The organism is Longimicrobium sp. (assembly GCA_036387335.1).
GTDB lineage: Bacteria > Gemmatimonadota > Gemmatimonadetes > Longimicrobiales > Longimicrobiaceae > Longimicrobium.
On sequence record DASVTZ010000185.1, the window covers coordinates 1 to 45,457 of the forward strand.

A 45,457-nucleotide genomic window follows, 5' to 3' on the forward strand; every position below is an offset into this window, starting at 1 on the left:
CACCGCCACGCGCATGATCAGCTCCGCGTCCGCGCGGGTGATCTGCCCGTCGCCGTCCGCGTCGCCGCGGCCCGGAACGTCGAAGCTGGCCGGGATCGGCCGCCCCGCCAGGTAGGCATAAACGGCAAGGGCGTCGGCCGACGTGATTCGGCCGTCGCCATTGACGTCACCCACCAGGCCGGGGTCACGCTGCTGGGCCAGTGCGGGGATCAGGGCGCCCAGCAGCAGCACCCCGGCCAGCACGGCCGCCTTCATGGAGTAGCGGGACATCGACAGTCGGAGAGGAAATTCGGTCGGCAGTGGGAGCCGCTGCATCGGGCGTTCAGCGCAGCCCGGACGGGTGCACTGGGGAGGCGCGCATCGCGGAAACGGTTACCCGCAACTCAGCCGGGCGACCCGCTTCGCTCTGCCTATCGAAATGAAAGCAGCGGAAGTAGCTGGCGAAACGGCGGAGAGACGTGGCCTGCGGAACCGGGGGCGAGAGCCTTCACGTTAAACGTACTTTGCGCAAAGCGCAATCCCACAGTCCAGATCGGACCAGTGCCCGCTGAGCAACCGAAAATCACCGACCGCCGTGTAGGGCGCGGCGGTTCTCCAAGCAAAAGTAGGATCAGCCACGGAGATCGTCGCGCCTTGTCCCGCTCAAATCGCGAAACCTGGCTACGCTCAGGCCTGCGGCCGGTACGATCCCGCCGAGGGTGAACGCGTTCACCGGATTGTGCCGCGGAACGGTGAGGATGCGCGCCCCGTCCGACATCACGATGTGCTTCCCCTGGCGCACTACGGAGAAGCCTGCCTTCTCGAGCGCGCGAACCGCATCAAAGATGGTTTACCCCTGGAATCTTCCCCACCTCAAGCAGCAACTTCAACTTCACGGACATCCCCTCCGCTCGACATCTCCTCGATAGTTTCGAGGTAGGCCTCGATCGCGTCGCGGATGTTGTCGAGCGCTTCGTCCTCAGTGTCTCCCTGCGACCAGCAGCAGGAAGCCCCGGGCAACTCACGCTGTACCCTTCTTCCGACTTGTTGAGAACGACCTTGTAGATCATATCGGCGCCCGCGGATGTCACGACGCGAAGGGATGCATACCAATATCCGCGTTCACAAGGCTGCACCAAGTTCTCCGCGGAATCAAGGTCCGCCGGGAAACTCGTGCGCGGGCAGGCGCGAAGTCAGCGCTCCAGTCTGAAGCCCGGGTCTACGGCCGGGCGCTGGGCGGCGTTGGCGACGGCCCAGCCCGTCGCATACATCCACTGCGTCATGCGCGTGAGCTTCGCGATGTCGATCCGCTCCGGCTCGTCCTCCGGCGTGTGGTAGTCGGGGTGCAGGAGGGTGGTGAAGAAGATCGCCGGCACCCCCTCCCGCGCGTACGGAAGGTGGTCGCTGCGGAAGTACCAGTTCTCCGGGTGCGCGGGATCGTCCCAGCTGTTGTCGAGGATGAAGCGGGTGTGGCGGCGGTTGGCCTCCAGCGCCATCTCCACCAGCGCCATGGAGTTGCGGTGCGGCGGGATGGAGCCCAGGAGCGCCGCGCTGTCCGGGTGGTTGCGGCCGATCATGTCGCCGTTGAGCACCGCCACCAGCGACTCCTTCGGCACCGTGGGATGCTCGGAGTACCAGTACGAGCCCAGCAGCCCGCGCTCCTCCGCCCCGTGCCACACGAAGAGCGCCGACCGCCGTCCCGGCCGCCGCGCGAAGGCCCGCCCGATGGCCAGGAGCGCCACGCTGACGGTGGCGTTGTCGTCCGCGCCGTTCCAGATGGAGTCGCCGTTCACCGGCTCGCCGATGCCGTCGTGGTCCTGGTGGCCGCTGAACACCACGTGCTCGGCGCGCAGGCGCGGGTCGGTGCCGGGCACGCGCGCCACCACGTTGACCGAGGGAAAGACGAAGCTCTCCACGGCGAGATCCGCGGTGAAGCGGGCGCCGTCCGCCAGCCGCTCCATGACGCCCGGGCGCACGAGGAAGACGGGCGGTCCGGGGGCGGCGCGCATCGTGCCGCGCGGCTCGTCCAGCAGGTACAGGCCCTCGCGCTGCCAGTGCTGCATCCGCCCGAAGGCGGCCGCGGCGACCGTGTCCGCTACGAGGACGATGGCGGCGGGGTTCCCCGCCCGCAGCGCCATGCTCTGCTCGCGCATGGCGGACATGGCGTAGCGCCACTCCCACAGGCTCACGCCGCGCGGGGGCACGCGCGAGGGCGCCTTCAGCCGCGCCACCACCACACGCCCCTGCTCCCCCGCGCCCGCTCCCTCCACGCGGGCAACCTGCGCATTCACCCGCGCGGTGACCGGGGCGAGGAGGACCGCATCCTCCCAGAGCGCCAGCGGCGCGCCGCCGATGGCCACGGTGCTCGCCGCCGTCTGCCGTATGCGGCGCAGGGGGAAGAACTGGAAGTAGGTGCCGTCGTCGCCCGCGGGCAGCAGCCCCGCCTGCCGTGCGCGCTCCGCCACCCAGACGGAGGCGCGCAGCTCATCCTGAGTCGCGCCCTCGCGCCCGCGCATGGAGTCCGACGCCATGGCGAAGAGGTCGCGGCGGAGCTCCTCTCGGGTGATGGCGGAGAGCGCGGGGGGCGCGGCGCTCGCGGCGCGGGGAGTCTGCGCCGCGGCGGCGCCGGCCACGACGGCCAGCATCGCGGCCAGGGCGATGGATCGGGTGTGTGGCATCCGCTGGGCCTTCGTTGGGGTGCACGGGGGGAGCGCCGCACCGCAGCGCACGTGCCGGGCCGCGCTGCCGGGTGTGGCGGCTCAGGCGCGCGCGCTCATGGGCGCGCGATCACGAGACGGTATCCGAGATCGACCTCGGTCCGCCGCAGGAGATCCCCGTGCCGGCGCTCCCACGTGCCACTCTCGAGATCATCGCGCAGGCGGCTCACCCCGGTTTCGACCTCGCCGATCATCGAGAATGCGGAGATCGCCCCGCGGACACCATCGTCCAGGTAGGCGTGTGGCCGCCGCCAGTATGCCCCGAGAAAGCCATCGGTGCAGTCGTGCGGAACGGGCAGCGGGCGCACGTCGATCTCCCCCAGCACCGCTCGCAACTCCTCGACGGACGGCATGTTGCGGCGATCGATCTCCCCGATAGCGGGAAAGTAGTCGTCCACGAGCCAGAAATTCGACGCCGTCGGATCAAAGGTGACGACGACGACCCGTCTCCGGGCGACCCGCGCCAGTTCGGCAAGGCCGCGCACTCGATCGGGCCAATGGTGCGCCGTCAGAATGGCGAGCGCCGCGTCGAACGCATCGTCCCGGAACGGCAGGTCCGTCGCGCTGCCCTGCACCACCGGCGCACTCCCCGCCCGGCGTTGCCGGATCATCTCCAGCGACGGTTCCACGGCGATCACGGCGCGATCAGACGGTTCATACGATCCCGCGCCAGCGCCGACGTTCACCAGGCTCGCCGCGTCGCCGAGCGCGCCGAGTATGGCCGCGCCGATCCGCGGGTCCGGGCGCCGGTAGTGCGCGTACCCGAGGCCGATCTCGTCGTAGAGCTGCGGCATCCTGTCACCTTTCCCGAGCTGCGGCTGGCTGTACGGCATACATGTAAGACATACTCGCAACGCGATCAAACGGCTGCAACAAAACGCCGGGGGATGAAATGAATCCCCCGGCTGGAACTACGCAAAGACGGCTGAAGCCGTCTCGTGAGCGGCCGCTCGTTCCCGCGTCTGACCGTCACCCTGGTATCTCAGCTCAGAGACTCCTACAAACACGTTGCTGCGCCTGCGCTTACAACATATCGTCCTCCGAGGGCCCATTTCGGATGTTGCACCTTGTAACGAAACCCTCAGTTGTAAGACATCCGAATTGTCACCACACCCCGCCTGGCACGGGGAACGCGTTCTCGTGGCGGAGGGTACCCCGTCCGGACTGCTGCCGCGGGACGCTCGCTCCGACCACGCTCATGCTGGGAAGCTCGATGAAGATCCGAACTCTGACGTTCGCGCTGCTGGTGACCGGGCTCTCCGGGTGCATGCCGCCGCCTCCGCCCCCCCCTCCGCCGGCGCCCCTTCCGGCCCCGGCCGCCCCGCCCCCCAGCGCGGAGGAGGTGGAGCGCGCGGCGGAGGAGCAGGCCCGTCGCTCGTGGGAGCAGGCGACGACGCTGGGCCGGCAGGGCCGCTGGCGGGATGCGGAGGCGCTCCTGAGGACGGCGGTCCAGCAGCGCCCCTCGAATCCCACGTATCACCTGGCGCTCTCCAACGCCCTCATACAGCAGTCGCGCGAGAGCGAGGCCGCCGACGCGCTCTGGGCCGGCATCCGCGCGCAGGAAGCGGTGCCGAGCCCCAACCACCGCGTCCTGGTGGTGGACTACGAGCGCCTGGTGGAGCTCCTCACGCGCGTGGGCCGCGCCGCCGAGGCGCAGCAGGCCCGCGCCCGCCAGGCCGAGCACCGGCGGCTGCGGGATGCGGGGCAATGATCGCGCGCAACGCACCGCCCCGGACAGGGATGCGCCGCAACTCTACCACCGCGGGATGTTTCGCTGACCCACGTGTGCCACTTGCATGCGAGGGCTGACCGCTGTATTTTACAAGCATCACCTCGGCGGCCCTCGTGGACGCCGATCCATGCGGTGGCCCGGTGCTCGCGCACCGGGCCACTTGCGTTGTGCCCCCTACGAATTATGCCGTTCGAGCCCTCCCACCCGACTTCACCCGCGCCGCCCACGGCTGCCTCGGACGCTGGCGCCGCGCGTCCGGTGCGTGTCACCGTCTACGTGGACGGGTTCAACCTGTACCACGGGCTTAAGGAGCACAGCAAGGCGCGCGCGTACCGATGGCTCGACCTGCACGCGCTGTCGGAATCGCTCCTCCTTCCTGGCCACCGCCTCGAGAAGGTGCTGTACTTCACGTCTCTGCCGCCGTGGAGCCCGCAGAAGATCGCACGTCACCAGGTGTATATCGACGCGCTGAAGAGCGTGGGGGTGACGGTGGTCGAAGGGCGCTTCCAAAAGGATACCCGGACTTGCTTCGCGATCTGCCGGTTGCCGTTCGACGTGTACGTCGAGAAGCTGACCGACGTGAACATCGCTACACGCATGATCGAGGATGCCGTGCTGGATCGGACGGACTGGATCTACCTCGTGACGGGCGATGCCGATCAGGCACCTGCGATCCGCACCCTTCGGACGCTGGTGCCACAGAAGGTCGTCCGGGTGATCTTCCCACCCCGCCGCCACTCGGCCGAGTTGCAGCAGGTGGCGGATGAACATCTCGGCCCTATAGGACACAGGAAGCTCAAGCCGTTTTTGCTGCCTGATGCGATCACCCTTGCCGACGGCCGCACGATCCATAACCCCGACGGCTGGTAGGTCACGCAAACCGGCGGTCAATTGAACATCTGCGTTCGCCTCGTTCACGCTTCTCTTGACTGCACTCCAATTCGAAACTATTCTGGTTACAGTTAAACCGTTCCGAGGAGCTCGATGATCAGCAGCAGGGTGGCAGTGGCGGTGCACGTGCTGGCGTACCTGGCGTGGCGGAGCGACGGACCTTCGACATCCGAACGCATCGCGGCCAGCGTAAATACCAATCCCGTGGTGGTGCGGCGCATCGTGGGGGCGTTGCGCAACGCGGGGATGGTGTCCGTGCAGCCCGGTGTGGGCGGCGGCGCGGTGCTGGCCCGCCACCCCGACGAGATCACCCTGCTGGAGGTGTATCGGGCGGTGGAGGACGGGGGCGAGCTCTTCTCCGTGCACGCCCAGCCGCCGTCGCGCGAGTGCAACGTGGGGGCGAACATCGTCGAGGTGCTGCAGGGCGTGTTTGTCCGCGCACACACGGCGATGGAGGAGGTGCTGGCGGGGGTTACGGTCGCGCAGATCGGGCGCGAGGTGATGGGGAGGGCGCGCGCGGCGGGGTGCTGCGGCGCGCCTGAGAAGTACGAGGATGCGGGGCGCGCGGCGGAGGCCGGAGCCGCGTAGGACAATGTCACCGCGGCGGCGGCGGACCGGCGAGTGCCGGGCGCGGCCGGGCGGGCGAGCGGCGGAGGGACACCATGGCATGGTTCAGCCGGGTGGTACGAGGATCGCCGGTTTTGCTGCTGATGTGGATGCTGCTGGCGGCGGGTCAGGGCGCGGCGCAGGAGCCGGGAAGGGTGGTGGGACGCATCACGGACGGCGCGGGGAACCCCGTGCGAGGCGCGACGCTGGTGCTGGTGTCGGACGCGGACAGCTCGCGCAGCACGGCGACGTCGGGCGAGACGGGCGGGTTCGAGTTCGCGCGGGTGGCGGCGGGAACGTACACGCTGCGGGCCGAGCGCCCCGGCTTCGCCACGCGAACTACGCGGGTGACGGTGGAGCCCGGCGAGCGGGAGACGGTGATCGCGCGGCTGCGGCCGGCGCGCACGGTGCCGACGGCGGCGCTTCGGCAGCCGTAGCGGCGGAAACGCACGACGGCCGGGAGAGGCCCGGCCGCAGGGGCCAAGTGCGCTCCAATCTGTAACTTGAACGGTTTCGAATTGGCGCCCCGCGCACCGCCGGGAGCCTTTCCAATAGACGATGGGGGTGGGGGATGAACGGGACGCACGAGCGGAGCCTCTTCGACCCGGTCCAGGTGGGACCGTACGAGCTGGCGAACCGCGTGGTGATGGCGCCGATGACACGCAGCCGCGCCGGGGCGGGGGGCGTGCCCTCCGAGCTGGCGCCGGCCTACTACGCGCAGCGCGCCACGGCCGGGCTGATCGTGACCGAGGGGGCGCAGGTGTCGCGGCAGGGGGCCGGGTACGTGAGCACGCCCGGCATCCACACCGACGAGCAGGTTGCGGGATGGCGCCGCGTGACGGAGGCGGTGCACGCGGCGGGCGGGCGCATCTTCCTCCAGCTCTGGCACGTGGGGCGGGTGTCGCACCCGTCGCTGCAGCCGGACGGGGCCCAGCCGGTGGCGCCGTCTGCCGTGGGAATCGAGGGGACCACCTTCACGGCGGATGGGCCGAAGCCCTTCGTGACGCCGCACGCCCTGGAGCGCGACGAGATCCGCGGCGTGGTGGAGCAGTTCGAGAACGGCGCGCGGCACGCGTACCGGGCCGGCTTCGACGGCGTGGAGCTGCACGGCGCCAACGGCTACCTGATCGACCAGTTCCTCCGCGACGGCGCCAACCGCCGCCGCGACGAGTACGGCGGGAGCGTGGCGAACCGGTCGCGCTTCCTCCTGGAAGTCACCGAGGCGGTGACGGGGGTGTGGGGCGGCGACCGGGTGGGGGTGCGCATCTCGCCGGTGAGCGCCGGGAACGGGATGAGCGACAGCGATCCGCTTGCGATCTTTGCGTACGCCGCGTACGCCCTCAACCGCTTCGGGCTGGCGTACCTGCACGTCACCGAGCCGGCAGTTGGCGCCGAGCCGCGCATCACGCCCACGCTGCGGGCCATCTTCCGCGGGGCGCTGATCGCCAACGGCGGCTACGGGCGCGAGACGGCCGACGCGGCCATCGCCCGCGGCGAGGCGGACCTGGTGGCGTTCGGCATCCCCTTCCTCGCCAACCCGGACCTGCCGCGCCGCCTGCGCGAGGGGGCGCCGCTGAACGCGCCCGACCGCGCCACCTTTTACACTGGCGGCGAGCGCGGCTACGTGGACTACCCCACGCTGGAGGCGGCCGCCGCGCGCTGAACGACGCGCACTCGGCGGGGTACGAGAACGGCGCGAATCACCGGGCCGCACGCCCGGTGATTCGCTTTACATACGTCCAGAGAGCTTTCTGTTGCCCGATACAGTCCCCGCCGCCACAGGCCGGCGGAGCGAGTGGGTGCTGCTGGCGGTGCTGACCGCCGTCCAGTTCTGCCACATCCTCGATTTCGTGATCATTATGCCGCTGGGCCCGCAGCTCATGCGCTCCTTTGGCATCGGGGCGAGCAAGTTCGCGCTGCTCGTATCCGCGTACACCTTCAGCGCGGCGATCACGGGGCTGTTCGCGGCGTCGGTGATGGACCGCTTCGACCGCAAGCGGATGCTGCTGGTGCTGCTGGCGGGGTTCGCCGTGGGGACGCTGCTTTGCGGGCTGGCGGGGAGCTTCGCGCTGCTGATGGCGGCGCGGGTGGCGGCCGGGGCGTGCGGCGGGGTGCTGGCAGGCGTCGTCTTCGCCATCATTGGCGACCAGATTCCGCCCGAGCGGCGGGGGCGCGCCACCGGTGTGGTCATGGCGGGGTTCAGCGCCGCGTCGGTGCTCGGGCTGCCGCTGGGGCTTTCCGTGGCGGAGCGGCATGGGTGGCAGGCGCCCTTCGTGTTGCTGTCGGCGCTCACGACGGGGGTGGTGCTCGCCGGCGCACTGGCGCTCCCCCCCATGCGCAGGCACCTTTCCGCGCCGCGCGGCAAATCGCCGATGCGCGACCTGTGGGCGGTGGCTCGCGAGCCATCGCACCTGCGCGCCTTCGGGTTCACGACGGCGCTGATGTTCGCGGCGTTCACGGTGGTGCCCTTCCTCAGCCCGTACCTGACCTTCAACGCCGGGGTCCCGGAGTCGCGGCTGGACCTGATCTACCTGGCGGGCGGCCTGGTCACGCTCTTCACCGGGCCCGCCATGGGGTGGCTCGCCGACCGCTTCGGCCACGCGCGGGTGTTCAGGATCACGGCGGTGGTGAGCATCGTCCCCATCGTGGCCGTCACCAACCTGCCGCCCGTGGGACTGCCGCTGGTGCTCACCGTCACCACGATGATGATGGTGCTGGGCTCGGGGCGGATGATCTCGGCCACGGCGCTGGTGACGGGGGTGGTGCTGCCGGCGCGGCGGGGGAGCTTCATGAGCCTCAACGCCGCCGTGCAGCAGGGCGCCGCCGGGCTCGCCGCCTTCGTGGGCGGGCTGATGATCGGCCGCGCGGCGGACGGCCGGATGGTGGGCTACGCTCGGGTGGGCGTGCTGGCGATCGCCGCCAACCTGCTCACGCTGTGGCTGGTGCGGCGGCTGCGCGAGGTGAAGCCGGAGCCCGCCACGGTGCTGGAGGCCGGCGCGCCCCCGCTGGCCGCACCGCTGGAGGCGCCGCGCGACGCGGCCGCCGACTGAACTCAAGGAGACTGCGCTTTGTCCAACGGCTCGGATAAGAAGAAGAAAAAGGTCACCGCCGAGGCGTGGGCCGAAGCGCGCGCGCTGGTCTGGCAGCACCGCGGAAAGCTAAGCATCGGGATGGTGCTGATGCTCATCTCGCGCGTGGCCGGGCTGGTGCCCGCGGCCGCATCCAAGTTCCTGATCGACGACGTGATCGGAAAAGGGCGCGCCCAGCTGCTGATGCCGCTCGCCATCGGCGTGGCCGGCGCGACGCTGATCCAGGCGCTGACCTCGTTCTCCCTTTCGCAGGTCATCAGCGTCACGGCGCAGCGTGCCATCAACGACATGCGGCGCCGCGTGATGAACAAGGTCACCCGCCTGCCGGTCAGCTACTTCGACTCCACGCAGTCCGGCGTGCTGGTGACGCGCATCATGACCGACGCGGAGGGGATCCGGAACCTGGTGGGCACCGGCATCATCCAGCTGGTGGGCGGCATCGTGACGGCGGTCGCGGCGCTGGTGTGGCTCTTCGTCCTCAACTGGCTGCTGACGGCCATCATCCTCGTCATCCTGCTGGTGTTCGGCGGGGCGATGGCTCGCACCTTTACGAAGCTGCGCCCCGTCTTCCGCGAGCGGAACGAGATCAATTCGCGCATCACGGGGCGCCTCACCGAGACGCTGGGCGGCATCCGCGTGGTGAAGGCGTACGGCACCGAGAAGCGCGAGCAGCGGGTGTTCGCGCGCGGCGTCAACAAGCTCTTCCGCAACATCGCGCAGAGCATCACCGCGGTGTCGGCGGTCGGCTCGGCGGCCACCGTGGTGATCGGGCTGGTGTCGGTGGCGATGATCGTGGTGGGCGGGCGCGCGATCCTCGACGGCAGCATGACTCTGGGCGACCTCTTCTCGTACACCATCCTCACGGGGCTGCTGGCGGCGCCCGTCTTTCAGATCGCCTCCATCAGCACGCAGATCAGCGAGGCGTTCGCGGGGCTGGACCGCATCCGCGAGATCATGAAGATGCGCACCGAGGACGACGAGGACGAGGAGCGCGGCTCCATCGGCCGAATCCATGGCGACGTCGAGCTGCGCGACGTCTGGTTCGAGTACAACCCCGGCCAGCCGGTGCTCAAGGGCGTCACGGTGGACGCCCCGGCCGGGAGCACGACGGCGCTGGTGGGCTCCAGCGGCTCGGGCAAGAGCACTCTGGTGAGCCTGGTGATGGCCTTCAACCGCCCCTCGCAGGGGATGCTGCTGGTGGACGGGCGCGACCTGAACGACATCCGCCTGGGCGACTACCGCGCGCAGCTGGGCGTGGTGCTGCAGGAGAACTTCCTCTTCGACGGCACGGTGGCGGACAACATCCGCTTCAGCCGCCCGGACGCGACGCGCGACGAGATCGAGGAGGTGGCGCGGATCGCCAACGCGGACGAGTTCATTCGCGGCTTTCCGCAGGGGTACGACACGGTCGTGGGCGAGCGGGGGATCAAGCTCTCCGGCGGGCAGCGGCAGCGGATCGCCATCGCGCGCGCCATCCTGGCCGACCCGCGCATCCTGATCCTGGACGAGGCCACCTCCGCGCTGGACAGTGAGAGCGAGGCGCTGATCCAGGAGGGGCTGCGGCGGCTGCGAAAGGGGCGCACCTCGTTCGTGATCGCGCACCGTCTCTCCACCATCCGCAGCGCGGACCAGATCCTCGTGCTGGAGGCCGGCGAGGTGGTGGAGCGCGGCACGCACACCGAGCTGATGGCGCTGGGCGGCCGCTACCGCGACCTGCACGACCGGCAGTACGCCTGGGAGTCGGACCGCTTCGTGAACCCGGGCGAGGACTTCACGCCCGAGCCGGAGCTGCCCAAGGCCAAGGTGCGCGCGGCCGCGGCAAGCTGAGGAAGGAACAGCAGCCTCACACAGAGACACAGAGGGGTACTGCAAGAGGGTACGGAAAGGGATTCTGCTGTTCCTCTGTGGCTTTGTAGTGCAGCGGGTGAGCCAGAACTGCATGGCTCACGCGGAGACGCAGAGACGCGGAGAGAGAACCGCAACGGCGGGGCGCACACAGAGGCACAGAGACCACAGAGGAACGGCTCGCATTGTCCGCGTCTCGCGTGTGCAGTCTGGTTAGAACGATCAGGAATGTACAGGAACTAGAGGAGAGGGTATGCAGACCGTCATTGACTTGCCGGCTCCGCGCCTTATCCGCACGGAGGAGGAATATGATGCTGCCGTTGCGGAGATAGACCGGCTCCTGGACTTGGGCCCGTTTCCGAATCGCGGAGAGTACGATCGTCTGGAGATGCTGTCGCTTGTCGTGGAGGACTACGACTCACGCAACCACCCGATCGACGATTCCGACCTGACGCCGCAGGACCTCAGTGAGCAGAGAGAGCCACAGAGGAAGCACGAATAACGTAGGAGAGGGGCATAAGATTTCTCCGCGCCTCTACTCGGGCGGAAGCACCTTGGCCAGAGCGATCGCCGCTAGACGGGTTTCGCAGGCTGAGAGGAATCCCTTGCGGACTTCCCGCCGCTCAGCGGAAGTAAGGTCGCGGGCCAGGTGAGTGCGGCTCCGCGCCAGGAGACGACCGTCGAGCTGCTTCGGTAGCTGGTGGGTTGCGCGGATGCTTGCCACGAGCCCATCGAGCTCGGCTTCGGCGACCTCATTCGCCATCCCCTCCACGACTTCCGTGAGCGGATCTGTTGAGGGGCCGGGCTGCGGGCCTGGAAACATTGCCGCTGGCTGGCGTGGATTGCAGGAGAGGAAGGGGGAAAGGTCCGACTCGCTCCACTCGGCCGTGGTGTCGGCTTCCTGGAGCAGGAACACGGACTGGCTTCCGCGGCTTGGCTTGATCCCCAGCAGGTGCACCCGGACGCCAAGCTCCTGCGCCTGTTGCACGCCTACTCGCAGGTCTTCGTCGCCGGACAGCAGGACGGCTTCGGCCATTGCGCGGTTCTGGGCAAGGGTGATCATGTCGGTGACGATCAGCGAGTCCACGCCCTTCTGCTCGCCCATGCTGTTCACCAGGCCGAGACGCACCTTTACTCCAGGGAGGTAGGCGAGCGCAATGTGCTGGGCTGTCGGTCCGCTGGAAGTTCCATCGTACCAGTAGATCCGCAGCAACGGCAAACGGCAGACGCGCTCGGCGAACTGAGTGAGAGCTTCGGCGACTTTCGCGTGGTCGATCACGACTTCGCCCCGAGCCAGCTTGCTGCCGGCAAGGAGGCTGCTGCCCTGGGCAAAGAGATATCCGGCATCGACGAACACCGCCACGCGATCCATGCGCACCCCCTCAAAAATAGGCTTAAAGTGGACATATTGCACCACGAAGAAAGGGGTCCCCGAGGGGACCCCTTAGTACGCTGCTCCATTTTAAAAGTAGTCGGAGCAACGCTCTAAAATTACCGAAACGGTCTGGCAACGTCAAGTGTCGCGAACAGCTTACGCCGTTCAGAACTGAAGCAAGCCGTGAGACGTAGGGTGAGAATTGAAGGAGGCGCGGAGAGATGGTCTCTCCGCGCCTCCTTTGTGCTCAGAACTTCTTGCGCCCGCCGCCTCCACCGCCGCGGCTGGGGCCTTTGGAGGGGCCGCGAGCGGGGCCCTTGAAGGGAGGCTTGCCGGGGCCGCGGCGCGGCTTCGCGTCGCGCGGGGCCTCGTCTTCGTCGCGGTCGCGGGAGCGGGGCGGGGCGCCGCGGGTGCCGCCCCGCGGGCCGCCGCCGGTGCGCCCGGCCGAGCCGCCGCGCGTGCCGTAGCCCGGGCCTGAACGCTCCGACGGGCCGGAGCGCTCGCGCGGGGCCGTGCTCGGGCGGGCTCGGGGGGCGGGACGGTCCTCGTCGGAGCGCTCCATCCCCTGGGCGATGCGCTGAAGCTGGCGGGCCTGGCTCAGGAGCGCGCGGCCCTGCTCTTCCAGCGCGTCCGCCATCTCCAGCAGATCCTCGGAGCGCGAGCCGCGGGCGCGGGCCGGCGCGTTGAAGCCACCCTCTTCACCATCGTTATCGGCAGCGCGGCCGGGAGGGCCGCGGCGCGTCGGTTGTCTCATGTGTCCTCACGTGTGGGTGTGACGCGGATGCGGAACCGGGTCCGCCCCCGCTGCACGATGCGCACCCGCCGCACGGGCGGTGCCGCGCACAAGGTAACGCCCCGCGCGCGCCGCCGCTTCAGGACCAGGGCTCGTCGGCGCTGGGACCGTAGATCGACGGCACCGGAACGTCCAGCAGCCGCAGGTACACGCTGAGCTGCCCGCGGTGGTGCACCATGTGGCTCACCACCATCCCGCGCAGCACGCCGATGCGCGGCTGCGTGAAGACCACGTGCTCGCCCGCGCGCAGCGTCCAGGGCTCGCGCAGCGACAGGTCGTCCGCCTCCTCCAGCAGCGGGCGAAAGGCCGCCACCGTTTCGTCGAAGCGTCGCAGGATCTCGTCACGCGTGGTCGCCGGCGGGTTGGGCGGCAGCGGGGCGGTGACGTCGAACTCCTGCCCCTGTATGATCGCCGTCCCGTAGAACGGGATCGTGGCGATGTGCGTGGCGAGCCCGCCCAGCGACATCGACTTCGGGTGCGGCTTCCAATCGAAGTGCTCTTCAGGGACGCGCTCCAGCACGCGGCGCGTGGTGGCGATCTCGGTCTCGAGGTCGCCCAGGGCGATCTTCTGCAGAGGGGGGCGGGTGGCTTCGGTCATGGCCGGGTTCGGTTGGCGGGTGGAAAGGGAAAGGCGGCCCCGGGGGACCGCCTTTTCACATGCAGCGGCGAGGCGCCAGGCTCAGCCGCAGCACTTCTCCTTGCAGCAGTCGCAGCTCTCGCAGCATTCGGTGCAGTCGCAGTCCGGGCAGTCGCACTTGACGTTCATGGGGCTCCTTCACGGTGGATGAAAGCTGAATCCGCTCGCATGGAGGGTAAGCGACTCCGGGCTCCGGGTCAAGGCAACAGCGGGCCTCACATAGCGCCGCAGAGGGGAACCGCAAGAGAACGGAGAGTTCGTGCCGGCCTGTTCAGACCGGCGCGAGGGGGTGGTGCGGCTCGGGAGGGAGCTCCACGCGGATGCCGTCGCCCGGGCGCACCTCGCCGTCCGCGACGATCACGCCCATGATGCCCGCCTTGCGCACCAGGTTGCCGTCGGCGTCACGGGCGAGGACGGCGGACATCAGGCCGGGCTGGAAGCGATCGAGCTGATAACATGGGTTGCGGAGGCCGGTGACTTCCACGACGGCACCGCCGCCCAGGTGCAGCCGCGTGCCCACCGGAAGCGCCAGCAGGTCGACGCCGCGGGTGGTCACGTTCTCGCCCATCTCGCCCGGCTGCACGGTGAAGCCGGCCTCCCGCAGCTCGTCATGCAGTTCGGCGTGGATCAGGTGCAGCTGGCGCAGGTTGGGCTGCGTGGGGTCGCGCGCCACGCGTGAGAGGTGCTGCACGGTGACGCCCTGGTGCGCGTCGCCCTCCACGCCCAGGCCGGCCAGGAGGCGGATGCACTCCTGGTTCGGCTTGCTGAACGAGTGCTCGGGGCCGCAACTGACCGCGATGACCATCCCGTCGCGCACGGCCGGGCCTCAGGGGTTGGTGCGCTTGCTGTCCACCTGCTGAAGGCGGGCGATGAGGTCGGCCTGCTTCCTCTCTGCGAGGCGGCGGCCCAGCTCGGCGCCACGTGTGGCCATCACGGGCTGAATCGCCGCCACCCGCTGCCCGAGCGGCGTCCGGTAGAAGGCGGTCAGCGCGCGGAGGTCTTCTTCGTTGAACGCTTCGGCGTAGAGCGCCGCGAAGGCGTTGGTCGCCTCCTCGCTGGAGAAGATGTCACGTGCCCAGCCGATCATGGCCTCGCGGTAGCGGCCCATCTCCGGGTTCGTGCGGATCTGCTCGGCGAACATGGCCTCCACGCCCGCCATGGAGAGCTTCTGGATCTGGATCTCCTGCAGAAGCTCCCGCGCCACCGCCAGGTGCGAGGGCGTGAAGGTGCGTGCTGGGACCGTGTCGCGCTGCGCCGCCGCGGGGGTGGCGAGCGCGAGGGCGAGTCCGAGTGCGAATACGGTGCGGCGCATGAATTCTCCTAGTTCTCCCCGGGCGCGCGCCCGGGCGTTGGGGTTCGTGGCGGGGTGCCTATGCCGCCGCGGCCGTCTTCTTCATCGTCCGCCGCTCGCCTGTACGCCGGCGAGGAACCGGTCGGCCTCTCGCCGCGAGCGAAGGTGGACGACCCGCTTGTCCGGGCCGAGCGCCGCCAGGCGTCGGAGGACGCCGGGGCGCCGGTCGCGCGGGTAGCGCCACACCCAGCGCGCGAACTCCCACGTCATCTGCTCGGGGCAGCCGGGGTCCAGGTCCGGCCGCGCGCGCCCCCGGAAGCGCAGCCAGCGCCGCAGCACGCGCGCCAGGCACACCGTCCGCGGCAGGTCCATGAAGACCACCGTGTCGCACGCGGCCAGCCTCTGGTCCATCGTGCGGCCGTAGTTGCCGTCCATGATCCACGCCGGCCGTGCCGCCAGCCCCGCGATCGTCGCGTCCCACTCGGCGTCGGGCGTGGGCACCCAGCCGGGCTTCCAGTAGAGCACATCCAGGTGGTGCACCGGGAGCCCCGTGGCCTCGCCCAGCCGCCTGGCGAGCGTGCTCTTACCCGCGCCCCCGGAGCCGATCACGATCACGCGCCGCATCGCCGCCGGGGTGCGCGGCGCGTCTCAGGGCGCGGGGCGCGCGCCGGGGATGCGCGGGCACTCGCGGCGGCGCGTGTCGATGATCTGGATGATCTGCCACCCTTTGTCCTTCGTGCGAAAGAGCTGCAGCGCGTTCACCCCGCAGTGGCTGAACCTCCCGTCCAGGTAGAACGCGTAGTCCATCCAGGCGGTGGCCAGGTCGCCGTCCGTGCGGATCTCGAGGTTGGAGACGCGCTCGTCCCACGTCTGCGTGTGCGGCGTGCCGACCGCGCGCAGGAACGCCTCGATGCTGTCCGTGCGCAGCACCGGCTCGCCCTGGCGCACGGCAGTCGTCTGCAGCCGCGCCTGCGGATGGAAGACGGCGTGCACCGCCGCACTGTCCGCGGCCCGCATCCCGTTGAAGAGCCGCTCCACCGCCGCCTTCACCTCCTGCTCCGGCGTGGCGGCCTGCGCGGCGGCGGTACCCACGTAGGCGGCGGTAGCGAGCATTACGGCGAACATCAAGCGGATGGGACGCATGGGCAGTTGCCTCGGAGGGGAGAGCAGGCGGAAGGCTTTCGCGGAGTATAATCGTTGATGCACGCTCCGCAAAAGGGCCGTTTCACGCACGCGCACAGAAGGGCGCGGCGAGAACATCGCGAGAGGCTTCCCTCCGTGCCTTCGCGGTTCCCTCCGTGCCCTCTGTGTGATGCGCTGTTCTTCGGCTCCGGCGGGTACTGCCGCTCGTCGCGCCCGCATGGGTGCCGGTGGCGCAGCGTACCGTGGTCGTTGCGGCGAGCGCGTATCGTCGCTGACGGCGTCCTCGCATCCAGGTGGGTTGGGGAGGCGGACGGGCGCCCGGAAACTCCGAACGCCTTTGGACCTCAGTTGGAGAAGCAGGCGACGACGTCTTCGGCGAACTGCTGGAGGCACTCCGACTTCGTGGGGCCGCCGCACCTCACGAACTTCGCGGCCGCCGCCAAGAGGCACCACACCGGAACACGCGCGTCGACGAGTGCCTCCCGGTCTGCCTCCGTGAAGCCCTTTTCGGTGTTGACGAGCTGATCGAGGAACTGCTGCTCGTTGCGGGACATGGCCATGGCTGCCTCCGGTGTGGTGGTGATCACAGGGCGGAACCTTCACCGAATTAGAGGGACACGCTTACCGGGATTCGCGGCGCAGCACCGGAACCGGCAGAAGAGAAGGCCCGGCGAGCACGATGCTCGCCGGGCCTCCGGTTCAGTCTGTGGAAGGTCCGTTCACCGCCCCGGCCGGTACTCCCGCTCGGTGTGCCCGCGAAGCTGCCCGGGGTAGAAGTACACCTCGCGCAGGTTGCCGGTGGCGTAGCGCTCCGCCTGGTCGTTGAAGTGCGGCGAGCGCGGGTCGCCGCTCTGCCCGCCGGCGGTCACGGCGCGCGCCCGCACGCTGTCGCCGAACTCGACGATGGCGACGAAGCTGTTGCCGCTGGTGCCGTAGTAGCGCTTCGTCCCCGGGTAGCGGCGCGCGCCAAAGGAGGCGAGCGAGCCCCACTGCGCGGACGTGAACGGCACCGGGATGCTGGGCCCCGCATCGGTGAACGGCTGCACGATGGCGCCGGTGAGGCGCTGGAAGCGGTTGATCTCTCCCCATGGCGTGCGCCACGTGCCGAAGTCCTGCCGCAGCCGGTCGGAGGCGGCGGCGAGCGCCTGGAGCTTCTGCTCGGCGGTGGCGCGCGTGGCGATGTAGTCGTACACGTTCATCCCCGCCCCGCGCGCGTCCGGGCCCACACGGCCCCACATCTCCTCACCCCAGAACACCGCCAGCGAGGTGGGCACCGACGCCGCCGACCAGCGGAAGTCCCACCCGCGCAGCACCCCGATCTGCTCAGCGAGGCGCGCCTTGAGCGGATCGGATGCGGGAGTGCGGTCGTACGCCTCCAGCAGCGTGGGGATCAGCCGCGCGAACGCCGTCAGGTAGGGATCGTACGCCGCCGCGCGCAGCGACTCGATGGTGAAGTCCTTTTTGTTCTCCAGCACCATGACGGCGTGGATGCCGCGCGGGTTCTCGCCGGCGACGTCCATGTAGCGCGGAAAGCTCTCGCGCTTGGGGCTGTACGGCCCCGCCGCCGAGTACGGCCAGTTGTTGGTGTTCTGGATCCAGCCGTTGGGCGGGTTCAGCAGGTGCGGCGCCTCGGCCAGCGTGTGCAGCCCCTTCCAATCGCTCGCCGGATCGCTGCCATCCACGGGCTTCGTGTAGTCGAAGCGGTCGTCGCGCCGCGGAATGAAGTGCGGATGGCTGTACGCGATGTTCCCCTCCGCGTCGGCGAAGATCGTGTTGTTGGACGAGTTCGCCTTCATCTGCTCCGCCACGCGCTGGAACTCCAAGTAGTTGCGCGCCCGGGTGCGCAGGAACGACTGGCTGAGCGCCTCCACCGGCTTCCGCATCAGCGCGATGCTCACCCACTTCCCGTCCGCCTCTCGCACGATGGGCCCGTGGTGCGTCTTGTAGACCGTGAACCTCCTGCTGGCCATCCCCGCCGGCGTGTGGTACGGGATGGTGATGGTGTCGGTGACGACGGGCCGCTCCTGCGCGCCGTAGCGGTAGAAGCGCCGCCCGTTCCGCTCCACGACGGTCTCCAGGAACTCGTCCACCACGTCCACGCCGCTGGAGGTGTGCATCCATCCGGCGCGCTCGTTGAAGCCCTGGTAGACGAAGAACTGCCCCCACGTCACCGCGCCGTACGTGTTCAGCCCCTCGTCGCTCGCCATCTGCAGCTCGGCCCGAAAGAAGAACGACGTGTGCGGGTTGATGAGGAGGAGCGCGCGCCGGTTGAGCGTGTTCTGCGGCGCGATGGCGAAGCCGTTGGACCCGCGCGGCTCTTTGAAGCCGTCGTCGTGCCGCGCCGCCACCGTGCGCCGCCCGTAGAATGCCTCCAGATCGCGCAGCGACACCCGCTCGATGTCGCCGCCGATGCTCCCCTCGCTGAACGAAAGCGCCATCCACGGCTCGAAGCGGCGGATGACGCGCGGCGTGACCTGCGGGTGCGTGTGGAGGTAGAAGTTGAGCCCGTCCGCCCACGCGTCCATCAGCGAGCGGAGCCACGCGGGGCCGGCGGCGTACTGGGCGCGCAGCGTGTCGGGGTCGATGAACAGCTTCATGCGCAGGTCCTGCCAGATCGCGGCCTCACCCTCGGCCTCGGCGAGGCGCCCCATCGCGTTGACGAAGTTGGTCTCCACGCGGTTGAAGTCGTCCTCCGCCTGCGCGTACACCATCCCGAACACCGCATCCGCGTCCGTCTTCCCGCGGATGTGCGGGATCCCCCAGTCGTCGCGGGTGATGGTGACGTTCCGCGCCCTCTGCTCCCACCGCCCCACCTCCCCCCCCGCCGCCGCGACGCTCCCGGTGGCCTGCGGCATCTGCGGCGCGCACGCGCCCAGGAGGAGCGCGACCGTCGCGAGTGTGTAGCGGGTGGTGCGGATCATGGGCGGTGCATCCGGTATGGGTGCCTTGGGTGGATGCCCCAAGCTCGGTTCCCCGCCCCGTCGCCGCAAGAACCGGAGGCTCAGCCGTCTCCCGGCGTTGTCTGCGCATCGACGCCGTGGTACTCCACGAACCAGCGGAGGTGGTGGAAGCAGCGCTCCAGCGCTTCGAATCCGTCGGGGCTCCGCTTCAACCACACACCGGGAGCCGCGCGAGGCTCCAGGTGGCGCCAGACACCGCCGGAGAGGTAGCGCACAACGAACTCCCCCGAATCGTAATCGACGCGGATCTCGTCGTCCCAGGTGGAGTAGCGCTGCTGCTGGTACAATCTGACCGTGTGCATCGACTTCACCGGGAACAGCCCCGCCGCGTACCGCGAGCCGGCAAGCCGCTCTACGAAGTCAGCCATCGGCGCGAAGTACGGATTGGCACCCGCGAGACCACGGAAGCGGCTCGCGACATACTGCCATGAGTGCGCTTCGTATCTAAGAGTCACGCGGTGTGTCCAGGCGATTGGCGACCTCCGCCTGGAGCACGTCCAACCTGAAGTCTTCGTATCCGCTCTCCAGCCCTTCAGCAAACTCGGCGTCGCGAGCGGCCCGCTCCTGGGAGTAGCGACTCAACTCAGTCATGCGTCCTCTGCGTTCTCCGCGCGCAGCGAGGCGGTGCGCGCTTCGGTGAGCTCGGCCAGGCAGCGCAGGCGCACGACCTGGTACTCGCGCCGGCCCGCCGACCTGGAGCTGCGGAAATCGCACTCGGCCTCGCGGAAGCGCTCCCAGAGCTGCTCGGCGGCGCGGAGCTTCACGCGCGGCTCCGGCTCCAGGCGCGCCGCGGTCTCGCGGAACACGCGCTGCTGTTCCGCGTGCGCCCTGCGATAACGGTCGATGGCGCACTGGTACATCGCGGCAAAGGTCTGCGCATCGCACCGCGGCTCCTGTGCGCCGAGGGTGAGGGCCAGCGCGAGCATCGAAATGCCAGTCATGATCCCTCACGAAAGCGGTCTCGGATCCGTCGCGCGCCGTATTCGCCGCGCCGGATGCAAGATTCACAGGTGCAGGGCGCTTTCCCGTGCGCGCCGGGGAAGTACCGCCATCCCGCGAGCTGCGAAAGGCGCCGCACGCGGTGGATCTCGCCGGGTGCGATGCCGCGGGGGATGATCACCTCGCAGCCGAGCGCCGCGTCCGCCTCGAAGAGCATCGCGGCGGCCTCGCCGGCCTGCATGCGCTCATGCCTTTCATTGTAGTGCCCCACGTAGACGAGCTGGTCGTTGGGAACGCGGAAGTACACGCCCCAGAAGGTGCGGTCACCGCGCCGCTTCAGCTCGCGCAGCCATTGGTGCGAGACGAAGAAGTTAGGCGTAGTAGGCATCGCGTACACACCATCGGGCACCTTCCAGCACGTCGGCCCCGCTCTGATCCCGGCGCGCAGGATGCGGTCTACCAGGCGCTCCGGGGTGAGGTGAACGAAAGTCGCCATCGTTGCTGTGCAGGAAAGGAAAACTGCGCCTCACACAGAGGCACAGAGCCAGAGAGTGAGAACCGCAAAAGTGGTTCTCTGTGGCTTGCGGTTTCCTCTGCGTTCTCTGTGTGAGGCTGTTCCCGCGATCATGCCGGTAAGCGGATCTCCGCGGCAACGGAGCGGCGATGCTCGCGGATCCAGGCGGCGGCAAGCTCCAGGATCGCGCGCGATTGTGCAACCGCGCTCCGAACTTCTTCGTCGGTGGCACGCTTCGCCCAGCCATATTCGATCTGGATACGGTCCATCCTGCGCTCCTGGAATTCCTGGAGAAGGGGTTCGAGCGCGCCCTGAACCAGGAAGCCCGCGGTGGCGAGCGTCACCTCGTGATGATTGTTGGCGCGCACGCGCAGGTTCGCGGACCGCACCACGGCCAGCGCCGCCGTGCGGCCCGCGTCGTACGCCGCCGTCAGCCGCCGGTTGGGCGCGCGCATTGAGAGGGAGGCGTCCTCGATCGCCTCCAGGGCGCCAGCCCACAGGCCGATGACTTCCTCGTCCGGCGCGGGCTCGTCCACCAGGCGGCCCATTCCGCGGAGATTGTCGATCCTCTCGTTCATGAGGCCAGCGCCTCCGCGGACGGAAGGTGGTCGGGAGAGCCGAGGAGCCAGAGCTTGGGGCCGCTCAGCGCGCTCGGCAGGAAGCTGGCGCCGGGCCGCGCGTCGCGCCGGAAGGTGGGGGAGTCGTAGCGCTTCGCGTCGACGGGACGGTCGAGGACTACCGACGCGTCGAGCAGCGCCTTGCCTACGGCCCCGTTTGGGATGCGGTCGCCGTACACGAAGAGGTCGATGTCGCTGTCCGGCCGCGCGTCGCCGCGGGCGAAGGAGCCGAAGATGAACGCGGCTTCCAGGCCAGGAACGTCCGCCAGCACCGACTCCAGGATCAGCGCCGGCGCGTACTCCTGCACCAGCGAGGCGAGGGCGGGCCACCGCGGATGCGAGTGGTTGCGCCCCACGAGCACGGCCTGGCCCTCGCGGCTGCGCTCCAGCAGCCCCAGGCCGGCCAGCCGGTCGATCTCGATCTGCAGCGACCTCTTTCCCGCCACGCCGGTGCGCCGCCCGAGCGCGCGAACACTCAGGCGTGAACGCGGGTACACCACGAAGTGGACGAGGATGCGCGCTCGCGCGTCCGAGCCCAAAAGGCTCGCCAGCGGACTCGTTTGTTCCATTTCACCTCCTGCCCTGGAATATAGGGCATGCGCTGGAACGGGCAACAGCCTTGCGGGGCCACGGGAGTGAGCTAGTATCCATGATTCGGGCACAACCATCGGAAAGGGCGCGGCGGGCGGCGCCCAAGGAGTGAGATGACTACATCATCCCCCCGACGGACTCTGGCGCTGCTGCTGGGCGCAGTGATCTGCGGCGGCGCGGGACAGGCGGCGGCGCAGGGGCACTCGCACGGCGGGCAGCACACGCACGCGGCGGTGCCGGCCGACAGCGTGCACCGGCCGTGGACCGCGGCGGACGTGCACTTCATGTCGCACATGATCGGGCACCACGCGCAGGCCATCGAGATGGCGCGCCTGGCGCCCACGCACGGCGCCAACCCCACCGTGCGCCGGCTGGCCGAGCGCGTCATCAACGCCCAGCAGGACGAGATCGCCACGATGCAGCAGTGGCTCCGCGACCGGAAGCAGCCGGTGCCGGAGGCGCGCGCGTCGGCCACGATGACGATGACCACCAACGGCGTCGAGCACCAGATGCGGATGCCGGGGATGCTCACCGACGCGCAGATGAAGCAGCTGGGCGAGGCGAGGGGCCCGGAGTTCGACCGGCTCTTCCTCACCTTCATGATCCAGCACCACCGCGGCGCGGTCGCCATGGTGGAGGAGCTGTTCGGCACGCACGGCGCCGGGCAGGACGATACGGTGTTCAAGTTCGCATCGGACGTGAACGTCGATCAGACCACCGAGATCGCGCGGATGCAGCAGATGCTGGTCGCGATTCTCTTCGATGGAGGCACCCCGTGAGCCAACCGATGTCCGTGCGCAGGTCCCTTTTGGCCCCTATCCAGGAAGACGCGATGCAATCACCATCCCCCGCTCCGCGCGCCGCGCTGAAGCGGTCGCTCGTCGCCGCGCTGCTCTCGCTGGCCGCGCTCACCCCGGCGGCCGCCCAGAACGGCGGCCCGTCGTCGGGCTCCGACAACCGCACGACCGGCGCCCCCGCGCCCGATCCGCGCGTGGGCCTTCGCGCCGGCCTCCACGACGCCGCCGAGGCGACGTGGAACATGCGCATCCTCTCCAAGACACGCCCGCCGGAGAGGTTCGCCACGAGCACCAACTCCGACCTGGCGTTCAGCGGCAAGTACGCCATCCAGGGGAACTACAATGGCTTCCAGGTCTGGGACATCAGCAACCCCAGGAGCCCCACGCTGGCCAAGGAGTACTTCTGCCCGGCATCGCAGAGCGACGTGTCGGTGTACAAGAACCTCCTGTTCGTGTCCGGCGAGGCAGGGTCGGGGCGGCTGGACTGCGGCGGGCAGGGCGTGCCTGAGCCGGTGAGCCGCGAGCGGCTGCGCGGGCTGCGCATCTTCGACATCAGCGACATCAACAATCCGCGCTACCTGGGCAACGTGCAGACGTGCCGCGGCTCGCACACGCACACGGTGCTCGCCGACCCGCGCGATCCGCAGAACGTGTACGTGTACATCTCCGGCTCGGCCGGGGTGCGCTCGCCCGAGGAGCTTCCCGGGTGCGTGAGCGACACGCCGGACAGGAACCCGAACTCGGCGCTCTTCCGCATCGAAGTCATCCGCGTGCCGCTGGCCAACCCGGAGCGCGCCGCCATCGTGAGCTCGCCGCGCATCTTCACGGGCCTGACGGCTCCGCAGCGCCACGGTGAGACGCCGGAAGACATCGCCGCCAACGCCCAGATGGTCGCCGCGGCGAAGGCGCGCGGGGCGTTCACCGCCATGGTCCAGGGGATTGAGCGGGCGCTTCCGCCCCGCATGACGGCGCCCATGCTGGACAGCATCGTGAAGGCGCGCGGCGGCACCGGCACGCCCACGGGCGCGGACAGCGCCGCGCTGCGCGCCGGCATCCAGAACATCGTCAACCAGATGATCGGCGAGCAGGCGGGGGCCGGCCCGCGTCCGGGGCCCACGCAGTGCCACGACATCACGGTGTACCCGGCGGTCGGGCTGGCCGGCGGCGCCTGTGAGGGCTACGGACTGCTGCTGGACATCCGCAACCCGGCCAACCCGGTGCGGCTCACCGCCGTGGCGGACTCCAACTTCTCGTACTGGCACTCGGCGACGTTCAACAACGACGCCACCAAGGTGCTGTTCAGCGACGAGTGGGGCGGCGGCGGACAGGCCAAGTGCCGCGCCACCGACCCGCGCGGATGGGGCGCCGACGCCATCTTCACCGTGAACGCGCGCCGCGAGATGCAGTTCCAGAGCTACTACAAGCTCCCGGCGCCGCAGACCGCGCAGGAGAACTGCGTGGCCCACAACGGCTCGCTGATCCCCATTCCGGGGCGCGACGTGATGGTGCAGTCGTGGTACCAGGGCGGCGTGTCGGTCTTCGACTGGACGGACGCGCGGAAGCCGGTGGAGATCGCCTTCTTCGACCGTGGCCCGGTGGACTCCACCCGCATGGGCAGCGGCGGCACGTGGTCCGCGTACTGGTACAACGGCGTGATCGTCAGCTCGGAGATCTCGCGCGGGCTGGACATCATGGAGTTGACGCCGAGCGCGCTGCTCTCGCAGAACGAGATCGACGCGGCCAAGACGGTGCGTGTGGACTACCTGAACCCGCAGGGCCAGCCGAAGATCGTGTGGCCGGCGTCGTTCGCGCTCGCCCGCGCCTACGCGGACCAGCTGGAGCGCTCGCGCGGGCTCACCGCGGCGCGGCTGGGCACGATCCGCCAGGCGCTCACCACCGCCGAGCGCGCGCCCGCCGCGCGCCGCCGCACGGCCCTGACCACGCTCGCGGGCCAGATCAGCGGCTACGCGGCCGGTTCGTCGGACGCCGCCAAGGTGCGGATGCTGGCCGGCGCGGTGCGCGACCTGGCTTCGGGGCGCCAGGGGCAGTAACCGCGGGGAACCGCTGGCCTCACACAGAGCCACAGAGGTAAAGGAAAGCGGGAACGGAAAGAAGCTCTCTTCCGTTCTCGCTTTTCCTCCTCTGTGCCTCTGTGTGAGGCTTTTTTTCTTTTGGAACTCCGCGGGGCACGATGACGTACACGGCGGTGGCAGTTCATCCCTTCCCCGGCCCTACCCCCACATGCGCTCCGCAGCCGTCCTCGCCCTTCTCCTGTTCGCCCTGCCCGCCGCCGCGCAGGACGACGCCTACCGCGACCCGCGCGCACGCGAGCTCGTGAGGCTCGCGCGGGCGCGGCGCGCGGTGGTCGACACGCGCATCACCGGCTACCAGGTGACGGCGCGGGAGCGGATCTCGGCGCGGATGTCGGTGATGGGGATCGAGAAGCTCCTCTTCCGGCGGGAGACGGCGTCGCGCGTCGACTGGTCCCGCGACACCGTGCGCGTGGAGGTGATCGGCGCGCGCGAGGCGATTCCGGCCGTGCGCGTGGGGGCGCAGCGCATCTCGCCCGACAACATCGCCGGGTCCGCGATGGTGATCGCCTTCGATCCGGCCGATCCGGAGATGCTCCTCCGCTTCGACTCCACCGTGATCCGTAACCCGCTGGCGGCGGGGAGCGAGGCGCACTACCGCTACTCCAGCGGCGACAGCCTCTCCATTCGCCTTCCCAACGGGCGGGGCGTGCGCATCCTGGAGCTGCGCATCGCCGCGCGCCGCGCCGATCCGCACCTCATCAACGGCTCCTTCTGGCTGGACTCGGAGACGCACGCGGTGGTGCGCGCCGGCTTCCGCCAGAGCCGCCCCTTCAGCAGCACCGGGTCCGGCGTCACCATCGTCATGCCCGAGGCGGGGGCCGAGCTGGACTTCGTGGCGATCGACTACGGGTTCTGGGACCGCCGCTGGTGGCTTCCGCGCAGCGTGGCCGCGCGCGGCGTGGCGCACTTCGCCGGTCGCCGCTTTCCCCTCTCGTACGAGCGCACCTACGAGGGGTACCAGGTGACGGGCGACACGCTGGCCGCCGCCCCCACCCGCCAGAGCGTGGCCGAAGGCGCCGTCGCCACGCCGCCGCGCTGCCGCAGGCAGATCACCGCCAGCATCAACGTCGGCAACGGTGTGCAGAGCGACTCGAGCTGGGAAGCCGCGTGGGACCGGCAGGTCGCCGACATGGCGGCCGCCGACACGGCGCAGCGCGACAGCACGGCGAGCGGGTCCGCGCCGAAGTGCACCCAGGCCTTCGTCCTGACGCGCGCTCCGGGCACGGACCTGGTGAGCGGCCCCACGTTCCCCGCGGGGATCTACGACGAAAAGGAGGGCGCCGTCAGCGAGCAGGATCTGCGCACCCTCACCGACCTGGTGCGCGACCTGCCGGGCACGCCGTGGAGCATCGGCAAGCCGGGCGTGCGGCTGCTGAGCCCGGAGACGATCCGCTTCAACCGCGTAGAGGGGCTTTCGGTGGGACCGCGCGCGAGCCTGCCGCTGGGCCCCGCGGAGCTGCGCGCCGAGGTGCGCGCGGGCACGACGGGCGAAATCGGCGCGCGCCTGGCTGGGATCCACTCCACGGCCGCGCTGCGCACCGAGGTGGCGGCGTACCGCGGGCTGGAGGCGGTGGCGGTGTCGTCGCAGCCCTTCTCCCTCGGAAGCTCCGCGAGCGCCCTCCTGCTGGGACGAGACGAGAACGACTACTTCCGCGCGACGGGCGCCGAGCTGCGCCTTTCTCCCGCGGCCACGCGGCGCCAGCGGTGGGACGTGCGCCTCTTCGCCGAGCACCAGCGCGGCGTGAGTGCCCGCACCGACGTCAGCCTGCGCGGCGCCTTCGACGATGGCTTCGACGCGCGAGAGAACGTCCTGGCCGAGACGCTCGACCAGGCCGGCGCCACCTTCCGCGTCCGCGCCTCCCGCGGCGACGACCCCTCGCGCCTGCGCACCCGCGCCGAGCTGGAGCTCCACGGCGAGACGGGCGGCGCCACCTTTGGCCGTCCCCTCCTCCGCCTGGGCGCGGAGGGGCCGGTCGCGGCCGGCGTGGGCTACGGCCTCTCGCTGGCGGGGGGCACGGGCTTCGGCGAGGTGCCGGTGCAGCGCTTCTGGCAGATCGGCGGCGCCACGACGGTTCGCGGCCACGACCCCGCCTCCATGCGCGGCGAGACGCTCTGGCTCGCCCGGGCCGAGCTCACCCGCGGCGCCCCCATGATGCGCCTCTCCCTCTTCGGCGACGCCGGCTGGGCGGGCGACACCGCGGACCTGTGGGATGCGCGGCCGCTGCGCGGCGTGGGCATCGGCGTGGCGTTCCTGGACAACCTGGTGCGTGTGGACCTGGCGCAGGGGCTCGGCGGCGGCGGGTTCCACCTCCACCTGCGGATGGGCGGGGGGATCTGACGCCCGAGGTGCTCCGCCCTGGGGAGCGCTTCGAGCATCCGCGCTTCGTGCTCCGCTGCCGCGAGGAGGCGGATGCGCCGCGGTTTCGGGAGGTGATCGACCGCAACCTCGATCACCTGCGGCGCTTCATGCCCTGGGCGCGCGACGAGCCCCGCCCGCTGGACGCCCTCATCGAGCACATCCGCGACGCGCGCGAGAATTTCGAGCGCGGCGAGGAGTGGCAGTTCGGCATCTTCTCCCCGGACGAGGCTCGCGTGCTGGGTGCGATCGGCCTGCACCGCGGCGACCCGCAGCGAGCGATGGAGATCGGCTTCTGGTTGTGCGAGAGCGCCGTGGGCCAGGGGATCGCCACCGAAGCCACGCGCATCCTCACCAACCTGGCGCTCACGACGTTGGGCGCGACCCGCGTCGAGATCCGTTGCGACGTCCTCAACGAGCGCAGTGCCGCGGTGCCGCGCAGGCTTGGCTACGTGCTGGAAGACACGCGCGAGGAGGTGTTCGAGGGGGCGGTGCGCACCGCGCAGACGTGGGTGCGCACCGAACCGGTCTGACCACCGGGGTCTGCGCGGCGGAGAGGGCGGGCAGACACGCAGGTCTGCCCCTACGGGTTTCGATGTCCGATGGCAGGCGGTGGAGCCGGGGCGGGCACGGGCGGCCACGGCCCCTACGGGTGATGGTTTGCGCGGCGGGCGGCGGAGCAGCACCAAACAAAACCCCCCTCCCCCGGGCGGTTTCGGGGGAGGGGGATGCGTCGCGGAGCAACGCTGGGGGTGGGGCCTACCACCGCGGATCGCTCGCCAGCAGCGCGCGCATCTCGCTCTCCGGCAGAGGCGGAGACAGCAGGTAGCCCTGCGCGAAGTCGCAGCCGATGTCGCGGACCTGGGCGAGCTGCATGGGGGTCTCCACGCCCTCGGCGGTGACGGCGAGGTCGAGGCCCTTGGCCATCCCGGCGATGGTGCGGACGAGCTGGGCGGTGGCGTTCTCCGGCTGCATGCGGCTCACGAAGGAGCGGTCGATCTTGAGCGCGCCGATGGGGAAGCGGTGCAGGTACGCCAGCGACGAGTAGCCCGTGCCGAAGTCGTCGAGCTGCAGGTCGATCCCCAGCGCCTGGAGCTGCTGCAGCATCGCCGCGGCCGTGCCGCCGCCCTCCATCAGCACGCTCTCGGTGAGCTCCAGCTTCAGGTGGCGCGGGTCCAGCCCCGTGTCCGCCAGGGTGCGGCGGATGTGGCCGACGAGCCCCGGGTGCGCGAACTGGCGGGCGCTCAGGTTGACGCTCATGGCGATGCGCGCGTGCTCGAACTCCCGCCGCCACTCCGCCAGCCGCTGGCACGCCTCCTCCAGCACCCACTCCCCCAGCGGCACGATGATCCCCGTCTCCTCCGCCGTGCCGATGAAGTCGCTCGGCGCGATCACCCCCTGCTCGGGGTGCACCCAGCGGCAGAGCGCCTCCACGCCCACCATCCGCCCCGTCGCCAGCGCCACGATGGGCTGGTAGTGGAGGACGAACTCGCCGCGGGCCAGCGCGCGCCGCAGGTCCGTCTCCATCTGCAGGCGGGCCAGGGCGCGGGCGTGCATGGCGCGGTCGAACACCTCGCAGCGCGCCCCGCCGGAGCCCTTGGCGCGGTACATCGCCATGTCCGCGTTGCGCAGCAGGTACTCGGGCCGGTCGTGCCCTGCCTCGCCCAGCGCGATGCCGATGCTGGCGGCGGTGAACACCTCGTAGCCGCTCAGGTTGACGGGCGCCGCCACCGCCGCCGCGATCCGCTCCGCCACCATCACGGCCTGGGCGGGATCCTCCAGCTCCTCCAGCAGCACCGCGAACTCGTCGCCGCCGAAGCGGGCCACTGTGTCGGTCTCGCGCAGGCACCCCTTCAGCCGCCCCGAGACGGCCACCAGCAGCTCGTCGCCCACGTGGTGGCCGAGCGAGTCGTTGACCACCTTGAAGCGGTCCAGGTCCAGGAAGAGGACGGCCGGCGGCGTCGTCTCGCCGCGGCGGTGGCGCACCAGGGCGGCGGCCAGGCGCTGCATGAAGAAGGGGCGGTTGGGGAGCCCCGTCAGCGCGTCGTGCATGGCGTCGTGAAGGAGGCGCGCGTCGCTCTGCTTGCGCTCCGTCACGTCCTCGCCGAAGAGGTGCACGGTGCCCAGCGCCGGCTGCGGGTTGTAGAGCCACGCCAACACGCGCCCGCCGACGCCCACCTCCACGTCGCGCACCCCCGCCCCCGTCTCCAGCGCGCGGCGCACGATGGCCACGTGGTCCTCGGGAAGGATGAGGTGCGGGCTGTCCACCCCCAGCTCCAGAAGGGTGCGCTCGACGGCGGGGTTGGCGTAGCGCACCTCCCCCGTCGCGTCGCACTCCAGGATCGGCGAGGGGGTGGCGCGTGGGAAGGCGGCCAGGCGCGCGCTCTCCTCCTCCGCCCGCTTGCGGCCGGTGACGTCGCGCGAGTTGACGATGACGCCGCGCACGGTGGGGTCGTCCAGCAGGTTGGTGCCCACCCCCTCGAAGATCCGCCAGCTCCCGTCGCGGTGCCCCACGCGGAACTCCAGCCCTCGTCCCGAGCCCGGGGCGTAGCGGTCCAGCCGCAGGGCGGCCATGGCGCTCTCGCGGTCGTCGGGGTGCACCAGGTCCAGGGCCATCCGCCCGATCAGCTCCTCCGGCGAGAACCCCAGCAGCCGCTTCACCGACGGGGTGATGTAGCGCGTGGTGCCGTCCTCGTTGATCACGTGGATGACGTCGCGCGCGTTCTCCACCAGCGAGCGGAAGTACGCGTCGCTCTCCCGCAGCGTGCGCACCCCTTCGGCGGGGGAGAGAAAGGTGTAGCCGTGCAGCGGCGGCGGCGAGGCGGACAAGGGGCGAGCGGCTCGGGGGGATGCGGGCTGTTTTCCGCCGGCATCGAAAGGGGGACTTCCTGTAAGCGGTTGTGTGCATGAAGAATAGCACGCCCGGCGCGCTTCGCAAACACTTTCGCGCCCCCGCCCGGCCGTTTGCGCTCCCAAACCGCGGGGCACTATCGTTGCGGCAGGAGCAGGACAACTCTTGACCGGAACGCCGTGCCCTCCGAGCCCAACCGCCCGACCGCTGCTTCGGCCGCGCGCCGCGCCACCGACGATCCGAACCTCTTCCTGATCCCGGAGGCGAGCCTCCCCCCGGGCTTCGCGGAGCGCGTGGACGACGAATCGCTGATCCCCGCCCCCCCGCGCCCCGCCGCCACCGTGGCGCTGCTGCGCGAGGGCGGCACCGGGCCGCAGGTGCTCCTGCTGCGCCGCCATGGACGGAGCGGCTTCGCGGCGGACGCGTGGGTCTTCCCTGGCGGCGTGGTGGACAAGGCGGACCGCGACCTGTCGCTGGCAGACCATCTGGACGGCCCCACCCCGGCGGAGTGGGCCGCGCGGTTAGGAACGGAGACGCCGGAGGAGGCGCTTGGCTTCGTGGCCGCCGCCCTGCGCGAGTCGTTCGAGGAAACAGGGATCCTCCTGGCTCGCGCCGACCCCGCCGCCCCCTCGCGCATCGACGACGAAGGCGCGCTCTCGGTCGCCCGGCGCGCGCTGCTGGACGGCGTGGCGACGCTGCGGCAGCTCGCGGTCGGGAACGGGGTGCGGCTGGCGGGCGACTCGCTGGCGTACCTTGCGCACTGGATCACCCCGCTCCCGGAGCCGCGCCGCTACGACACGCGCTTCTTCCTCGCCCTGGCCCCCGAAGGCGCCGAGTGCGACGCCCACGGCGAGGAGATGACCGACGCCCTCTGGTGCGGCCCCGCGGAAGTCGTGGAGCGCTTCGAGCGCGGCGAGATGAAGATGCTGCCGCCGACGGTCCACACCCTTCGCCGCCTCGCCCAGTACGCCTCCGCCGCCGACGCCCTCGCCGCCTATCGCGACGCCGCCGTCCCCGCCATCACCCCCCGCATGCGCCGCCACCCGGACGGCGTGGCGATCGAGGTGCCGGGAGGGGAAAGTGCGTGAGTGCGGTTCCTTTGTCATCCTGAGGGAGCCGCCGGACGGAGGCCCGCGACGCAGGCGATCCTCCCTGCGGCGACCGAACGGATCTAGCCCGCGAGGCAGGAGAACGGTGCCGCAACGACGAGCCCCTCGCCACGCGCAGTAGATCCTTCGCTCCGCGCCACAGATCGGAGCATGGGAGGGTATGGAGAAGCGCGTCGCTCAGGATGACAGAAGAGGTGGGGAAGCCCTCACGCGCACTAACGCACTAACGCACTTCTGTTTCGTTGTCCAAACCCAGGAACCCATCCATGGACCACCGCCCCACCACGCTCGGCGCGCTCCGCGAGGCCGGGTACCGCACACGCTCCGTGAAAGCGGAGATGCGCGAGAATCTGATCGCCCGGCTGCGCGCGGGCGGCACCATCTTCCCCGGCATCGTGGGCTACGAGGACACCGTGGTCCCCGCACTATGCAACGCGGTGCTGGCGCGGCAGAACTTCATCCTGCTGGGGCTGCGCGGGCAGGCCAAGAGCCGCATCCTCCGCCAGCTCACCTCGCTGCTGGACGAGGCGCTCCCCGTGCTGGCGGGCACCGAGACCAACGACGACCCGCTGCGCCCCATCTCGCGCGCCGGCCGCCTGCTGGTGGAGGAGGCGGGCGACGACGCACCCATCGCCTGGCTGGGCCGCGACGCGCGCTACGTGGAGAAGCTCGCCACCCCCGACGTCACCGTGGCCGACCTGATCGGCGACATGGACCCCATCCGGGCCGCCCGCGGCGGACACCTGCTGTCGGACGAGCTGTCGATCAACTATGGCCTCCTGCCGCGCGCCAACCGCGGCATCTTCGCCCTCAACGAGCTGCCGGACCTGAGCGGCAAGGTGCAGGTAGGGCTCTTCAACGTCCTCCAAGAAGGGGACATCCAGATCAAGGGCTACCCGGTGCGCCTGCCGCTCGACGTGCTCCTGGTGTTCAGCGCGAACCCCGAGGACTACACGGCGCGCGGCAAGATCATCACGCCGCTCAAGGACCGCATCGGCGCCGAGATCCTTACGCACTACCCGCGCTCGCCCGAGGAGGCGATGACGATCACCGCGCAGGAGGCGCAGATCGCGCGCGACGGGGTGCCGGTGTCGGTGCCGCCGTTCGTCGCGGAGCTGGTGGAGCGCATCGCCTTCCTGGCCCGCGACGACAAGCGCATCGACCGGCGCAGCGGCGTGTCGCAGCGCATGCCCATCTCGGTGATGGAGACCGCCGTGTCCAACGCCGAGCGCCGCGCCCTCCTCGCCGGCGAGACGGCCGTGGTGCCGCGCGTGGCCGACGTGTACGCGGCGCTCCCCTCCATCACGGGGAAGATGGAGCTGGAGTACGAGGGCGAGCTGCAGGGCTCGGAGACGATCGCAAAGGACCTGATCGCCGCCGCCGCGCGCGAGCTCTTCGACCAGGTGTGGGAGGTGGACTCGATGGACACCATCATCGAGCACTTCGACCGCGGCGGTGTTTTGCAGGTGTCGGACAGCGCGTCGGCGGAGGCCGCGCTGGGGGGGCTGGGCGGCGTGCCCGGATTGGTGGAGGCGCTGGAGGAGGTGGGGATGTACCGCCGCGAGGACCCCGGCACCACCGTCGCCGCCGCCGAGTTGCTGCTGGAGGGCCTCGCCGCCCACCGCCGCATCTCGCGCGCCGAGCAGGGCTACGCCCGCGCGCGCCCCGAGCCGAAGTCCAAGGGCAAGGGCGGCGGCTTCCAGTTCGGCCAGGACCTGTTCGCGTAGACCAACACGAACGGCCACACACAAGCACACAGAGGGAACTGCAAGCCGCGCGGAGAGATGCGTTTGTAGTTCTCTCTGTGCCTGTATGTGCACCTGCAGATGCTGGAGGAGCGGGCCCTTTCCCCGTCGCCGCCACGACAACGGCCCCGTGAGATCTTCCAGCGCTGGGGAAGCCGAGAACACCCGCGGAAGCACACGAAGGCGAAGTACCCACTGTGCCGAGGGCGGACTGGTGGTCCGCATGCCGCACTTGACTGATTGGGCCAGGAGCGTAGCGTATGTGGTCGCGGCAAGCAGATCCGCCAAGTAGTAGGATAGTGTCCCTAATCTCTGAGAGGTTCACGTGAGCTTCACCAAAGTGAAAAAGGAGAGAACCCGTCAAGACCACGTGGTGCGACCTGATGCAGTGCCAGTATATTTGTCCTTATTGCGCCTCCAGAACATCCGCTGCTTCGGTCCTAGCCAAGTGCTAGATCTGACGGATGGCGCAGGGAGGCCGGCGCGTTGGACGGTGATCCTCGGCGACAACGGTGTGGGGAAGACAACCCTTCTTCAGTGTCTCGCAAAGTCGACTGTAGTTCCTGTGTTGCAGGCCTACTCGCAACAAGATGCCGAAGCTGGTGAAGCACCGAATTCTGAAACTCGTTGGCGTGCGGCGTTGTCCGCCGACCCCGAGTTTCAGGAAAGCTTGCTGCGCGATCGAGAGTTCGACCTGATCAACCATGTCACGAGTACAATGGAGAAGGGCAAGCTAGATCAGTTTTTCGAGAGGGTCGGGCGTGGTGAGCTCTCGGGCGAGGAGGGATCCTTTGTCCGTTTTGTGTGGAACTACGGAGCCACTCTCACGCAGAGGAAAAAACGCCAGGAGTGTTCGTATTCGACTTTGTTTTCACGACTTATCAACATCGAGCACCGCACCAGCGAGAATGCTCTGCAGAATTATGTATGCTACGCGTACGGGGCGACGCGGCGTATGTCGTCTACGAGGATGGCAGATCCGCAGGAAACCGGCGCTGTTTCATCGCTTTTTTCGGAGGACGCTTCTCTCGTCAATGCGGAGGAGTGGTTGCTGCAAGCCGACTACGCTGCACTCGTCGACTCACCGGATCGTGCGTATGCAGAACGGCGGCGTGACACCGTCAAAGATGTCTTGATAGAGCTCCTCCCGGATGTCAGTGACATTCGGTTTTCGCGTCCAACCGGAGGTAAATGGTCACCGCGCGTGGAAGTGCAGACTCCTTATAATTGGGTGCATCTCCAGAGTCTTAGCCTTGGCTACCGCACTCTGATTGCCTGGGTTGTTGACCTCGCATATCGCATGTTCGAGCGTCACCCGGGGAGTGAGAACCCGCTGGCCGAACCCGCGGTCGTGCTCGTCGACGAGATTGACCTTCACCTGCACCCGAAGTGGCAGAGATCTCTTGTCTCGTATTTGACGAAGCGTTTCCCGAATACACAGTTCGTCGTAACAGCCCACAGCCCGCTCGTGGTACAGGCCGCTTTGGAGGCTAACATCGTGCTGTTACGGCGAGAGGGCGACCACGTCGTAATAGAGAATGAAACCACCGCGATCCGCAACTGGCGTGTCGATCAGATCCTGACCAGCGACTTGTTTGGCCTTGCGAGCGCCCGTCCTCCACGTGTGGAGCGACTACTCACAAAACGCACTACGCTGCTGTCGAAATCGCACCTCAGCCGAGCGGATCAGGACCGCCTAAGAGCACTCGACGCGCAGATTGGTGATCTTCCTGTGGGTGAGACACCCGACGATATCGAAGCGATGGACATCATCCGAGAGGCGGCTGCAGCGATTCGGGGACCGTGATCCGGGTTCGAAGACCGAAAGCTGTGCCGGAGGTTCTTCTGACGCGCGGAGTGCAATGCCGCGACCGCGTGTGTACTCGGCTGCAAGCGCAGCAGAATGGTTCGGCTCCCCCAGGAAAGCTCCACTTCGATCAGGGTGTCTATGGCAATCCGACGGTCAAGTCGACCCTGGTGGGCGCACAGCACCAGAAGTGCTGCTACTGCGAGTCGATCATCGGAAGCGCAGGGGACATCGAGCACTTTCGTCCGAAGGGAGGTGTTCAGCAGAGCGCTTCTGAGCCGGTCGAAGCCCCAGGGTATTATTGGCTCGCATTCGAATGGACGAACCTCTTGTTATCCTGCAAACCGTGCCATCAACTATATAAGAAGAACCTGTTTCCGCTCCGTAATCCGCAGCGTCGGGCAAGGAAGCCGTCCGATCCTCTCTCGCGCGAAAAGCTGCTACTGATAGATCCAGCTGCAATGGAGCCCGAAGACTATATCTCATTCCGCCGGGAGGTGCCTTACGCGGTGCGGGGGAACCGAATAGGAAAGTCGACGTTGGAGGTACTTCAACTGCACAATCGGACCGATCTCAACGACCGCCGCCGAACGCATCTGGAATCCGTCATTCAGATGCGCGTCGTCGTGGATCTCGCAAAGCTGAACCCCAAGAACTTGCGGCTCCGGAAGGCAGCGCGTCGTGCGGAGGCATTTCTCGTGCGCGCGCTCTCCGATGCAGGAGAGTTTAGTGCCATGACAAAGGCGGCTCGTGCGGCTGGCTTGTTCTGATTGACCAGTTCTCGATCGATTCGCTGGTTAACATGCTCGCGCACGCGGGGTTCACGGTCGAGGTGAGGGTGCCCGCGGTAGTGTGACCCAGGGGAACAGCAAGCCACAGAGAAAACCCTTCGCTGTTCTTTCCGTACCCCTCCGTGTCTCTGTGTGAGGCCCGCTGTCGCAGTTCTCACGGGTACGGCTTTCGCTCCAGAGGGGAGCCTCGCGCACAATGGCGCGGGGCTCTTTGTTCTTACAGAAGGGGAAGCTGCATGGCCACCAACGGAGCGATCGTCGCCATTCTCGCCGCGCAGGCGCAGGCGGAGCGGCACGCGTTCGAAGCCTTTCGCACGTCGGACGCCACGGCTCCGGAGAGGGCGAAGTCGCTCAGGGACCTGGATCTTCCCGAGAGCATGGCGCTGCGCGCGCTCACCAACCGCGGCATCGTGCGCGAGGCGGAGCCGGGGCTCTTCTGGCTCGACGAGCGCAAGGCCGCCGAACGGTCGCGCGCGCGCACGCCCGTGCTGGTCGCCATCATCGTGCTGCTGGTGCTGCTCGCGGCCGCGCTGGGGGTGCTGATGAAGGTTCGACAGGGTTGATGCGGCGGTGGAACCGCGCTTGCAAAGGCGCGGCTCTCCACCCGCGCGAACAAAGGCGCGGACGCGCACCCACTCCACCGGTGAACCATGGCAGCCACGAAGGAAGAAGCCGCTGGAGCGCTCGGCTTCATGAAGCAGACGTTCAAGGAGTTCGGCGACGACGAGTGCGCCATGCGCGCGGCGTCGCTCTCGTACTACATCGTCTTCGCGCTGGCGCCGCTCCTTCTCCTCATCATCCTGGTGGCGAGCGTCTTCGTGGACGCGGAGACCGTCCGCCGCACCATCCAGGAGCAGTTCGCGGGGATGATCGGGCAGGACACCGCCGACCAGGTGTCGGCCATGATCGGCGCGGCGGACGAGAAGCAGGGGAAGGGGCTGTCGTCGGTGCTCAGCACGGCCGCGCTGATCTTCGGCGCGACGGGGGCGTTCATGCAGCTGCAGAGCGCCCTCAACCGCGCCTGGGAGGTGGAGCCGGACCCCAAGGCGGGCGGAATCAAGAACTTCATCTTCAAGCGCGTGCTGTCGCTGGGGATGATCATGGGGATCGCGTTCATGCTGCTGGTGTCGCTGGCGCTGAGCGCGTTCATCTCGGCGGCGGGGAGCGCGCTGGGGAGCATGCTGGGCGGGCTGGGGACGATCGTGCAGGCGGTGCTGGACCTTGGCCTCTCGCTGGTGGTGGTGACGCTGCTCTTCGCCGCCATGTTCAAGTTCCTGCCGGACGGCAAGATCGCGTGGAAGGACGTGTGGGTGGGCGCGTTCTTCACGGCGGCGCTCTTCACGGTCGGCAAGTTCGGGATCGGGCTATACCTGGGGCGCAGCGACCCCGGCCAGGGCTTCGGCGCCGCGGCGTCGCTGGCCGTGCTCCTGGTGTGGGTCTACTACTCGTCGATGATCCTCCTCTTCGGCGCCGAGTTCACGCAGACGTGGGCGGTGCGCAAGGGAAGCGGGATCGAGCCCAAGGAAGGCGCGCGCCGCATGGCGGACGAGACGGGCGGCGAGGAGGACCAGCGCCAGCCGTCGCAGCGCGGCAAGGGCGGCGGCAAGCGCTCGCATTCGGCCGGCAAGCAAACGTCGTCTCCGGCTCCGGCCGGCAACGCGGGGCACAGGAAGAAGCGGAAGACGCCGCTGCTCGACGCGCGCCGCCGCGAGATCGCCGAAAAAGAGGCGCGCGGCGAGGAGTAGCGTTTCCTTTGACTGAGACGAGGATCATGAGGAGCATCCTCTCGGCGGCCTTTGCGGCGTGCGCCGGCATCGTGATGGCCGGCGGCGCGGCGGCGCAGACGCCGTCGCTCTCCACCTTCAGCATCGTGGCGTGCGACCCGCAGAACGGCTTCCTCGGGGTCGCCGTGCAGTCGCGGGTGGTGGGGGCGGGCTCCATCGTGCCGGCGGCGGAGGCGGAGGTCGGCGCCATCGCGTCGCAGGCGGCGGCCAACGTGGCGTTCAAGCGGCGCGGTCTGGAGTTGATGCGGCAGGGGCGCTCGCCCGACGAGGTGGTGGCCGAGTTCAGGCGCACCGATCCGGGGATCGCGCGGCGCCAGTTCGCGGTGATGGACGCGCGCTGCCGCACCGCCGCCTTCACCGGCGACAGCGCGCAGGCGTGGGCCGGGCACCGCACCGGCGACCACTTCAGCGTGCAGGGAAACATCCTCACCGGCGCGGCGGTGGTGGACTCCATGGCCAGCGCGTTCCGGCGCGCGGAGGCGGCGGGGCGCCCCTTCGGCGAGCGGCTGCTGGAGGCGCTCAAAGCCGGTCAGGCGGCCGGCGGCGACCGTCGCGGGCGGCAGGGGGCGGGGATGCTGATCGTGAAAAAGGGCGCTGGCTACGGCGGCGGCGACGACGTGTACGCCGACCTGCACGTGGAGGACGCGCCCGAGCCCATCCTGGAGCTGGAGCGCGTCTACAACGTCTGGATGTCCGTCTTCCACCCCGAGGACCACTTCCTCCCCAACGGCTCGCAGGCGTTCGCGGTGCCGGCGGGGGCGCACGTCTGCCTCCTCCGCAACCTGCTGGCGAAGGCGGGGCACGGCACGCGCACCACGCAGGAGTTCTGCGCCTTCGACGAGGAGGTGATCACTGCGCTCAAGGCGTTCCAGCGCGCGCAGAACCTGCCCGTGGCGCCGTCGCTCAGCCCGCAGGCCGCGGCGCGCCTGCGCGAGGTGACGGGCGGGCGGCCGTAACGGCGGGGCTCACGCGGAGGCGCGGAGGCGCGGAGGCGCGGAAGAAGCGTCACACAGACACGCAGGGAAGCGCAAAGCCACAGAGAAAACCCTTTTGGGAGGTTCTCTCTGTGGCTCCGTGTCTCTGTGTGAGATTGCCGTTTGTCCGCGGCCGCTCAGCGCCAGCGGTGCGCGTTCTCCGGCCAGGTCCACACCACCGGCTGGTCGTCGACCGTGCCGATGATGTCGCCCCAGTCGTTGATCGCGGTCGCGGTGCTGTTCGCCTGTCCCATCGCGGGGAGCAGCTCGGTCCCGGTCTCCTTGCGCCAGACCCAGGCGTGGCTCCGGTTGTAGCCCAGGAGGTGAGCCGAGCCGACCACCTCGTTCAGGTTGTTGATGTCCGTAGCCGCGGCCACATCGGTGTCGGCGGGGCGCGGGATGGAGATCACCCCTCCCTCCGCCGTCCAGATAAAAGCGACCCAGTCCTGATACCGTCGGTGCGATCCCCAACTCCCCGACGAACCTACGACCGCGCCCCTGTCGTTGATCGCGTTGGCGTAATTGTGCTCGCCGTGGCTCCGGGTAATCCCCACCCACCTGTCGCTCCACGCCGTCCAAACGATCGCGCGCTGTTGCGCGTTCTCGGGCTCCTCGCGGGTGGTATACGTGAAGTGGCCGACGATGTCGCCCCGCACGTTGATATCCGTCGCGGTGCTTATGTAATTCGTGTCGGGCGTGGATTCGGGAAGGAGTGTCTTGAGGCCGGAACACGGGGTCCAGAAGAATGCGCGCTCCTGCGTTCCCGCAACCCAACCCTGGGAGTTGATGCCCAACGCGCCGTCCCCTTCGCCGATCTCCACCACCTTCCCATTCTTCTCAAGGAGCACGAACTTGCTCCCGCTGATCCCCGCCGCCTGACCGGCCGCGTTGTAGTCCCTCACGACGGACATCGCCGTGAGCCGCAGCACCCCCGTGGCCTTGCTCCACGTCGCGGCGCCGGACGCATCCATGCCGGCCACCACCGCGTCGTTGGTGACCGCCACGCCGCGGATGGGGATCTCGATCACGATGCGCGGGCTCTCCAACTGCCGTGAACGCGCCGGCGCGCCGGCCAGCGACATCGCCGGCGCGAGGCGCGAACGGGCGGCGCACTCGGCCGCGTTCACGGATTCCACCGGGCTGTCTTTGCACGCCACCAGCGACACGCCGGCGGCGAGCGCGAGGATAAAGCGTTTCATCGCAAGCTCCTGGACCTGGGGGACGATCAAGCAGCCCCAGGAAGAGGAGCCCCACCATTCCGAGGAGGCACTTCGCGTGCCGCAAACGGCAACTCTGCGACAAACTTGCGTATCAGATAACCTCGGGTACTCCCGACACTCTGTGCTGCTCGCGCGCTGCCACGATCGGCTGGGAAGAGTAACGGGCCGGCTCCCGTGAGAAGCCGGCCCGTTTGAGGAGGTTGGAACGTCAGCGCCAGCGGTGCGCGTTCTCCGGCCAGGTCCACACCACCGGCTGGTCGCCCACCGTGCCGATTATGTCGCCCCAGTCGTTGATCGCTACCGCGGTGCTGCTGGCCTGGCCCATCTCTGGGAGCCGCTCGGTGCCGGTCTCCTTGCGCCAGACCCAGGCGTGGAGCTGGTGGTTGATCGTGTCGCGCGAGGAGCCCACCACCTCGTCCATGTTGTTGACGTCGCTGGCCTCGCCCCAGCGGGTCCCCGGGGCAACCGGGATGGGGACCAGTCCGCCCTCCGCCGTCCAGAAGAACGGGAAACGCTCCGGGGGTCCAACGCGCGACCCGTAGTTTCCCTGCGTACCCGCCACCGCGCCCTTGTCGTTGATGGCAGCCGCCCGCGTATCGCGGTGGTAGTCGGTCGGCTGGATCTCCATCCACTCGTTGCTCCACGCCTTCCAGATCGTCGCCCGGTGAGTGGTGTTCCCGCTCGAGCGGAGCGTCACGTCGCTCGAGCCCACCACGTCGCCCTGCGTGTTGATGTCTACGGCCACGCTGGAGAAGCTCCCAGCCTGCGGATCGAGTTCCGGCTGGCGGAGCTGCTTGATCCCGAAGCAGGTCGTCCAAAAGAACGCGCGCTTCGCCTGCTGTCCCACTACCCACCCCACCGAGTTGATCCCGAACCCGAGGGTTGCCGGCGAGTCGCCGATCTCCGCCATCGTCCCATCGGTGTCGCGCCGCGCCAGCTTCGCGGGGGTGGTTCCGACTGCCTGCCCCGCCGGGCTGTAGTCCCCGACCGTCGTGAGCCCGGTGAGCGGGCGGACTCCCGTGGCCTAGCTCCACGTGGCCGCACCCGATGCATCGGTGCCCGCGACGACTGCATCGTTGGTCACGGCCACGCCCTTGATGGGGATCACGATCACCGTGCGCGGGCTCTCCAGCAGCCGCGAGCGCGCCGGCGCAGCCGCGAGCGACATCGAGGGCGCGAGCCGCGTTTTCGCGTTGCAGGCGGCCTCGTTCCCGGGGCCACCGGGCTGTCCGCGCACGCCGCTAGCGACACGCCGGCAGCCAGGGCGAGGGTAAAGCGTTTCATCACAAGCTCCTGCAACCCAGTGAGATGCTCAAGCGGCTCCCGGGAGCAGGAACCACCTGTTTCCGTGGGCAGATCGCGTGCCGAACTGTCACGAATGTGAGTATCAGGACGGATGGGCCAGAACGAGGTTTGCAGCGTTCGCGTGTTCGGATGCCGTCAGCGTGCGGCGTCCAGATCCAGGCCCCAGTGCAGTGTGAGATAGCTGTCCAGCACCTCGGCGGTGACGTCGCCGAAGCGGTCCATGTTGGCCTGGGTGTCGCGCACGCCGGTGAAGTTGGCTTCGATCTGCACCCCGCAGATGGCGCCGCGCGTGGCGCCGCCGAGCGGGCCGGCCTCCGCCCCGCACGTGTGCCGCGCCGTGTTGTAGCCGCCGCTGAAATATGCCTCGCCCTCTGCCGCGCTCGGGTACGTGGAGCTGGGGACGGCCGGGAAGCCGCGGCTGGCGTACAGGGTGCCCAGGCTGCCGGCCCCGCGCAGCAGCGCGGAAAAGGAGAGCCGCGTCGCCTGGGCGGAGATGGTCCTGATGCTGGAGGTGTCCTCGTACGCCCGGTATGCGTCCAGCCTGGCGTCGGAGAGGTCGAGCTGGTCGTCCCGGAGCAGGTATCCCAGCTCCAGGCGCTGAAGAGGGTGCCCGTGGCCGTGCATGTCCATGTACCACCCCCTGCCGCCTGCGCGGACGACGGCGTTGCGCGCGGTGGTGATGAAGTCGTGGAACTCGCGCCACGCCACCCCCGCCTCCACGTCGCCGCACGCGGCTTCCAGCAGATCCCGATTGGCGTCCAGCTTGGCCCGGTGCAGGTGGTTGAGGACGACGTGCGGATAGCGGCCGAAGCGCGCGAAGTAGCGCCGCTGCATGGCCACCGCCAGCTCCCGCGTGTTCAGGTCGCGCCCGATGGTGGCGGTTCCGCCACAGCTTTCGGCGGTGCGGTCCGGGATCTCCTCGGGAGCCAGATCCCCGCCGTGCGGCGCCGAAAGGATGACGGGCGCGTTGCCCGCGATGTATTCCACGTACCGATTCCGCCCGAAGTACGACTGTCCCGGCGTGTACGACACCGGCTGGACTACCGCGGGAGGTGCGGTGACGCCGTCCGTGGGCCCGCCGCAGCTCGCCAGGAGCCCCAGCGCGAGCAAAGAGAGCGGGAGGCCGCCGTAGTGGTTTATCCGCACGATGTACCTCGGAAGATTACGTTGCCGGGGCGTTGGGGCGCGGCGAGGCCGCATACCCGCAGGCCGGCTCCCGTGGGAAGCCGGCCCGGCCGCAAAGTGAAGAAGCCGGCCGCTCAGCGCCAGCGGTGCGCGTTCTCCGGGCCAGCTGCACACCACCGGCCGTCGACACGCAGACACGCTCGCGCGATACCGCCCTCGAATATGTTGGGTCCGCGCGCGACAACGGGCCGGCTCCCCACCTGGGAAGCCGGCCCGCCGAACGGCACTGAGGCGCGGTGTCAGGGCACCAGGTACATCTCGTGGTAGCGCACCGTGTTGGGATCGAAGTAGGTGCAGCTCCCCTGCCACGGCGTGGTGATCGCCTTCCCCACGATGGCGCGCCCGTACTTCACCCCGATCCCCGCCGTCGAAGAGCTCCCGTACGCGCTGCCGTCGCAGAGCGTCTGGCCCCACCGGCCTGCCGGGTCGTTCATCGTGTAGTTGGTGCCGTCGTTGCCGATCAGCAGCATCACGTGGCCGGAGCTGGTGAATTTGCCGTGGATGACGACGGGCCGCCCCTTGTTCAGCTCGGCATCCAGCTCCGGGATGGAACCCGTCTCCATGTGCACGCGAATGCGGTTCTTGATCCCGGCGCGGGCGGCGAGCTTGTTGAAGATCGTGTCGAACTTGAACTCGTCCTGCGATTGCTTGCGGAACTCGGTGTAGATCTGGTCCGGCGTGTAGTTGGCCCCGTAGTACTTCAGGAGCATCGCCATGGTGGTGTTGGCGCAGGTGGCGCCCGGCTCGTACGTGTTGGCGTACTGGTAGAAGTACGGCACGTTGGGCACCAGGTCCGCGATGGTGATGTCCTTGTAGAAGCCCGCCACCTGCGTCCCCGCCGAGTTGTAGCCGCGCAGGTAGATGCGCCGCACTCCCACGCCGCTGAACTTGTACTTCACGGGGAAGAAGTTCGCGCGGTCCGTGCTGGAGCCCAGCAGGTACGTGCCGTCCGCGAAGTACTTCACCGTCACGATGTCGCTGGTCGCGTCCGCCTTGAAGGTGACGGGGTTGGTGGCGTAGCTCCCGGTGGGGAAGACCCATGCGACCGTCGCGGTGCCGGCGAGCGTCTTCGACGGCGCCTCGGGCGCGGTGATCCGCGATCCGCTTCCGTCGCAGGCCGTGAGGGAGGCGAGTACGGCGAGGAGCGCCAGTCCGCGCAGCGCGCGTCTCGGGCGGGTGGATCCCAGCGCCTTCCCGGATTGTGGATCGTTCATGAGGTTCCCGGCGGTTCAGGTGGCGGAACGCTTCGGTGGGATGATCCTGTGAGGGAATATCCATACCGGAAAAGGGATGCAAAAGCGCGTTTGCCGGCTCCCCGTCCAACCCCCTGCGCCGCAAGGGGATCGGCCCTCGCGCGTCCGCCTGGCGCCACGCTCGCCGATTTCCCGCGTCGGAGCAATATGGTGCGATCCGCACAGATTGGTGCATGCCGGCCCCCGCACGCCGGGCCACGTCAGGGCGTCCACACCGGGGTAGGATCGTCACTGTCGGTGTGCGTCAGACGGCTGGGAGCGCGATACACATCAAAGCGCATCGTGACACCCGCTCTTCTGTTACTCTCCCCCGTTCTTGCGTAAAGTGTCTTCGGGGCCCGCGAGGGCGTAGCCGTGAAACCACTTGGAGGAACCAATGGCCCAGCCATTCGAGCAGCAGTACGAGGACGTGTTGCAGAACATCGAGGCTCCCGTCGTCGAGCTCTACCGCGCCGACCCGTCGCTCGTCGACTACGAGGTGGATTCGGGCCTCGGGGCACTGATCGCGCACTACACGGCCGAGCTACAGGGCCGCCCGTCCCCGGGCGCTCCCTCGGATGCGAACCGGCGGCGCGTGTTCGAGGAGGTGCTGGAGGCGTGCGAGTGGCGGCTGGGTCGCGGCCCCGACGCTGGCGCTAAGTTGAACACAACTGAGGAGATCGTCGCCTGCCTCAAGCGGGTGCGGAAGTCAGCGCAGCGGTGGACCAAGCGCGGGGGACGCCAGGGTTACCTCACCTTCGTCTCACGCTTCATCCCGTAGCCGCGCCCACGTGCACGAACGGCGGCCCACACGTGGAGACACGGAGGCGCGGAGAGAGCTTCTCCGCGCCTCCGCTTCTTCACCACCATACACCTCCGTGACGAAAAAGGCGCGCCTCAGACCCCAACGGGACACCGCGCAAACCGATGTGGGAAGGACACTTGCGAGACGCTGGTGTGCGGAGCGGGTTCTGCCTATCTTCGCCTAGCGTGGTGGACAACGGGACCTCCTCAAACGGCGGAGGATGGACGATGGGCATCGAGCCTGAGACTGAGAGCGAAGCAACGCTGGACCCGTACGAACTCCAGCGGCTCCGACGCAACGAGCGGCTCATCGCTGCGGGCATAACACCGGCGACAGGACCCTGGCCCCCGCCGGCTTTCGAGACGCTAAGGCCGCGGTTTTACCGCCTGCGTCGGCTGTGGTGGCCCATACGCAGATACCTGCGACGCATCATGTGATCTGGGTCTTGGACGCCAGCTCACTCACGAAGCCTTGGGAACATCGCGCGGCGCTGAAACCATACTTACGGGAGGAGTAGCGATGACAGGCGAGACGGAGACGGCGAACGCAGAGACGCTGGGTCCATTCGAGCTACAGCGGCTCCGGCGCAATGAACTGTTGCGCGCCGCAGGCATACGTCCGGCGCCCTGCCGCACCTGGCCACCACCGGAATTCGAGACGCTCAAACCGCGCTTTTACCGCGTGCGACGCCTTTGGTGGCCAGTCCGCAGATACCTGCGGCGCTTCCTGTGATCTTTTTTCTCGACGCCAGCTCGCTCGTTAAGCTTTACCAAGACGAGACGGGCGCTGAAACGATGCGCGAGCTGTTCCGTCGCCCTGAGCTGTACGGCGCGTTCTTCGTATCTGAGCTCGTGTCCCTGGAAGTTGTAGTGCGCCTGGCAAAGGGTGCCCGGATAGGCGGCCGGAAGGCGCGCCGGAGGCGGGATCGCGTGCTGAGGCAGCATGCTAGCCATCGTACCGCGTTTTTTACGATACTGAATATGGAGCCTCGTGTCGTACACGAGGCTGAATCGATCGCGATTGCATTCAGCGATTCCGGTGCGGGAACGCTGGACCTGCTCCATGCGGCCTCCGCGCAACAGGTGAGTGAGCTTGTACCGCACGAGCCGCTCGTGTTCGTGGCGGCGGACCGCAAGCTGCGGTCGCTTGCGGAGCGGATCGGGTTCCGAACCTTCGATCCAGAGAACGGCGACCCGGCACTGCTCACCCCCTCACGCATGGTTGCGGAATGACGCTCTCGCTGGTGGCGGGCGGCCGGCGGCTGGAGTACGCGTGGATCGGTCCACCGCCGGATGCCGCGCCGACGCTCGTGTTCCTTCACGAGGGGCTCGGATCGCTGGCGGCGTGGCGCGACTTTCCGGCGGCGCTGGCGGCGGCGACCGGGTTCGGGGCGCTGGTCTACAGCCGCGCCGGGTATGGCGGATCGGACCCGGCCGAGCTGCCGCGCCCCGTCCGCTTCATGCACGACGAGGCCGGGGTGCTTCGCGAGGTGATGGACGCAGCCGGGGTGCGCGACGCGGTACTGGTGGGGCACAGCGACGGCGCGTCCATCGCGATCATCCACGCGGGTAGCGAGGGCGGCAGCCGTGTACGCGCGCTGGTGCTGGAGGCGCCGCACGTCTTCACCGAGCCGGAAGGGCTGGCGAGCATCGCCCGCATCGCGGACACGTACCGCACCACCGAC

General features: G+C 69.1%; 45 protein-coding genes. 22 read left to right on the plus strand and 23 right to left on the minus strand.

Features of this window, described 5'->3' with window-relative positions:
- The 3 genes from VF647_18245 to VF647_18255 form a co-directional block, all read right to left on the minus strand.
- Positions 1 to 270, minus strand: a 270-nt coding sequence (locus tag VF647_18245; protein HEX8454033.1) for a dockerin type I repeat-containing protein, incomplete at its 3' end; no start/stop codon positions are given.
- A gap of 902 nt (positions 271 to 1,172) precedes the next feature.
- A complete protein-coding gene (locus VF647_18250; GenBank protein HEX8454034.1) occupies positions 1,173 to 2,657 on the minus strand; it encodes a M28 family peptidase in 1,485 nt (494 codons plus the stop codon).
- Between the two features lie 95 nt (positions 2,658 to 2,752).
- On the minus strand, positions 2,753 to 3,490 hold the full coding sequence (locus tag VF647_18255) for a class I SAM-dependent methyltransferase (GenBank protein ID HEX8454035.1): 738 nt from the start codon (positions 3,488 to 3,490) through the stop codon (positions 2,753 to 2,755).
- Between the two features lie 419 nt (positions 3,491 to 3,909).
- Between VF647_18255 and VF647_18260 the strand changes: the two genes are divergently transcribed.
- The 8 genes from VF647_18260 (at position 3,910) to VF647_18295 (ending at position 11,361) form a co-directional block, all read left to right on the plus strand.
- Complete coding sequence (locus tag VF647_18260) at positions 3,910 to 4,407, plus strand: tetratricopeptide repeat protein (protein ID HEX8454036.1); 498 nt, start codon at positions 3,910 to 3,912, stop codon at positions 4,405 to 4,407.
- Between the two features lie 204 nt (positions 4,408 to 4,611).
- Positions 4,612 to 5,298: an NYN domain-containing protein gene (locus VF647_18265; GenBank protein HEX8454037.1), complete on the plus strand. Its 687-nt coding sequence runs from the start codon at positions 4,612 to 4,614 to the stop codon at positions 5,296 to 5,298.
- Positions 5,299 to 5,412: 114 nt separating this feature from the next.
- Positions 5,413 to 5,907 (plus strand): Rrf2 family transcriptional regulator, encoded by a 495-nt coding sequence (locus VF647_18270; GenBank protein ID HEX8454038.1) that lies wholly within the window; start codon positions 5,413 to 5,415, stop codon positions 5,905 to 5,907.
- Between the two features lie 74 nt (positions 5,908 to 5,981).
- Positions 5,982 to 6,362 carry a carboxypeptidase-like regulatory domain-containing protein gene (locus VF647_18275; protein HEX8454039.1) on the plus strand — a complete coding sequence of 127 codons (381 nt, stop codon included), beginning with the start codon at positions 5,982 to 5,984 and terminating at the stop codon, positions 6,360 to 6,362.
- 134 nt (positions 6,363 to 6,496) lie between these two features.
- Positions 6,497 to 7,588, plus strand: coding sequence for an alkene reductase (locus tag VF647_18280; protein HEX8454040.1), 1,092 nt, complete (start codon positions 6,497 to 6,499; stop codon positions 7,586 to 7,588).
- A 91-nt stretch (positions 7,589 to 7,679) separates the two neighbouring features.
- Positions 7,680 to 8,975 (plus strand): MFS transporter, encoded by a 1,296-nt coding sequence (locus VF647_18285; GenBank protein ID HEX8454041.1) that lies wholly within the window; start codon positions 7,680 to 7,682, stop codon positions 8,973 to 8,975.
- An 18-nt stretch (positions 8,976 to 8,993) separates the two neighbouring features.
- Positions 8,994 to 10,841, plus strand: a complete 1,848-nt coding sequence (locus tag VF647_18290) for an ABC transporter ATP-binding protein (GenBank protein ID HEX8454042.1) — start codon at positions 8,994 to 8,996, stop codon at positions 10,839 to 10,841.
- A gap of 271 nt (positions 10,842 to 11,112) precedes the next feature.
- On the plus strand, positions 11,113 to 11,361 hold the full coding sequence (locus VF647_18295) for a hypothetical protein (GenBank protein HEX8454043.1): 249 nt from the start codon (positions 11,113 to 11,115) through the stop codon (positions 11,359 to 11,361).
- A 33-nt stretch (positions 11,362 to 11,394) separates the two neighbouring features.
- On the opposite strand, the gene VF647_18300 is transcribed toward VF647_18295, so the two are convergent.
- From VF647_18300 to VF647_18365, 14 genes are all read right to left on the minus strand, one after another.
- Positions 11,395 to 12,231 (minus strand): NYN domain-containing protein, encoded by an 837-nt coding sequence (locus VF647_18300; protein ID HEX8454044.1) that lies wholly within the window; start codon positions 12,229 to 12,231, stop codon positions 11,395 to 11,397.
- A 250-nt stretch (positions 12,232 to 12,481) separates the two neighbouring features.
- Positions 12,482 to 12,988, minus strand: a complete 507-nt coding sequence (locus VF647_18305; protein HEX8454045.1) for a hypothetical protein — start codon at positions 12,986 to 12,988, stop codon at positions 12,482 to 12,484.
- Between the two features lie 118 nt (positions 12,989 to 13,106).
- A complete protein-coding gene (locus tag VF647_18310) occupies positions 13,107 to 13,625 on the minus strand; it encodes a DinB family protein (protein HEX8454046.1) in 519 nt (172 codons plus the stop codon).
- A gap of 310 nt (positions 13,626 to 13,935) precedes the next feature.
- Entirely contained in the window at positions 13,936 to 14,481 is a 546-nt protein-coding gene (locus VF647_18315; GenBank protein HEX8454047.1) for an MOSC domain-containing protein, read from the minus strand.
- A gap of 9 nt (positions 14,482 to 14,490) precedes the next feature.
- Positions 14,491 to 14,976: a DUF2059 domain-containing protein gene (locus VF647_18320; GenBank protein HEX8454048.1), complete on the minus strand. Its 486-nt coding sequence runs from the start codon at positions 14,974 to 14,976 to the stop codon at positions 14,491 to 14,493.
- Between the two features lie 81 nt (positions 14,977 to 15,057).
- Entirely contained in the window at positions 15,058 to 15,579 is a 522-nt protein-coding gene (locus VF647_18325; GenBank protein ID HEX8454049.1) for a DNA topology modulation protein, read from the minus strand.
- A gap of 24 nt (positions 15,580 to 15,603) precedes the next feature.
- On the minus strand, positions 15,604 to 16,098 hold the full coding sequence (locus tag VF647_18330; protein ID HEX8454050.1) for a nuclear transport factor 2 family protein: 495 nt from the start codon (positions 16,096 to 16,098) through the stop codon (positions 15,604 to 15,606).
- A gap of 344 nt (positions 16,099 to 16,442) precedes the next feature.
- Positions 16,443 to 16,658, minus strand: coding sequence for a hypothetical protein (locus VF647_18335; protein ID HEX8454051.1), 216 nt, complete (start codon positions 16,656 to 16,658; stop codon positions 16,443 to 16,445).
- 159 nt (positions 16,659 to 16,817) lie between these two features.
- Entirely contained in the window at positions 16,818 to 19,019 is a 2,202-nt protein-coding gene (locus VF647_18340; protein ID HEX8454052.1) for a penicillin acylase family protein, read from the minus strand.
- 80 nt (positions 19,020 to 19,099) lie between these two features.
- On the minus strand, positions 19,100 to 19,426 hold the full coding sequence (locus VF647_18345) for a hypothetical protein (GenBank protein ID HEX8454053.1): 327 nt from the start codon (positions 19,424 to 19,426) through the stop codon (positions 19,100 to 19,102).
- A gap of 219 nt (positions 19,427 to 19,645) precedes the next feature.
- Positions 19,646 to 19,999, minus strand: coding sequence for a lysozyme inhibitor LprI family protein (locus VF647_18350; protein HEX8454054.1), 354 nt, complete (start codon positions 19,997 to 19,999; stop codon positions 19,646 to 19,648).
- Complete coding sequence (locus VF647_18355; GenBank protein ID HEX8454055.1) at positions 19,996 to 20,493, minus strand: hypothetical protein; 498 nt, start codon at positions 20,491 to 20,493, stop codon at positions 19,996 to 19,998. The genes VF647_18350 and VF647_18355 overlap by 4 nt, the downstream gene beginning before the upstream one ends.
- 128 nt (positions 20,494 to 20,621) lie before the next feature.
- Positions 20,622 to 21,059, minus strand: coding sequence for a hypothetical protein (locus VF647_18360; GenBank protein HEX8454056.1), 438 nt, complete (start codon positions 21,057 to 21,059; stop codon positions 20,622 to 20,624).
- Between the two features lie 26 nt (positions 21,060 to 21,085).
- Complete coding sequence (locus VF647_18365) at positions 21,086 to 21,697, minus strand: nucleotidyltransferase domain-containing protein (protein HEX8454057.1); 612 nt, start codon at positions 21,695 to 21,697, stop codon at positions 21,086 to 21,088.
- A gap of 135 nt (positions 21,698 to 21,832) precedes the next feature.
- Between VF647_18365 and VF647_18370 the strand changes: the two genes are divergently transcribed.
- The 4 genes from VF647_18370 (at position 21,833) to VF647_18385 (ending at position 27,498) form a co-directional block, all read left to right on the plus strand.
- On the plus strand, positions 21,833 to 22,498 hold the full coding sequence (locus tag VF647_18370) for a DUF305 domain-containing protein (GenBank protein ID HEX8454058.1): 666 nt from the start codon (positions 21,833 to 21,835) through the stop codon (positions 22,496 to 22,498).
- Between the two features lie 53 nt (positions 22,499 to 22,551).
- Entirely contained in the window at positions 22,552 to 24,567 is a 2,016-nt protein-coding gene (locus VF647_18375) for a hypothetical protein (GenBank protein ID HEX8454059.1), read from the plus strand.
- Between the two features lie 190 nt (positions 24,568 to 24,757).
- Positions 24,758 to 26,947, plus strand: coding sequence for a hypothetical protein (locus VF647_18380; protein ID HEX8454060.1), 2,190 nt, complete (start codon positions 24,758 to 24,760; stop codon positions 26,945 to 26,947).
- Between the two features lie 8 nt (positions 26,948 to 26,955).
- Positions 26,956 to 27,498 carry a GNAT family N-acetyltransferase gene (locus VF647_18385; GenBank protein ID HEX8454061.1) on the plus strand — a complete coding sequence of 181 codons (543 nt, stop codon included), beginning with the start codon at positions 26,956 to 26,958 and terminating at the stop codon, positions 27,496 to 27,498.
- Positions 27,499 to 27,724: 226 nt separating this feature from the next.
- On the opposite strand, the gene VF647_18390 is transcribed toward VF647_18385, so the two are convergent.
- On the minus strand, positions 27,725 to 29,794 hold the full coding sequence (locus VF647_18390) for an EAL domain-containing protein (GenBank protein ID HEX8454062.1): 2,070 nt from the start codon (positions 29,792 to 29,794) through the stop codon (positions 27,725 to 27,727).
- 201 nt (positions 29,795 to 29,995) lie between these two features.
- Here VF647_18390 and VF647_18395 point away from each other — a divergent pair, with 201 nt between their 5' ends.
- From VF647_18395 to VF647_18425, 7 genes are all read left to right on the plus strand, one after another.
- Positions 29,996 to 30,904 (plus strand): NUDIX domain-containing protein, encoded by a 909-nt coding sequence (locus tag VF647_18395; protein HEX8454063.1) that lies wholly within the window; start codon positions 29,996 to 29,998, stop codon positions 30,902 to 30,904.
- Between the two features lie 287 nt (positions 30,905 to 31,191).
- On the plus strand, positions 31,192 to 32,652 hold the full coding sequence (locus VF647_18400) for a sigma 54-interacting transcriptional regulator (GenBank protein HEX8454064.1): 1,461 nt from the start codon (positions 31,192 to 31,194) through the stop codon (positions 32,650 to 32,652).
- Positions 32,653 to 32,995: 343 nt separating this feature from the next.
- On the plus strand, positions 32,996 to 34,477 hold the full coding sequence (locus tag VF647_18405; GenBank protein ID HEX8454065.1) for an AAA family ATPase: 1,482 nt from the start codon (positions 32,996 to 32,998) through the stop codon (positions 34,475 to 34,477).
- A gap of 23 nt (positions 34,478 to 34,500) precedes the next feature.
- Positions 34,501 to 35,247, plus strand: coding sequence for a hypothetical protein (locus VF647_18410; GenBank protein HEX8454066.1), 747 nt, complete (start codon positions 34,501 to 34,503; stop codon positions 35,245 to 35,247).
- Between the two features lie 257 nt (positions 35,248 to 35,504).
- A complete protein-coding gene (locus tag VF647_18415) occupies positions 35,505 to 35,831 on the plus strand; it encodes a hypothetical protein (protein ID HEX8454067.1) in 327 nt (108 codons plus the stop codon).
- 87 nt (positions 35,832 to 35,918) lie between these two features.
- Complete coding sequence (locus VF647_18420; protein ID HEX8454068.1) at positions 35,919 to 37,013, plus strand: YihY/virulence factor BrkB family protein; 1,095 nt, start codon at positions 35,919 to 35,921, stop codon at positions 37,011 to 37,013.
- Positions 37,014 to 37,039: 26 nt separating this feature from the next.
- A complete protein-coding gene (locus VF647_18425) occupies positions 37,040 to 38,008 on the plus strand; it encodes a DUF1028 domain-containing protein (protein ID HEX8454069.1) in 969 nt (322 codons plus the stop codon).
- 155 nt (positions 38,009 to 38,163) lie between these two features.
- Here the strand turns inward: VF647_18425 and VF647_18430 are convergent, their stop codons facing one another.
- The 5 genes from VF647_18430 to VF647_18450 all read right to left on the minus strand — a co-directional run bounded on the left by VF647_18430 (position 38,164) and on the right by VF647_18450 (position 42,950).
- The gene (locus tag VF647_18430; GenBank protein HEX8454070.1) at positions 38,164 to 39,225 is read right to left on the minus strand and encodes a DUF3466 family protein; all 1,062 of its coding nucleotides are present in this window, start codon (positions 39,223 to 39,225) and stop codon (positions 38,164 to 38,166) included.
- Between the two features lie 229 nt (positions 39,226 to 39,454).
- Complete coding sequence (locus VF647_18435; GenBank protein HEX8454071.1) at positions 39,455 to 40,156, minus strand: DUF3466 family protein; 702 nt, start codon at positions 40,154 to 40,156, stop codon at positions 39,455 to 39,457.
- Between the two features lie 114 nt (positions 40,157 to 40,270).
- Positions 40,271 to 40,414 carry a hypothetical protein gene (locus tag VF647_18440; GenBank protein ID HEX8454072.1) on the minus strand — a complete coding sequence of 48 codons (144 nt, stop codon included), beginning with the start codon at positions 40,412 to 40,414 and terminating at the stop codon, positions 40,271 to 40,273.
- A 272-nt stretch (positions 40,415 to 40,686) separates the two neighbouring features.
- Positions 40,687 to 41,697, minus strand: a complete 1,011-nt coding sequence (locus VF647_18445; GenBank protein HEX8454073.1) for a hypothetical protein — start codon at positions 41,695 to 41,697, stop codon at positions 40,687 to 40,689.
- Positions 41,698 to 41,975: 278 nt separating this feature from the next.
- Positions 41,976 to 42,950: a C39 family peptidase gene (locus VF647_18450; protein HEX8454074.1), complete on the minus strand. Its 975-nt coding sequence runs from the start codon at positions 42,948 to 42,950 to the stop codon at positions 41,976 to 41,978.
- Positions 42,951 to 43,365: 415 nt separating this feature from the next.
- Between VF647_18450 and VF647_18455 the strand changes: the two genes are divergently transcribed.
- The 3 genes from VF647_18455 to VF647_18465 form a co-directional block, all read left to right on the plus strand.
- Positions 43,366 to 43,749, plus strand: coding sequence for a hypothetical protein (locus tag VF647_18455; GenBank protein ID HEX8454075.1), 384 nt, complete (start codon positions 43,366 to 43,368; stop codon positions 43,747 to 43,749).
- Positions 43,750 to 44,501: 752 nt separating this feature from the next.
- Positions 44,502 to 45,005 (plus strand): type II toxin-antitoxin system VapC family toxin, encoded by a 504-nt coding sequence (locus VF647_18460; GenBank protein ID HEX8454076.1) that lies wholly within the window; start codon positions 44,502 to 44,504, stop codon positions 45,003 to 45,005.
- Positions 45,002 to 45,457, plus strand: a 456-nt coding sequence (locus VF647_18465) for an alpha/beta fold hydrolase (GenBank protein HEX8454077.1), incomplete at its 3' end; no start/stop codon positions are given. The genes VF647_18460 and VF647_18465, both read left to right, overlap by 4 nt.

What these genes read in the sequence shown, in the direction of transcription:
- VF647_18250 (HEX8454034.1), bottom strand. Translation starts at nt 2,657, where the DNA reads ATGCCACACACCCGATCCATCGCCCTGGCCGCGATGCTGGCCGTCGTG.
- VF647_18255 (HEX8454035.1), bottom strand. Translation starts at nt 3,490, where the DNA reads ATGCCGCAGCTCTACGACGAGATCGGCCTCGGGTACGCGCACTACCGG.
- VF647_18260 (HEX8454036.1), top strand. Translation starts at nt 3,910, where the DNA reads ATGAAGATCCGAACTCTGACGTTCGCGCTGCTGGTGACCGGGCTCTCC.
- VF647_18265 (HEX8454037.1), top strand. Translation starts at nt 4,612, where the DNA reads ATGCCGTTCGAGCCCTCCCACCCGACTTCACCCGCGCCGCCCACGGCT.
- VF647_18270 (HEX8454038.1), top strand. Translation starts at nt 5,413, where the DNA reads ATGATCAGCAGCAGGGTGGCAGTGGCGGTGCACGTGCTGGCGTACCTG.
- VF647_18275 (HEX8454039.1), top strand. Translation starts at nt 5,982, where the DNA reads ATGGCATGGTTCAGCCGGGTGGTACGAGGATCGCCGGTTTTGCTGCTG.
- VF647_18280 (HEX8454040.1), top strand. Translation starts at nt 6,497, where the DNA reads ATGAACGGGACGCACGAGCGGAGCCTCTTCGACCCGGTCCAGGTGGGA.
- VF647_18295 (HEX8454043.1), top strand. Translation starts at nt 11,113, where the DNA reads ATGCAGACCGTCATTGACTTGCCGGCTCCGCGCCTTATCCGCACGGAG.
- VF647_18300 (HEX8454044.1), bottom strand. Translation starts at nt 12,231, where the DNA reads ATGGATCGCGTGGCGGTGTTCGTCGATGCCGGATATCTCTTTGCCCAG.
- VF647_18305 (HEX8454045.1), bottom strand. Translation starts at nt 12,988, where the DNA reads ATGAGACAACCGACGCGCCGCGGCCCTCCCGGCCGCGCTGCCGATAAC.
- VF647_18310 (HEX8454046.1), bottom strand. Translation starts at nt 13,625, where the DNA reads ATGACCGAAGCCACCCGCCCCCCTCTGCAGAAGATCGCCCTGGGCGAC.
- VF647_18320 (HEX8454048.1), bottom strand. Translation starts at nt 14,976, where the DNA reads ATGCGCCGCACCGTATTCGCACTCGGACTCGCCCTCGCGCTCGCCACC.
- VF647_18325 (HEX8454049.1), bottom strand. Translation starts at nt 15,579, where the DNA reads ATGCGGCGCGTGATCGTGATCGGCTCCGGGGGCGCGGGTAAGAGCACG.
- VF647_18330 (HEX8454050.1), bottom strand. Translation starts at nt 16,098, where the DNA reads ATGCGTCCCATCCGCTTGATGTTCGCCGTAATGCTCGCTACCGCCGCC.
- VF647_18335 (HEX8454051.1), bottom strand. Translation starts at nt 16,658, where the DNA reads ATGGCCATGTCCCGCAACGAGCAGCAGTTCCTCGATCAGCTCGTCAAC.
- VF647_18340 (HEX8454052.1), bottom strand. Translation starts at nt 19,019, where the DNA reads ATGATCCGCACCACCCGCTACACACTCGCGACGGTCGCGCTCCTCCTG.
- VF647_18345 (HEX8454053.1), bottom strand. Translation starts at nt 19,426, where the DNA reads ATGGCTGACTTCGTAGAGCGGCTTGCCGGCTCGCGGTACGCGGCGGGG.
- VF647_18350 (HEX8454054.1), bottom strand. Translation starts at nt 19,999, where the DNA reads ATGACTGGCATTTCGATGCTCGCGCTGGCCCTCACCCTCGGCGCACAG.
- VF647_18355 (HEX8454055.1), bottom strand. Translation starts at nt 20,493, where the DNA reads ATGGCGACTTTCGTTCACCTCACCCCGGAGCGCCTGGTAGACCGCATC.
- VF647_18360 (HEX8454056.1), bottom strand. Translation starts at nt 21,059, where the DNA reads ATGGGCCGCCTGGTGGACGAGCCCGCGCCGGACGAGGAAGTCATCGGC.
- VF647_18365 (HEX8454057.1), bottom strand. Translation starts at nt 21,697, where the DNA reads ATGGAACAAACGAGTCCGCTGGCGAGCCTTTTGGGCTCGGACGCGCGA.
- VF647_18370 (HEX8454058.1), top strand. Translation starts at nt 21,833, where the DNA reads ATGACTACATCATCCCCCCGACGGACTCTGGCGCTGCTGCTGGGCGCA.
- VF647_18375 (HEX8454059.1), top strand. Translation starts at nt 22,552, where the DNA reads ATGCAATCACCATCCCCCGCTCCGCGCGCCGCGCTGAAGCGGTCGCTC.
- VF647_18380 (HEX8454060.1), top strand. Translation starts at nt 24,758, where the DNA reads ATGCGCTCCGCAGCCGTCCTCGCCCTTCTCCTGTTCGCCCTGCCCGCC.
- VF647_18400 (HEX8454064.1), top strand. Translation starts at nt 31,192, where the DNA reads ATGGACCACCGCCCCACCACGCTCGGCGCGCTCCGCGAGGCCGGGTAC.
- VF647_18415 (HEX8454067.1), top strand. Translation starts at nt 35,505, where the DNA reads ATGGCCACCAACGGAGCGATCGTCGCCATTCTCGCCGCGCAGGCGCAG.
- VF647_18420 (HEX8454068.1), top strand. Translation starts at nt 35,919, where the DNA reads ATGGCAGCCACGAAGGAAGAAGCCGCTGGAGCGCTCGGCTTCATGAAG.
- VF647_18425 (HEX8454069.1), top strand. Translation starts at nt 37,040, where the DNA reads ATGAGGAGCATCCTCTCGGCGGCCTTTGCGGCGTGCGCCGGCATCGTG.
- VF647_18430 (HEX8454070.1), bottom strand. Translation starts at nt 39,225, where the DNA reads ATGAAACGCTTTATCCTCGCGCTCGCCGCCGGCGTGTCGCTGGTGGCG.
- VF647_18435 (HEX8454071.1), bottom strand. Translation starts at nt 40,156, where the DNA reads ATGGCGGAGATCGGCGACTCGCCGGCAACCCTCGGGTTCGGGATCAAC.
- VF647_18440 (HEX8454072.1), bottom strand. Translation starts at nt 40,414, where the DNA reads ATGTCGCTCGCGGCTGCGCCGGCGCGCTCGCGGCTGCTGGAGAGCCCG.
- VF647_18450 (HEX8454074.1), bottom strand. Translation starts at nt 42,950, where the DNA reads ATGAACGATCCACAATCCGGGAAGGCGCTGGGATCCACCCGCCCGAGA.
- VF647_18455 (HEX8454075.1), top strand. Translation starts at nt 43,366, where the DNA reads ATGGCCCAGCCATTCGAGCAGCAGTACGAGGACGTGTTGCAGAACATC.